This window comes from Paenibacillus sp. GCM10023250, assembly GCF_042653205.1.
Lineage (GTDB): Bacteria > Bacillota > Bacilli > Paenibacillales > Paenibacillaceae > Paenibacillus_Z.
This window is the reverse complement of record NZ_JBHSHY010000023.1, coordinates 1-57,671: the sequence shown is the minus strand read 5'-3', so window position 1 is coordinate 57,671 and position 57,671 is coordinate 1. Positions and strand designations below refer to the sequence as shown.

47 protein-coding genes and 1 tRNA gene (1 of these 48 running past the window's edge) are annotated in these 57,671 nt (G+C 63.7%); 12 read left to right on the top strand and 36 right to left on the bottom strand.

Annotated elements, in window-relative coordinates; all coding sequences use genetic code 11:
• The 12 genes from ACFPB1_RS17795 to ACFPB1_RS17740 all read right to left on the bottom strand — a co-directional run.
• A protein-coding gene (locus ACFPB1_RS17795; RefSeq protein WP_379227455.1) for an alpha-mannosidase crosses the window boundary here: on the bottom strand, positions 1-435 show its beginning. 2,004 nt of this gene lie to the left of the window's left edge; the window shows 435 of its 2,439 coding nt (coding positions 1-435); its start codon is at positions 433-435; its stop codon lies off the left edge, out of view.
• A gap of 61 nt (positions 436-496) precedes the next feature.
• The gene (locus ACFPB1_RS17790; RefSeq protein ID WP_379227454.1) at positions 497-1,417 is read right to left on the bottom strand and encodes a class II fructose-bisphosphate aldolase; all 921 of its coding nucleotides are present in this window, start codon (positions 1,415-1,417) and stop codon (positions 497-499) included.
• Between the two features lie 46 nt (positions 1,418-1,463).
• Positions 1,464-2,153, bottom strand: a complete 690-nt coding sequence (locus ACFPB1_RS17785; protein ID WP_379227453.1) for an aspartate/glutamate racemase family protein — start codon at positions 2,151-2,153, stop codon at positions 1,464-1,466.
• An 8-nt stretch (positions 2,154-2,161) separates the two neighbouring features.
• The gene (locus tag ACFPB1_RS17780; protein ID WP_379227452.1) at positions 2,162-3,532 is read right to left on the bottom strand and encodes a sedoheptulokinase; all 1,371 of its coding nucleotides are present in this window, start codon (positions 3,530-3,532) and stop codon (positions 2,162-2,164) included.
• 94 nt (positions 3,533-3,626) lie between these two features.
• The gene (locus ACFPB1_RS17775; RefSeq protein WP_379227451.1) at positions 3,627-5,657 is read right to left on the bottom strand and encodes a hypothetical protein; all 2,031 of its coding nucleotides are present in this window, start codon (positions 5,655-5,657) and stop codon (positions 3,627-3,629) included.
• Between the two features lie 20 nt (positions 5,658-5,677).
• Positions 5,678-6,931 carry an amidohydrolase family protein gene (locus ACFPB1_RS17770; protein ID WP_379227450.1) on the bottom strand — a complete coding sequence of 418 codons (1,254 nt, stop codon included), beginning with the start codon at positions 6,929-6,931 and terminating at the stop codon, positions 5,678-5,680.
• Between the two features lie 69 nt (positions 6,932-7,000).
• The gene (locus tag ACFPB1_RS17765; RefSeq protein ID WP_379227449.1) at positions 7,001-8,353 is read right to left on the bottom strand and encodes an ABC transporter substrate-binding protein; all 1,353 of its coding nucleotides are present in this window, start codon (positions 8,351-8,353) and stop codon (positions 7,001-7,003) included.
• Positions 8,354-8,490: 137 nt separating this feature from the next.
• Positions 8,491-9,312: a carbohydrate ABC transporter permease gene (locus ACFPB1_RS17760; protein WP_379227448.1), complete on the bottom strand. Its 822-nt coding sequence runs from the start codon at positions 9,310-9,312 to the stop codon at positions 8,491-8,493.
• Positions 9,313-9,325: 13 nt separating this feature from the next.
• Positions 9,326-10,198 (bottom strand): carbohydrate ABC transporter permease, encoded by an 873-nt coding sequence (locus ACFPB1_RS17755; RefSeq protein ID WP_379227447.1) that lies wholly within the window; start codon positions 10,196-10,198, stop codon positions 9,326-9,328.
• Positions 10,199-10,216: 18 nt separating this feature from the next.
• On the bottom strand, positions 10,217-11,221 hold the full coding sequence (locus ACFPB1_RS17750; protein ID WP_379227446.1) for a LacI family DNA-binding transcriptional regulator: 1,005 nt from the start codon (positions 11,219-11,221) through the stop codon (positions 10,217-10,219).
• Between the two features lie 561 nt (positions 11,222-11,782).
• A tRNA-Thr gene (locus ACFPB1_RS17745) sits at positions 11,783-11,857 on the bottom strand.
• A gap of 95 nt (positions 11,858-11,952) precedes the next feature.
• Positions 11,953-13,524 carry a sensor histidine kinase gene (locus tag ACFPB1_RS17740; protein ID WP_379227445.1) on the bottom strand — a complete coding sequence of 524 codons (1,572 nt, stop codon included), beginning with the start codon at positions 13,522-13,524 and terminating at the stop codon, positions 11,953-11,955.
• 280 nt (positions 13,525-13,804) lie between these two features.
• On the opposite strand from ACFPB1_RS17740, the gene ACFPB1_RS17735 reads away from it, so the two are divergent.
• Positions 13,805-14,023, top strand: coding sequence for a hypothetical protein (locus tag ACFPB1_RS17735; RefSeq protein WP_161703863.1), 219 nt, complete (start codon positions 13,805-13,807; stop codon positions 14,021-14,023).
• Between the two features lie 360 nt (positions 14,024-14,383).
• Here the strand turns inward: ACFPB1_RS17735 and ACFPB1_RS17730 are convergent, their stop codons facing one another.
• Together ACFPB1_RS17730 and ACFPB1_RS17725 are read right to left on the bottom strand one after the other, a co-directional pair.
• Positions 14,384-15,103 carry a response regulator transcription factor gene (locus ACFPB1_RS17730; RefSeq protein WP_379227444.1) on the bottom strand — a complete coding sequence of 240 codons (720 nt, stop codon included), beginning with the start codon at positions 15,101-15,103 and terminating at the stop codon, positions 14,384-14,386.
• Positions 15,104-15,232: 129 nt separating this feature from the next.
• Positions 15,233-19,126 (bottom strand): response regulator, encoded by a 3,894-nt coding sequence (locus ACFPB1_RS17725; RefSeq protein ID WP_379227443.1) that lies wholly within the window; start codon positions 19,124-19,126, stop codon positions 15,233-15,235.
• Between the two features lie 564 nt (positions 19,127-19,690).
• Here ACFPB1_RS17725 and ACFPB1_RS17720 point away from each other — a divergent pair.
• Positions 19,691-20,587 carry a helix-turn-helix domain-containing protein gene (locus ACFPB1_RS17720; RefSeq protein WP_379227442.1) on the top strand — a complete coding sequence of 299 codons (897 nt, stop codon included), beginning with the start codon at positions 19,691-19,693 and terminating at the stop codon, positions 20,585-20,587.
• 179 nt (positions 20,588-20,766) lie between these two features.
• On the opposite strand, the gene ACFPB1_RS17715 is transcribed toward ACFPB1_RS17720, so the two are convergent.
• The 4 genes from ACFPB1_RS17715 to ACFPB1_RS17700 form a co-directional block, all read right to left on the bottom strand.
• Positions 20,767-22,218, bottom strand: a complete 1,452-nt coding sequence (locus ACFPB1_RS17715; RefSeq protein WP_379227441.1) for an HD-GYP domain-containing protein — start codon at positions 22,216-22,218, stop codon at positions 20,767-20,769.
• Positions 22,219-22,395: 177 nt separating this feature from the next.
• The gene (locus ACFPB1_RS17710) at positions 22,396-23,349 is read right to left on the bottom strand and encodes a DUF4097 family beta strand repeat-containing protein (RefSeq protein WP_379227440.1); all 954 of its coding nucleotides are present in this window, start codon (positions 23,347-23,349) and stop codon (positions 22,396-22,398) included.
• Positions 23,346-23,900, bottom strand: coding sequence for an HAAS signaling domain-containing protein (locus ACFPB1_RS17705; protein WP_379227439.1), 555 nt, complete (start codon positions 23,898-23,900; stop codon positions 23,346-23,348). The genes ACFPB1_RS17710 and ACFPB1_RS17705 overlap by 4 nt, the downstream gene beginning before the upstream one ends.
• A complete protein-coding gene (locus ACFPB1_RS17700) occupies positions 23,897-24,217 on the bottom strand; it encodes a PadR family transcriptional regulator (RefSeq protein ID WP_379227438.1) in 321 nt (106 codons plus the stop codon). The genes ACFPB1_RS17705 and ACFPB1_RS17700 overlap by 4 nt, the downstream gene beginning before the upstream one ends.
• A gap of 294 nt (positions 24,218-24,511) precedes the next feature.
• Between ACFPB1_RS17700 and ACFPB1_RS17695 the strand changes: the two genes are divergently transcribed.
• Positions 24,512-25,387, top strand: coding sequence for an aldose epimerase (locus tag ACFPB1_RS17695; RefSeq protein WP_379227437.1), 876 nt, complete (start codon positions 24,512-24,514; stop codon positions 25,385-25,387).
• 344 nt (positions 25,388-25,731) lie between these two features.
• Positions 25,732-26,700 (top strand): aldo/keto reductase, encoded by a 969-nt coding sequence (locus ACFPB1_RS17690; protein ID WP_379227488.1) that lies wholly within the window; start codon positions 25,732-25,734, stop codon positions 26,698-26,700.
• A 432-nt stretch (positions 26,701-27,132) separates the two neighbouring features.
• Here the strand turns inward: ACFPB1_RS17690 and ACFPB1_RS17685 are convergent, their stop codons facing one another.
• Positions 27,133-28,104: a TRM11 family SAM-dependent methyltransferase gene (locus tag ACFPB1_RS17685; protein ID WP_379227436.1), complete on the bottom strand. Its 972-nt coding sequence runs from the start codon at positions 28,102-28,104 to the stop codon at positions 27,133-27,135.
• Positions 28,105-28,108: 4 nt separating this feature from the next.
• The gene (locus ACFPB1_RS17680) at positions 28,109-29,023 is read right to left on the bottom strand and encodes an ArsR/SmtB family transcription factor (RefSeq protein WP_379227435.1); all 915 of its coding nucleotides are present in this window, start codon (positions 29,021-29,023) and stop codon (positions 28,109-28,111) included.
• A 158-nt stretch (positions 29,024-29,181) separates the two neighbouring features.
• Between ACFPB1_RS17680 and ACFPB1_RS17675 the strand changes: the two genes are divergently transcribed.
• Positions 29,182-30,690: an alpha-N-arabinofuranosidase gene (locus ACFPB1_RS17675; RefSeq protein WP_379227434.1), complete on the top strand. Its 1,509-nt coding sequence runs from the start codon at positions 29,182-29,184 to the stop codon at positions 30,688-30,690.
• A gap of 1,166 nt (positions 30,691-31,856) precedes the next feature.
• Here the strand turns inward: ACFPB1_RS17675 and ACFPB1_RS17670 are convergent.
• The 11 genes from ACFPB1_RS17670 to ACFPB1_RS17620 all read right to left on the bottom strand — a co-directional run bounded on the left by ACFPB1_RS17670 (position 31,857) and on the right by ACFPB1_RS17620 (position 43,382).
• Positions 31,857-33,437 carry a sensor histidine kinase gene (locus tag ACFPB1_RS17670; protein WP_379227433.1) on the bottom strand — a complete coding sequence of 527 codons (1,581 nt, stop codon included), beginning with the start codon at positions 33,435-33,437 and terminating at the stop codon, positions 31,857-31,859.
• Positions 33,434-34,117 carry a response regulator transcription factor gene (locus ACFPB1_RS17665; RefSeq protein ID WP_379227432.1) on the bottom strand — a complete coding sequence of 228 codons (684 nt, stop codon included), beginning with the start codon at positions 34,115-34,117 and terminating at the stop codon, positions 33,434-33,436. Before ACFPB1_RS17665 ends, ACFPB1_RS17670 begins: the two co-directional genes overlap by 4 nt.
• Before the next feature lie 382 nt (positions 34,118-34,499).
• The gene (locus ACFPB1_RS17660) at positions 34,500-34,784 is read right to left on the bottom strand and encodes a small, acid-soluble spore protein, alpha/beta type (protein WP_379227431.1); all 285 of its coding nucleotides are present in this window, start codon (positions 34,782-34,784) and stop codon (positions 34,500-34,502) included.
• Between the two features lie 68 nt (positions 34,785-34,852).
• Positions 34,853-35,806 carry a magnesium/cobalt transporter CorA gene (gene corA / locus ACFPB1_RS17655; RefSeq protein ID WP_379227430.1) on the bottom strand — a complete coding sequence of 318 codons (954 nt, stop codon included), beginning with the start codon at positions 35,804-35,806 and terminating at the stop codon, positions 34,853-34,855.
• A gap of 84 nt (positions 35,807-35,890) precedes the next feature.
• Entirely contained in the window at positions 35,891-37,306 is a 1,416-nt protein-coding gene (locus ACFPB1_RS17650; RefSeq protein WP_379227429.1) for an S-layer homology domain-containing protein, read from the bottom strand.
• A 357-nt stretch (positions 37,307-37,663) separates the two neighbouring features.
• Complete coding sequence (locus ACFPB1_RS17645; RefSeq protein ID WP_379227428.1) at positions 37,664-38,263, bottom strand: response regulator transcription factor; 600 nt, start codon at positions 38,261-38,263, stop codon at positions 37,664-37,666.
• 3 nt (positions 38,264-38,266) lie between these two features.
• Complete coding sequence (locus ACFPB1_RS17640; RefSeq protein WP_379227427.1) at positions 38,267-39,511, bottom strand: sensor histidine kinase; 1,245 nt, start codon at positions 39,509-39,511, stop codon at positions 38,267-38,269.
• Between the two features lie 3 nt (positions 39,512-39,514).
• On the bottom strand, positions 39,515-40,267 hold the full coding sequence (locus tag ACFPB1_RS17635) for an ABC transporter permease (RefSeq protein WP_379227426.1): 753 nt from the start codon (positions 40,265-40,267) through the stop codon (positions 39,515-39,517).
• A gap of 90 nt (positions 40,268-40,357) precedes the next feature.
• Positions 40,358-41,248: an ABC transporter ATP-binding protein gene (locus ACFPB1_RS17630; protein WP_379227425.1), complete on the bottom strand. Its 891-nt coding sequence runs from the start codon at positions 41,246-41,248 to the stop codon at positions 40,358-40,360.
• A gap of 504 nt (positions 41,249-41,752) precedes the next feature.
• Positions 41,753-42,667 (bottom strand): DMT family transporter, encoded by a 915-nt coding sequence (locus ACFPB1_RS17625; RefSeq protein ID WP_379227424.1) that lies wholly within the window; start codon positions 42,665-42,667, stop codon positions 41,753-41,755.
• A gap of 148 nt (positions 42,668-42,815) precedes the next feature.
• Positions 42,816-43,382 (bottom strand): PadR family transcriptional regulator, encoded by a 567-nt coding sequence (locus tag ACFPB1_RS17620; RefSeq protein ID WP_379227423.1) that lies wholly within the window; start codon positions 43,380-43,382, stop codon positions 42,816-42,818.
• 157 nt (positions 43,383-43,539) lie between these two features.
• Between ACFPB1_RS17620 and ACFPB1_RS17615 the strand changes: the two genes are divergently transcribed.
• The 7 genes from ACFPB1_RS17615 (at position 43,540) to ACFPB1_RS17585 (ending at position 49,177) form a co-directional block, all read left to right on the top strand.
• Positions 43,540-44,088 carry a hypothetical protein gene (locus ACFPB1_RS17615; protein WP_379227422.1) on the top strand — a complete coding sequence of 183 codons (549 nt, stop codon included), beginning with the start codon at positions 43,540-43,542 and terminating at the stop codon, positions 44,086-44,088.
• A gap of 150 nt (positions 44,089-44,238) precedes the next feature.
• Complete coding sequence (locus ACFPB1_RS17610) at positions 44,239-44,607, top strand: DUF2294 domain-containing protein (protein ID WP_379227421.1); 369 nt, start codon at positions 44,239-44,241, stop codon at positions 44,605-44,607.
• A gap of 157 nt (positions 44,608-44,764) precedes the next feature.
• Complete coding sequence (locus ACFPB1_RS17605) at positions 44,765-47,143, top strand: FdhF/YdeP family oxidoreductase (protein WP_379227420.1); 2,379 nt, start codon at positions 44,765-44,767, stop codon at positions 47,141-47,143.
• A gap of 78 nt (positions 47,144-47,221) precedes the next feature.
• Positions 47,222-48,028 carry a formate dehydrogenase accessory sulfurtransferase FdhD gene (gene fdhD, locus ACFPB1_RS17600; protein WP_379227419.1) on the top strand — a complete coding sequence of 269 codons (807 nt, stop codon included), beginning with the start codon at positions 47,222-47,224 and terminating at the stop codon, positions 48,026-48,028.
• A gap of 47 nt (positions 48,029-48,075) precedes the next feature.
• A complete protein-coding gene (locus ACFPB1_RS17595; protein ID WP_379227418.1) occupies positions 48,076-48,339 on the top strand; it encodes a transposase in 264 nt (87 codons plus the stop codon).
• The gene (locus ACFPB1_RS17590; protein WP_379227417.1) at positions 48,336-48,569 is read left to right on the top strand and encodes a hypothetical protein; all 234 of its coding nucleotides are present in this window, start codon (positions 48,336-48,338) and stop codon (positions 48,567-48,569) included. The genes ACFPB1_RS17595 and ACFPB1_RS17590 overlap by 4 nt, the downstream gene beginning before the upstream one ends.
• Positions 48,570-48,823: 254 nt before the next feature.
• Positions 48,824-49,177, top strand: a complete 354-nt coding sequence (locus ACFPB1_RS17585; RefSeq protein ID WP_379227416.1) for a transposase — start codon at positions 48,824-48,826, stop codon at positions 49,175-49,177.
• A gap of 112 nt (positions 49,178-49,289) precedes the next feature.
• Here ACFPB1_RS17585 and ACFPB1_RS17580 read toward each other — a convergent pair whose 3' ends face one another.
• The 5 genes from ACFPB1_RS17580 to ACFPB1_RS17560 all read right to left on the bottom strand — a co-directional run bounded on the left by ACFPB1_RS17580 (position 49,290) and on the right by ACFPB1_RS17560 (position 56,947).
• Positions 49,290-50,573 (bottom strand): alpha-L-fucosidase, encoded by a 1,284-nt coding sequence (locus ACFPB1_RS17580; protein WP_379227415.1) that lies wholly within the window; start codon positions 50,571-50,573, stop codon positions 49,290-49,292.
• Positions 50,574-50,679: 106 nt separating this feature from the next.
• A complete protein-coding gene (locus tag ACFPB1_RS17575) occupies positions 50,680-52,329 on the bottom strand; it encodes an ABC transporter substrate-binding protein (RefSeq protein WP_379227414.1) in 1,650 nt (549 codons plus the stop codon).
• Positions 52,330-52,496: 167 nt separating this feature from the next.
• Entirely contained in the window at positions 52,497-53,396 is a 900-nt protein-coding gene (locus ACFPB1_RS17570; protein ID WP_379227413.1) for a carbohydrate ABC transporter permease, read from the bottom strand.
• A 14-nt stretch (positions 53,397-53,410) separates the two neighbouring features.
• Positions 53,411-54,316: an ABC transporter permease gene (locus tag ACFPB1_RS17565; protein ID WP_379227412.1), complete on the bottom strand. Its 906-nt coding sequence runs from the start codon at positions 54,314-54,316 to the stop codon at positions 53,411-53,413.
• A gap of 417 nt (positions 54,317-54,733) precedes the next feature.
• A complete protein-coding gene (locus tag ACFPB1_RS17560) occupies positions 54,734-56,947 on the bottom strand; it encodes a helix-turn-helix domain-containing protein (protein WP_379227411.1) in 2,214 nt (737 codons plus the stop codon).
• Between the last annotated feature and the right edge of the window lie 724 nt (positions 56,948-57,671).

Below are 57,671 nucleotides of genomic sequence, written 5' to 3'. Positions count from 1 at the left end.
GTAGTAGTCCATGCCGCTCTTCTTCAGGATCTGCGGCAGCATGCCGTTATGCCCGAAGCTGTCGACGTTGTAGCCGACCTTGGCGGTCACGCCGAGCTTTTCCTTGAAGTAGCGCTGGCCGTACAGGCCTTGGCGGACGAACGATTCGCCGCTCGGAATGTTGCAGTCGGGCTGGATCCACCAGCCGCCGACGATGTTCCAGCGTCCCTCGGACACGCGCGCCCGAATCTCCTCGAACATGCTCGGGTCGTTGTTCTCGATCCATTCGTACATGGCGGCCGAGCTCGAGGTGAAGATGAAATCCTCCGATTCCTTCATCCGGTCGAGGGCGGAGCGGAACGTCGCTTTCGCTTCCTGGAAGCCCTCCTGCCACTGCCACAGCCATACCGGGTCCAGATGCGCATTGCCGATCATATACAGCTTCTTGTCTTTCATCGTTGAATTCAGCTCCTATCCGAACGTATTGGGCGATTCATAGAGCAGCCGCGCGGCTAGCTTACAGGCGGAAACGGTCCGCATGGCCGGCGCTGCAGACGAAGTGTTGCATTTTATCGATGACGGTGCCTTTGACCGCGCCGCGGCCGAGCGCCAGCCGTTCCGGCGAGAGCGACCGGCACTCGACGTTCGACATCCGCTCTTCGCGGCCGAGCGCCGCGAGCAGCGACAGCTCGAGGTCGGTGGCGATGTTGACCTTGCTCACGCCGCCGCCCGGCAGGCGGAACGCGTGCTGCATCATCTCCGCCGGCACGCCGGAGCCGCCGTGGAGAACGAGATGGACCGGTGTCAGGGCGCGGATGGCCGACAGGCGGTCATAGTCGATTTTCGGCTGCTTCACGTTGTAGACGCCGTGCGCCGTGCCGCACGAGACGGCCAGCGCGTCGACGCCGGTCAGGCGGACGAATTCCGCCGCTTCCCGCGGGTCGGTGTACAGCTCCTCATCCTTGTCGGTCTCGACGAAGTCCGTCGTGCCGATCATGCCGAGCTCCGCTTCGACCGAGACGCCCTTCGCGTGCGCGTAGTCGACGACTTCCTTGCTGTCCTTCACGTTGCCGTCGAACGGCTTCTCGGAGGCGTCGATCATGACGGACGTGAAGCCCGCGTCGATCGCCTCGGCGATCGTGCCCAGCTCCTTCGTGTGGTCCAGGTGGAGCACGACGGGCACCGTGACGTTCAGCTCGCCGAGCTGGCAGTAGAATTCCTCGCCGAATTCCGCCGGCGTAATGCCGTAGCGGATCAGCTCCTTGTGCGAGATTTGCGCGATCAGGGGCGAATTCGCCTCTTGGCCGGCCTGCAGCACGGCCGCGATCATCGGCGTGTACCGCGGCGAGAACGAACCGATCGCGAACCGGCCCGCCTCGGCGAACTCCAGCGCGCGCTTGAGCGTGATGACGTTTTGAGGCTTCGTTTGATTAGACATATAAGATTGCTCTCCTCTCCGGTATCGCGTTTCTTGTCTCTGCTTGTTAACGCGCGCGGGCCAGCGTATCCCGCACGCGGTTCATGCCCGGCTCCGGGCTTGTCAGGAAGCGCGCCCGCTCTGCCGGCGCGAACCGTTCGACGACCCGGGCCATCGACGCCTGCGCCAGTACGACGAGCTCCGTGTCCGCCGCCAGCTTGCGCAGCGCCTCCGCCAGCTCGTTGTCGTGGCCGTCCTTGTCCCCCGCCAGCAGCAGCTGGTAGGCGGTTGAGGCGACGACCGGCACGAGCTCGACCTCGCGGCCGGCCTCCTCCGCCTTGGCGCGCAGCTGCCGCTGCGTCGGCACGAGCGTCGTCGCCAGCGTCGCGGCGACGCCGATGCGCGCCGCGCGGCTCACGGCGTACTCCGCCACGGCCTCGTCGATGCGCACGATCGGCACGCCGATCTCCGGCTGTACCTGCGCGCACAGCTCGCCGATCGACGAGCAGGCGTTCAGGATGCAATCCGCGCCGAGCTGCTCGGCGATCCGGGCGTAGTCGCTCCAGCGGCCGCGCACCTCTTCGATGCGCGCGCCGTTCGCCGCCAGCTGCGGCAGCACCGAGTCGTCGACGAGGTTGACGACGTCTAGGCCGGGCATCAGCGACAGCGCAAGCCCCTTCAGCGGCTCTACCGTCAATGGCGTCGTGTGGATAATGGCCAGCTTGCGGCTGGACCAATCGGTTCTGCTCTCTCCCATGCGTTCGATCATCCCTTCTTCATCGCGGCCATGGCCGCGCTCAAATCCGGATACGCGCCCGAGGCCGACGCGGCGTACACCGCGGCCCCGAACGCGGCCTCCTCTTGCGTCTCCGCCAGCCGCAGCGGCAGGTTCAGATGCTCCCGCAGCAGCCGCTGCAGGACGGGATTGCGGCGGATGCCGTTGCCGGATCCGGCCGCGCCCGTCACGCCGCCGAGCAGCCGTCCCGGCAGCAGGTGGACGTAGCCCAGCAGCTCGTCGACGATGCCGCCGAGCACGCCCGCGGCGAAATGGCCGGGCGTGAAGTTGGCCGGGCCGATGCCAGCCACGTGGCCGAGCACGAGCGGATCGTGGCGCGTGCCGTAGAACTGCGTGCCGAACCGGAGCTGCCCGAGCCCGTCGTCCAGCGCCTCGCTGGCAAGGGCGTTCATCCGCTCGTAGATGTCCGCGTCGTCCAGGTTGACGTCCGCGAACGCGCGGCACGCCGCCTTGAAGAACCGCTCCAGCAGCGCGTACGACTTGCCGCCGCTGAGCGGCGCGCCGACGAGCAGGAAGCCGCCGCCCGGGAATGGACGCGTCTCCAGCCCGGGCACTTCCTCCACCCGCGGAACGTACACCGACATCTGCGAGCCCGTGCCGACGTTGACGAGCAGCGTCCCTTCCAGCCGCGGCACAGCGCCGACGAAGCTCGCCTGGTTATCGCCGATGGCGCAGGCGACGGGCTTGCCGTCCGGCGTCGTCCCGAGGATCCGGTCGCCCTTGCAGACTGGGGGCAGCAGCGACGCGTCGATGCCGGCGCGCGCGAGCGCCGACAGGTCGAAGGCCAGCAGCCGGTTCGAGAACAACCCGAGGCCTGCCGCGTTCGAGGCGTCCATGCGCGGCACGGCCGCCCCCGTCAGCCGCATGGCGACGTAGTCGCCGATCGTGCATAGATAAGCCGCGTCCTTCGGCACTTCGCCGTTTAGCTGGTTATAATAGTGGGTCGCGAGCCCGAAGCCGGCGCTTACCGCATGGCCGGACAACCGGCCGAGCCGCTCGGCGTACGTGCCTTCGCCGCGCGCCGTCGACAGATCGGCCCGGCCGTCCTGCCACGTATAGAGCGGGCTGACGCTGCGGCCTTCCCGGTCCACGTACAGCACGCCGTGCATCTGACAGGAGATGCCGACCGCGGCCGCCTCGTCCCAGTATGGCGCGCTGTCCGCGATCAGCTCGCGGACGAGCGCGACGATGCGTTCCGGCTCCTGCGCATGCTCCCAGCTACGTTCGCTCGGCAGGGAGGCGTCGTTCGCTTTCGTCGCGACGCTGAACGTCTCTCCCGCGTCCGTGGCGATGACGAGCGCGATGGATGTGGTGCCGATATCGATTCCTGCTACTTGCACGATACGATAGACCTCCGTTCGGGATTGGATCTTGCCTTGCTGCCTGGCTGCTTGCCGCCCTCCGTGCTCGGCTTCCGGCTGGCAGGACCCGACGCTACAGCTTCAAGTCCTCGGCGTATGCCTGCGCCTCCTGGGCGGCGTACAGGATGAGCCCGACGCACCACGAATGCGACAGCGTCAGCATCATGCCCTTCGGCTGGAAGCAGTTCGTGTTGTAGAACCGCTCGGTGACCATGCCCTTGTAGGCGTTGAAGTCGCCGTCCTCCCGGGCGATGAACTGCAGGAAGCAGGCGATGTGGTCGCGGGTCCGGTCGAGGTAGTACGCGTCCTTCGTGTACGTCCATAGCCGCAGCATCTCCGGCACGCAGAACAAGCCGTAGTTATGCAAATGCTGGTTGGACGTCGACGCCTGGTCGGCGCCCCGCGAGCGGAAATCGTACTGCGCGAGCAGCGTATGGCGCGGGAACGCCAGGTTGTACGTCCAGCGGAACGTCATCATCCAGTCCGCCGCGCTCGCGGCCAGCGCCAGCCATTGCGGGTCGCGATCGTGCTCGTACAGATGAACGTACGAGGCGACCGCGTTGTACGCGTCCTCGGACGTCGGCGTCAGGTGCACGTCCTCCGGCGCGCCGTAGATATACTCGTCGCGGACGAACCTGCTATAATAGCCGCCGGCCAGCACGGCCGCTTCCGCGTAGCGCGCCTTGCCAAAATAGGATGCCCCCGCCAGCAGCGCGGCAATCCACAGCAAGCCGCCGGCGCCGTCCCATTCTTCCACGTCGCCGCTTTGGCAGTTGTAATACGAGCCGAAGTTGCCGTCTCCCCGCTGCCGGGACGCCGCGAAGTCCAGGTTGGACCGCACCGCCGTCTCCCAAGCGGGATGCGTCTCGCCGCGCTCCCGTTCGAACGCGAGCGCGCGCGTCATGAACAGCGTCGCCTCCGCGATCGTACGGGCCTGCAGCCAGTCGGACTTCGGGTTCCAGCCGGCGGTCCAGCCTTTGCCCGCGACCCACGACGCCCAGAAGATGCCGCTCGGCGAGAGGCCTCCGGCGATCTTGTCGAGCACCGCGGCGCCGGCCGACGCGTAGTCCGCCACGCCCTTCCGCCGGCCGTAGGCGAGCAGCGCGTATGCGTACGGCGCCCCGCTGACCCAGCCGACATGCATATGGGGACGGTCGCCCATCCCTTTGACGTTGTGATTAAACTCGCGGTCGAACGCCGCCGTCTCGTTCAAGATTCCTTCTTCGGGATCGTAATGCCACGTGTAGAGGCCGTGCGCCGTCAGCTCCGCCGCCTGCTCCAGCCCCATCCACGGGTTCAGTCCGTGCTCCGCCGCGTCCAACCGGTACATCCGGCGCACGAACGGATCGTAGGCATGCGGATCCGCGTCCGCGGCGTATGCGTGCAGCTTCAGCGTCACCGCTTGCCCCGGCGCGAACGTCGCGACGGCGACGTCCGCCGGCCGCGGCACCGCGTCGCCGACGAAGGTGACCGGCGTCTCGCGGTACGGGAAGTCGAGCCAGATCGCCGTGCCCGATTCGTTGCCGCGGAAGCCGAGGCCCGTGAGGCCGAGCTCCGACGTCTCCCCGGTACAAAGCGCGCCGCACATGCCGTCGTTCCAGGCGAATACCGCCGGCAGCGCCGCGCGGTCCGAACGGAACGACCACTGGTCGGACACCATCTTGCCGGGGTCGCCGCCCTGGTAGTCATAGCGCGGATACATGCGCAGGTTTTTCTCGAAGCGATTCTCCTTGTAGAATGCGCCCGGGATCATCCAGTCCGGGCGGCCCGGGCCGAGCAGCTCGCAGCCGAACGTCAGCCCGAACGCGCCCGGCGCTTCGCCTGTATAGACGAACCGCAGCGTCACGTCGTACACGCCGCACGCGTCGGCGGCGGCCGTCCAAACCGCCTCCGCCTCGTACAGCTCCGTCGCGCCCGTCATCCGCAGGCCGCCGCATCCGTCCTCGGCGATCTCGCCGATCGGCAGCTCGCCGATCTCGCGGCCCTCGGCGTCCCGCACGGCGAGCAGTCGGCCGAACCGCATGCAGCTCCCGCCGTCCTCGCCGCCGGGCGCGAACACCAGCAGTTCGCGGCCGCCGGCGCTCCATTCCGTCTTCCAACCCACGTCCATCCCCGTCCTTTCGCTTACAGGTCAAGCCGGTACAGCTCGATCAGATTGTCGCGGAAGATCCGGTCCGCGAAGCGCATCGCGTCCTTCTCTTTCAACGCGCCCTCGGCGATCTTCTCCGCCAGGGCGTCCGCGACGATGCTCCGCGCTAGCTTCTGGTGCGCGTACGTGCCTTCGACGTAGTTATAGTCGCCGCCGAAGCCTTGGATTTTCGTCTGCGGCACCATTTCGATCATTTGGTGCAAAATCCCTTTCGCCGCCGTCGGCGAAATGATGTAGGTCCACGTAAAATCCGCGTACACGTTCGGATAGTTCTTGGCGATGCTGAGGTACGCCTCGTGATACGGGAAGCCGCAGTGCAGCAGCACGAACTTCGCGTCCTGGTATTCCGCCAGCAGCGGGAGCAGGAGCGACGCGTTGGAATTCGGGATCAGGTTCCCGTTGCCCGACACGCTCGTCTCGTAATGCCCCGTGTGAATCTGGATCGGCAGCCCGTACGCGGCGGAACGCTGGATGATGAAATGAATGAGGTAATCCTGCAGCGGCTCCGACTCCGCCTGCGACAGCCCGTCCTCGAGCGTCCGGCCGATCAGCCGGTTGAACACCGCTTCGGCTTCCTGGAAGGTCGGCTTCGCGCTGGCCAGCGAGCGCCAGTAGGCGTGGCCGAGCTTCGTCGCCACCATGCCTTCGGATTTGAATCTATGCAATAAGGCATCCACCGCGTCCAGATAGGCCGGGAACGTATGTACGTTCGCGCCGGCGCTGCGTTCTACGTCGCGGATATCCTTTCGATTTCGCAATTTGAAGGCGAAGTCCATGAACATGATCGGGCGGAACCGTTCATAGTCCAGCTTCGTCGTCTGAATGAGCGTGAACGCCAGGTCGATGCCCGATTTCTCGTACAGCACCTTGTCGTACCAGCCCGGATCGTGCGTGGCCGCTTTGACTTTCTCGTTGGCCGCCAGGATACCGGGAACGCTCCAATCGTGAAATCCGTACAAATCCTCCATCGCGGTCCGGAACATCCGCGCGTACGTCGTGTTGCTCGTCCGTTCCCAGTGCTTCAGGAACGTTGCCGCCCGCTCTTCGTCGGTACCGGCTTGCCGGCCCAGCGCGCCGCGCGCCATGCCGGCCGTAATCAGGTCGGAGTCCAAATAATGCATCAGCGAGAAAAAGTCCTGGTTCTCGTGCTTGCGGATTAGCGGGGTCGCCAGATGTTCATGTCCGTCGATGATCCGAAGTTGGCTTACGTATTCATGAATGCTGCTCATCGGGCCGATTCTCCTTCCAAAAATGGACGACTGCTTCCCGGGAGAAGCAGCCGCGCCTTGTGCAGTCGATTAGTCTACGTTCAGTTCGGGGAACGTGTTTTTCACTTCTTTCTTGAACGCGCTCACGACGTCGTCGAAGCTCTTGTTGTTCGTGACGCCGTCGCCCGCGGCTTTTCTCCACTTGCTGAGGATGTCCTCGCCGTACTTGTCGGCTTTGATCGCCGGCATTTGCTTGACGGACTCATAATACGGCTTCAGGATGTTCTGATCGCCGAAGAACGCGGATTTGTACATCTCGAGGTTCGTTTCATACACCTTGCCGTTGCCCGGCATATTGCCCGTCTTCTCGAGGTTGTGCTGCTGCCATTCTTCGCCGGCGATGTACTTGATGAATTCGTACGCCAGATCCTTGTTGTCCGATTTGTCGTAGATGCCGCGGTACGTGCCGCCGACGTAGAAGCCCTCCGGCGTTTTGGTGACGCCGAATTTGCCGTTCGCCTTGTTGTCCTTGTTGTCGATCATGAAGCCGGCCCATGCCGGCATCGACGTCAGGACGACGCTGCCGTCGTTCAGCGCGTTGCCCCAGCCCGCCGACATGAACGGAAGCTTGGCGTCGACGTTGTTTTGACGGATTTTCAGCTGCGTGTCGTAGACCGTCTGCCACTTCGGATCGATGTTCAGCTTGCCGTCCTTGACCCACGGCTCCGTGTTGTACGCTTCGATGTCGAACAGGTCGCCGGCATTTTGGATCAGATGTTCTTTGCCGCCGCTGTCCGCCGCGACTTTTTTGCCGAGCTCGACGATTTTATCCCACGAGCTGACCATGTCGCTGATTTTGTCCGGGTCGTCCGTGCCGAGGTATTTCGCCGCTACGTCCTTCTGGTACCAGAAGCCGCCCGGCGACGAATGGTCGGAGATCGCGCGCAGCTTGCCGTCGCTCGAACGCCCCAGCTCTTGTACGTATGGAATGTAGTCCTTCACCAGGTCGTCGCCGCCCATCGCGGACAGGTCGGTCAGGAATTTGGAGTCGATGAATTTGCCGATGTAGCCGCGCTCGAGGTCGAAGATATCGGGCACGTCTCTGCCGGATTGCAGCGCCGTCAGCAGCTTCGTCTGGTATTGGTCGCCCGGGAACATTTTGACATCAATCGTCACGCCCGGGTTTTTCGCATGGAACTGGTCGGCCATGTCCTTGACTTGGTCGAAGAACGTCCAGATGACGAGCTTGCCGGACAGCTCCTGCGTGCCGCCGTTGCCGCCGTTCGCCGCACCCGCGTTCGTGCCGCCATTGTCCGCCGCGCCGCCGTTCGCTTCGCCCCCCGCGTTGCCGCCGTTATTGCCGTTGCCGCTGCCGCAGCCCGCGAGCAGGCCGGCAGCCAGTACGACCGATGTCGTCATCGTCAGCCATTTTTTCGTTTTCAAAACCGATCTCCCCTTTTCATGGTTGTCTTGAGACGTTTGAAATGCGTGCCATGCGTACCCCTTGATTGCGTTCCTGACCGTTCCGGTCATGCTTGCCGATCGGCGGCACCACCTCTTTCGCTGGAATTCGGTTCGGATCAGCCTTTGACCGCGCCGGCCGCGACGCCGTCGATGATCCGCTTCGACATGAACGAGAAGAACACGAGCACCGGCACGACGGAGATGACAATGCCGACGTATTGCGCGCCGAAATCGGAGGTGAACTGCGACTTCAGGCTCGCGATCATGACGGGAAGCGTTTGCAGATTGTTATCGAACAGGATGATCATCGGGGTCAGGAAGTCGTTCCATTTGCCGATGAAGGCGAAGATGCCCAAGGTCGCCAGCGCCGGGCTCATGATCGGCAGCACGATCCGGTTAAAGATCTGCAGCTCGCCGTAACCGTCCATCCGGCCCGATTCGATGACTTCCGTCGGCACCGACGAATCCGCGAACTGGCGCATCAGGAAGATCCCGAAGGCATTGTGGATCGCCGGCAGAATCAGCGGCCAGTAGGTGTTGAGCATGTTCATGGTATCCATCAGCTTGTAGAAGCCGATGATGCCGAGCTGGCCCGGAATCATCATCGTACCGAGCACGAACAGGAACAAGAAGCCGCGGTACTTGAAGTTGTATTTCGAGAACCCGTAGCCGGCGAGCGCCGCGAAATAGACGTTGATGATCGTCGAGACGACCGTCAGGAACACCGTATTGCCGAATCCGCGCCAGATGTTGACCGTGTCCTTCAACCGGTTGTAATTGTCGATGAATTGATCGCCCGGGATGAGCAGCAGCTTCCGCGCGATATCCGAGTTCGTGTGCGTCGACGTGATGATCATGCTGTAGAACGGAATCAGGCAGGTCGCCGCCACGGCGATCAGAAACAGGTACAGGATTCCTCTTGTGATGGCTTTAGCCATGTGCTTCGCCTCCTTAATCCTTCAGCCGCGAGGCTCGGGCGGTGATGGCCGTGAACACCATGACGACGAAGAAAATACCGTACGCGACCGATGCGCCGTAGCTGTAATCGAAGTTTTTGAATGCCGTCTCGTACAAGTACATGACCATCGTCCGCGCAGTGTTGTCCGGGCCGTCGCCCAGCATGAGGGGCGCGTCGAACAGCTGCAGGCCGCCGATGACGGACGTGATGAAGATGAACAAGAAGACCGGCCGCAGCAGCGGCAGCGTAATGTAGAGCGCCGTCTGCGTCTTCGAAGCGCCGTCGATCTCGGCCGCTTCGTACACTTCGTTCGGAATGCCCTGCAGGCCAGCGATGAAGACGATCATGTTGAATCCGAAATACTGCCAGCAGATGACCGCCGAGGCGATGAGGCGCGACCACCACGGGCTGTTGAACCAGTTGATGGGGTCGTGCACGATGCCGAGATTCATGAGCACCTTGTTGATGCTGCCCGTCTGCCAGTCGAACATGAGGCTGAAGATGACCCCGAGCGTGACCGGCGTGATGATGTGCGGGAAGAAGTAGACCGCCCGGAAGAAGTGCTTGCCCCGGATGAATTTCTCGTTCAGGATCAGTGCCAGCAGCAGCGCAAGAATCAGCTGCGGCGTGTTCGAGAGCACCCAGATGATCAGCGTGTTCCCGATCGTCTGGTAGAAGAACGTATCGTGCAGCAGCCGAGTGTAGTTCGCGAAGCCGACGTAGACGGGGTCGGTGAACCCGTCCCATTTCATGAAGCTTAAGTACAAGGTATATAGAATCGGCGCCAAACCGAATACGACGAATCCGATGAAGAAGGGCGCGACGAAGAAATAGCCGTAATACGATTTGTTGACCTTGGAGCTCATTCTCTCCTCACCTCTTTTCTATAGTTTTCCGCACGAATCGCGAATGATTAGTGTCGGCTTCAATAGATGGTGATTGTCCCCATCGTCCTCCGCGCTGCCGCCGATTTTGCGGAAAAGCCCCCGCGCCGCCTGCATGCCGATATCCCGGAACGGCTGCCGTACGGTCGTCAGCGAGGGGTAAACCCATTCGGAGATCGTAATATCGTCGAAGCCGACGATCGACATCCGCTTCGGAACGTTCAAGCCGTGCTCCTGCGCGGCCCTCAGCGCTCCAATCGCCGTCTCGTCGTTCGACGCGACGACGGCGGTGAAGCCGTCCGCCTGCAGCAGCTTCTTCATGGCTTGATAGCCGCCTTGGTTGCTCCAGTCCGACTGCATGACCCATTCCGGGTTGTACGTCAGGCCGAGGTTCTCCATCGCCGCCAGATAACCCTTGAAGCGGTACTTGTTCGCCGCCGCGTGGTCCGGGCCGGAGATGTACGCGATGTCCCGGTGCCCGAGGCCGTGAAGATACTCGACGATCTCGTACACGCCCGCTGCGTTGTCCACGTCGACGGAGAAGATGCCCTCCATCTCGCCGTGGTCGCCGATCAGCGCGATCGGATAGCTGGAATCCCGGATTCGCTCCAGGTCCTGCTTCGCCCGCTTCTGGAAGCTTACGAGGATGATCCCGTCGATCTGACCTTCGTAGAGCAGGTTCAGGAACGAGATTTCATCCTCGTAGTTCGACGTCCAGCTGAGAAAGACGCAGTTGTAGCCTTTCATATTCGCAACCGTCTCGATTCCGCGGATAATGCCGGAATAGAAGATGTTCGAGATGTTGTCCACCACGACCGCGATGCTGTTCGTCCGGTCGAGCACCAGCCGCCGCGCGTTGGCGTTGCGGTGGAAGTTCAGTTCCTTAATCGCTTTTTCGAGCGCTTCCTGCGTCGCTTTTTTCACTTGCTGTCCGTTTAAATAGCGGGAAACGGTGCTCTTCGACGTCCCCGCCAGCCTTGCTACGTCATGAATGGTCGGCCCCACGTGCTATCACTCTTTTCCTTTAACGTTTCCCGTTTGCGCCGCTTGGCTTTCGGTATTTTGGGAACGTTCCCATTTCACCAAATCATGCATGCGCCGCGATACGGTTTTGTTTGGAAACGCCAATTATCGGGAACGTTCCCAATCTCGCCGAACCGACCGGCTTGAAGCTCGGATATCGGGCTGCCATCCCTCTTTTTGGCATCCTTTTTATGCGGGGAATAGGCGCGTTTGCGCCATTATGGGAACGTTCCCAAAATACCCAAAAAATAAATCTCTTCTCGTAAACGTGAACCGGAAGTGTAACCTAATTCGAATGCCGCGTTGGATGCAAACGCCTTCGCTTGGCTTGGGAACGTTCCAATTACGTAAAGCGAAAGAAATGATGAGTCAATAGTAGCGCTTTCAGCAAACGGTGTCAACCCATGCCGATACATTGGAATCATTCCAGTTTGCAGCCAATTATCAAACCGCATCGACCGGACTGCCGTCTCTGCCTATCGCGTTGTATGCAAAAAAGCGCGATCCCCGATTGCTCGGAAACCGCGCCGTTATTGGAATGAATGGTGCTGGTGAAGGGAATTGAACCCCCGGCCTACGCATTACGAGTGCGTTGCTCTACCCCTGAGCTACACCAGCTTGTACAACCTCGTTCGCTTGAGGCGACTTTTATAATATACCGCAGGAGTTTGCAGGAGTCAATACTTTTTCTAAAATATTTTTTCGCTGCTTCGTCAGGCGTCTTGCGGCCGTGCTTCTGCTTGTTCGCGCGCCCGGCTCGAGGACTCCCCGGCCGTCTGCGCCGCCGCCGGGAGCCGCAGCGTAAATTTGCTGCCCTCGCCCTTGCGGCTCTCGAGCGACAGCGTGCCGCCCAGCAGCCGCGCGAGCTGCAGGCTGATGGACAGCCCGAGCCCGGTGCCGCCGTACTTGCGGCTGATGGAGCCGTCCTCCTGCCGGAATGCCTCGAAGATGAGCTGCTGCTTCTCCTCATCGATGCCGATGCCCGTATCCGCGATGGCGAACGATACCCGCATCGGCGGAATCATGCGAACGGCCGGCCGGGCCCATGCGCCGGGATACCAGTTCCGCAGCCGGCCCTTGCGGAGCGCGGACGGCTCGATCGGCATGCCGCCTTCCGCCTTGACGACGATGCGCACGCCGCCGGACTCCGTGAATTTGAATGCGTTGGCGAGCAGATTGCGCAGAATCTGGTTGACCCGCAGCGCGTCGGTCTGGATCGCCTCCGGCACCTGCGGTCCGATCTCGATCTCGAACGCCAGATTCTTCTGCGCCGCGATGGGCAGGAACTGCTGGTACAGCGTCTGCACGAGCTCCTCGGTCGAATGCGGCTCGATGTTGATGTCCATCTTGCCGGCCTCCACCTTGGAGAGGTCCAATATATCGTCGATCAGCCGCAGCAGGTCGTTGCCCGCCCCGTTGATCAGCTCCGCGTAGCCGGCTCCCTCCCCGGCCTCCTCCCCGCGCGCGCCGCGTTCCTCCTCGCTCTCCTTGAGCAGCTGGGAAAGCATGATGATGCTGTTGAGCGGCGTCTTCAGCTCGTGCGACATGTTCGCGAGGAACTCGGACTTGTACTGGTTCGCGAGCATCAGCTCGCGCGCCTTGGCCTCCACATCGCGCTTCGCCGCCCGCAGCTCGCGGGTTTGCCGGCGGAGCAGCATGTTCATCTTGCGCAGCTCGTCCACGCGCTGCTGCTCCTTCTGGAAGTCGCGGATGATGAATACCAGCAGCGCGCTCAGCAGAATCCGCAGCGGGAACGAATACAGGCCGTATTCCAGCCAAAATTGCTTCGCCGTTACGTCCGCGGACGCCATGACGACCAGCGTCGCATTGATCGCGAAGAGCACGTTGACGAAGCCGAGCGCGAAGGCGCCCTTCGCAAAGAAGGTCCACGGCCTGGCGTGCAGCCACTTGGTCAGCCACATGGACAGGATGCCAAGGACGATCATGTTCAGGCAGGCGCCGAACGCCGTCTGATCGAAGCCCATCAGCAGCCGGCCGATGCCGATGCCGATGCCGATCATGAGAATCGCCGGCGGACTCGGGAACACGAGCACCGCGACGACGATCGGCAGAAACCGCAAATCCAGCACGAGCATGCCGCCCGCCTTCAAGCCGAACGCCATCGCGAGCCAGCCGCCGAGGATAAACACGCCGACGGCGATGCCGTATTTCACCCGAGGGGGCGCGTATTGAAACAGGTACCGGTACCCGAGATCGAACAAGTACGCCAGCGCGATCAGCAGGCTGATGTTGGCGAATAGCGCTTTAGCAAAGGCGAATGTCAATTCGTTGATCCTCCCGCATTCCATTTCCCGTCATTACCCGCCCGCGCCCGGCTTGAAGCAGCACGGATAAACTTTCCGGCATTCCGCGCATAATACCACTACGCCGGTCCGGGCCGGCGGCGGATGCGGCATTCACGAAGCTTCGCGCGCGGCGCTCCGCCTTGTTTTTAAAACCTGTTAGAAAAGGGTAAGCAAATCAAACAACCGGCTCACGTTCATTTTATAAGGGACTAAAATTCGCCTTGTACAATGGCATCAATACAGAGGAGGTGCACTTCCCGTGACCAAAGTCATTACCTTCAAGAATCGTTCCGTCCCGGTACATTATCCATCCGAGCAGCTGTCGTACATGGAGCTGCTGCAAAATAAATTGCAGGAAATGGAATACAACTTCGATTTTCGAAAGAAGTGGAAACGCATCAAGTCCGTGGAAATGATCCGCGACGTCGCGATTCTGCAGTACAGCGACGGTACCAAGCTTTACCTGGAAGTGTGCTGATTAGACCCCGACCGCCAATCCCGCAAAAAAAGGCAGCCCGCGCACGCAAGACCACGGCCCTGATCGGCCGCGGCCCGCATGCGCGCAGGCTGCCTTTGTTATCGATTGCGTTGCCGCATCATGTGCGTCATGCCGGTACCGTAATCCCGTTCGTTCACGGCCGATCCTCCACACCGCCATCGGTCCTAATCCCGCATTCTTCGCAATAGGTACATGTAAGCATAAACCATTAGAAAAGATACAGGCGGGTATGAGCGCGGCGTTAGCGCATTCCCTCCGCCCGCTTCCGCGAAGGCGCGGTGCGCCGGCAAAAAGCCCCTCCGCCGGCCGGACCGGCGATAAAGAGCTGTTAGGAAAGGATTAGCGCGGCGCTTCCACTTCGGTCACGTATTTGTACCCTACGCCCCATACCGTGCGGATGTAGTGCGGTTCCTTGGGGTTCTTCTCGATCTTGCGGCGCAGGTTCACGATATGCACGTCGATGGCGCGATCCGTCACGAAGGAGTCGAAGCCGCGGATGGCGTTGATCAGGTCCTCGCGCGTGAACACTTTGCCGGGGTGGGACAGGAACAGCTTCATGATCTCGAATTCGGAAAACGTCGTCTCGACGAAGCCGCCGCGCACGAGAAGCAGCCTGCGCTCGGCATCCAGCTTGATCTCCCGCTCGGCTTCGAGGCCGTCCGCTTCCGGATGCTCGGCCGCCGCGCCGGCCTGCGTCAGCCGTGACCGGCGGATCAGCGCCTCGACGCGGGCGCTCAGCTCGTGCATGCTGAACGGCTTGCGCAAGTAATCATCGGCGCCGGCGCGCAGCGCCTGTACCCGTTCGGATACGTCGGATTTCATCGACACGATCATGATCGGCACGGCGGATTGCCGGCGCATCCGGATGCACAGCTCGGTGCCGTCCCAATCGGGCAGCATCAGATCGAGCAGCACGACGTCCGGTTCGAACGACGCGAGCAGCGTGAGCCCCTGTTCGCCGTTCTCCGCCTGCTGGATCTCGTAGCCTTCGCCGGACATGTACATGGACAGCATCTCGCTCATCATCGCATCGTCTTCGATCACCAGGAGCTTGTACACGAAACTCACCTCGTGAAGGGGTCCGTCCGTTCGACGCCGTTCGCGGCGCCCCTGGCTCCGGACGAACCTGGATTCTCCCTAAACTATACAGGAGGAAGATTCACCCAACAATAGATTGTTAGAAAATCGTTAGGCCTCGCTGTCGAAATTCGGCAGGGCGTCCGCCAAATCCGACAGCAGTACGCGCAGCGTTCCGTCCGCTTCGGCCGCCGCTTCCGCGAGCGCGCCGTCCGGCGGACCGCTCCCCGCTTGCTTCAGCAGCGTCTCGAGCCGCCGCGCGGCTTCGAACAGCGCCTCGGCGGACAGATTGCCGGCCACGCCCTTCAGCGTGTGCGCCATCCGCCGGGCGCCGTCATAGTCGCCGGCCGCGAGCGCGGACGCCAGCCGATCGCCGAAGCCGCGGTACTCCCGGACGAAGAGCGCGAGCATGCGCGTCACGATCGCCCGCTTGCCGCCGACCCGCCGCAGCGCCTCGTCGAGCCGCATCCCCGGCACGCCCCGGTCCAGCCATGCGTCTTCCGCCGCTGGCGCCGGCACGAACGCGTTCGCCGCCTCACGCGCCTTCGGAGGCTTGTCCGCAGCTGGTTCGACGCTCAGCTCCCGGCCGGCACGCAGCCATTTATCGATGGCCGCCGTCAGCGCCTCGGGATCGATCGGCTTCGTCAGGACATCGTTCATGCCGAGCTGCATGTACCTATCGTGGTCCTCCTGCATGATGTTCGCCGTCAGCGCGATGATCGGCATCCGGTCGTACTTGGAATCGAGGCGGATGATCCGCGCGGCCTCGTCGCCGTCCATGTCCGGCATATGGATGTCCATCAGGATGAGGTCGTAGCGCTTCTCCGTCAGCATCCGCAGCGCCTCCGTCCCGCTCGCCGCCACGTCCACCCGGTACGCGCCGGCCCGCAGCTGCTCGACCGCGACGATCCGGTTCACCTCGTTGTCCTCCGCGAGCAGGATCGTGCCCGCCGGCGATTCCGGGGGCTCCGCGGCGGCCGCGGCTTCCCGCGCAACCGCGCCGGCTTCCCGGACCGGCCGCCGTTCGAACAGCGACTGCAGCGCCCGGTGCACGCTGACGCGCGTGACCGGCTTGACGAGGATGGCGTCGGGCCGCTGCTCCTGCGGCAGCTTCAGCAGCTCCTCCCGGCCGTACGCGGTCGTGAGCGCGACCGTCATGACGCTCGCTTCTTGCGCCGCCTCGCGCATGGCATGCCAGGTCTCCTCCGCGTACATGTCCGGCATCTCGAAATCCAGCAGCAGCGCGGACGGGCGGACGCCAATGCCGGCGCGCGCGAGCCGCTCCCGGGCGGTCTTCCACGAACCGAGCGGGAGCGGCGCAAAGCCGCTGTCCGCGATGACGGCGCACAGGCGCCCGCTCATGAGCGGATGATCCTCCACGATCCAGACGGAGCCGTCCGCGGCCGCCCGGATCGCGAAGCGGTCCTCGCGCGGCGGCTCGGCTACGGCGAAGTCCAGGACAAAGGAGAACGCGCTGCCCCGGCCAAGCTCGCTGCGGACGCGAACGTCGCCGCCCATCAGCTCCACGAGCCGCTTCACGATGACGAGCCCGAGCCCCGTGCCGCCGTACTTGCGGTTCGTCTCCGCGTCCGCCTGCACGAACGGCTCGAACAGCCGGCCGAGCTGCTCCTCCGACATGCCGATGCCCGTGTCCTCCACGGCGAACGCGAGGCGGACGCGCCCGTCGTCCGCAGCGATACCGTCCGGCAGCGAGAGCCGCAGCCGGACGCAGCCCCGCTCCGTGAATTTGATCGCGTTCACGCACAGGTTCAGCAGCACTTGCTCGAGGCGCAGCCAATCGCCCACGACCCGCTCCGGCAGCCCTTTCGGCGTCTCGGCGACGAACTGGAACCGCTCCTTGCCGGCGACGAACACGCTCAGCGTCTCCGCCAGCTTCTGGATGAGCTCGTACGGATCGAACGGCTTCTCGTTCAGCTCGATGCGGCCGGCCTCGACTTTGGAGAAATCCAGAATGTCGTTGATGATGGCGAGCAGCGCCTGGGACGTATCCCGCGTCTTGCGCAAGTAATCCTGCTGCAGCGGCGTCAGGCCGGTCTTCTGCATAAGCCCCGTCAAGCCGATGATGCCGGCGAGCGGCGTGCGGATCTCGTGGCTGATCTGTGCCAAGAACTGGCTCTTCGCCACGCTCGCGCTCTCCGCGTCGCGCCTCGCCTGCTCCAGCTCGGACTGGACGCGCTTCGCCTCCGTGATGTCCCGCGCGATGCAGGAATAGAACGTCTCGCCGGTGTTGTCGTCGCGGTGGACGACCAAGATTTTGGACACCGGGAAGAATACGCCCTGCAGCGTGCGCAGCAGCGCCTCCTTCTCCCGGTAGCCCGCCTCCCGCGCGTCCTCGATGCCGTCGAGCAGCTCCCGGACCGTGCGCGCCGGCACCTCGTCCACGCTCATGCCGTACGGCCGCATGCCCAGCATCGCCCGGCCCGCTTCGTTCATATAGAGCAGCTTGCCCGCCTCGTCGAACGTGGCGATCAGATCCTTCGCCGCGCCCATCACCTTCAGCTGCCGGCTGCGCGCGTTCTCCGCCTGCTTCTGCCCGGTGATGTCCCGCGCGATGCCGACGACGCCGACGAAGCGCCCCTCGCGGTCGCGCATGCCGTTCGAGCTGTGCGCGGCGGGGAAGCGCGTCCCGTCCTTGCGCACGTACGTCCATTCCCGCTCGTAAGCGAAGCGGTCCTTAATCAGCAGCTCGAACACCGTGACGTCCGGCGGGACCGGCCTGCCGTACCGGCCGCTCAGCCGCTCCGCTTCGCGGACGATGTCCTCCGGCGCGATGAATTCGAGCGCCGTCATCTTGTGCAGCACCTCTTCCGCCTGATAGCCGAGCATGCGCTCCGCCGCCTTGCTGAAATACGTGACCCTATATTGGCTGTCGAGCACGATGAACGCGAACTGGTTCTGGTTGATCATCGCGTCCATCTGGCTGAACATGCCGTTCAGCCGCAGCTTCATCAGGTTCACGGACTTCGACAGCAGCGACAGCTCGTCCCCGCCGGCGTCCCGGACGTCGTCCGCGTCGAACCGCCCGGCCGCGGCCGCCTCGGTGACGGCGAGAATCCGCTTGATGCGCCCGATGGCACGGTACGAGAACAGGAAGAAGAGCATCGTGAGGATCGCCTCAGCGCCGGCGATGGACAGAATGGAGCGCCACTTGATGGCCGCGAGCGGGGCTTCGATCTCCCGCAGCGGCACGTTCAGGGCGAGATGCCAGCTCGTCCCCTCGACCGCCGCGTAGAACAGCATCGAATTGCCGGCGGGGCCGCTCAGCCCGGCCGTGCCGTACGGATTCCGCAGCATGTCCTGCAGGGCGTCGGCGAAGGGGAGCTCCGGCGATGCGAGGGACGCCGACGGCCGAAGCGGGCCGACCGCCGGCGGCGCTTCGATCACCGCGGCATCGTCGTTGTACACGAAGGCGAGATCCGTCCGGCCGACGCGGACGTTCAGCTGCTCCCGGAACACCTGATCCGCGGAGATCGCCGCGTCGACGAGCCCAATAATGGCGTTGTCGCGCCCGTAGACGGGAATTTGAATGACGACGATGCTGCCGCCGCCGAAAGGGCTGACGAAGGGGTCGGTGACGATCGCCTTGCCCTGGATGGCCAGGGAAAAGGACGGCTCGTTCCCGATCCCGATGACCCTGCCGTCGCTCAACTCGGTGCGTCCGGTCTTGTCGGCGAAGCCGATCGTGCGGTACGGCGAAGCGGAGCGGCCGATCTCGCCGCGGAAATACGCGAGGCGCTCCGCCGGAGTGCCGAACCGTACCTGGTCGGTGCGGCTCATGACCTCCACCTCGGCGCGCCGGGTTTCGATCCAGGAGGCCAGGCTGTCCGCGGCGTTCTGCACCTTGGTGCCGGCTTTATCGACGAGCGCCTCCATGATGGCGCGCTTAGCTGCCGTATAGTTGCCGTAGCCGACGAGGGACAGCACGCCGGTCGTGACGAACAGAATGAGGACAAGCACCTTCGTCCGGAGCGAAAATGGACCCACAGCATAAAACCTCCCGTACAATCGGTCTATATCGGCCTATTATACCTTGGGAGGGAAGCGCTTCATAGGTTGGTCAGGTTTGGAAGAGCCGGGAGCGCGGCGCCCGGGGCGCCGTGTCTCCGCCGGCGCCGGCGAGACACGGAACTTATCCGCTTCGCTTCTACAGGTCCCCGGCGAGCAGCGGCTGCAGGCGTTTCCATCCGCCTTCGTCCGCCCGGCGTTGAAGCCGCCGGATGCGGCGCCGCCTCTCATTGCGATGAATCGGGCCGGCATAGCGAAGCGCTGGAGTCCGCAACTAGACTGGAAACTCCACCGCACCACTGTCACGAAATTCCAGCATGCGGACATGCGGAAGGTCTCTTTGCTGAGATGCCCGGCGCACGCGTTTCCCCGCGCCCCCGGAAGAGGTTCGGGCGGATCCGTGCGGATCTGATCCTTCAGAACTAAAAGCCCAAAAAAACTCTTTCTTATTTTTTGTGTTCGCCCCGGTTGAAAAGTAGGATACCGACTCTTATACTGTTCTATAAACCAGCTTCAATAAAGATTGTGAGGGGAATGCCTTTGATGCTGACTAACGTTGTCTTTCAAAATTTAAAAACGCCGCTGGCCGTTGTCGTCGGTCAGGACGACGATTGCCACTTCAACCTGGCCAACAAAGCCTTCTCCAGGCTGGTCGGCTGCTCGGGCGACGTCCTCGAGGGGCTGCCGCCGGACAGGGTGTTCTCGGAATGGAGCAGCAGCGCACTCCGTTCGGACGACCGTCACGAGACGTCTCTGCTCCGGTCCAAAGCCGACGACGACCCCCTGCGGCTCATGCTGACCTGCGAAGCGATCGCCGGCGCGGACGAACCGGCCTTCCTGCTGACCGTCGAGGACATCAGCGCCAATTCTTGGATCGATCGCATGTCGGCCTCCGGACAGGTGCTGTTATCCGGCATCCTGAACGAACGGTTCGCGGTCGAACGCTATTACAAACACAATCCTGCGCCCATCGTGGACCGCTTGTTCTCCGCTGGAGAGGACTCGCTCAGTTATTTCTTCCACGACAACGAGCGTGAACGCATCCTCGCTTCGCTCAAAAAAGCCGCCCTCCATCGCCGCACCGAACACCTAATCGTCCATACCAAGAAGCTCGCCGAATCCGTCCAGCTGGAGCTTCAGATCACGTACCGCCCGTTCTTCCATGGAGACGGCACCCTGAAATGCATCGCCTTCGTCGCTACGGACATCCGCTCGCTCGTCGAATCCGAAGCCGAAGCCGCCGCCTTGGACCCTTCCGTTACCTTGAAAGTGCTGATGGCCCGCAAGTACATGTCCGCCCAGCAGCTCTCGTCCGCAACCGGCATCTCGCTTCAAACCATCTCGAAGCTGCGCAACGGCAAGATCGGCCGGCCGCAGCGGCAAACCACGCTGCTCATCGCCAAAGCCTTGGACGTCACGCCGCAGGACATCTGGCCGTAAAAACCGAAAAAAACCCTTGGAACGCAAAAACCGCGGGACTTTGCACCCTCGCGGTTTAGCGCATTAAAGCATTGCCAGATAAACGGACAGTTGCGTTGCAGTGTCGCCGGATGAACGGAGAAGTGCGACACAGCATTGCATGGTTAAACAGAATGACCTAGAAATGGCCTTATTGCGCTTTATTGCGCCGCCTTGCGCACGAGACGCAGCGTGCGGCTGCCGGCGGCGATCTCGGCGAAAAACCCGGCGTCCTCGGCCGCCAGCCGCTGCCACGCCTTCACGCAGGCCGGGCAGAAGTGGATGCCGCTGACTTCGGCGATGATCGCCATCGCCGCCTCGTGCGACATCGCCTGCCGGTACGAGCGGGACGACGTCAGCGCGTCGTAGACGTCCGCCACGGCGGTAATGCGCGCGAGCAGCGGAATTTCCTCGCCCCTCAGCCGGTCGGGATAGCCGGTGCCGTCCCATTTCTCGTGATGGGAACGGATCACGGACAGCTCGTCGGCCAGGAAGCCGAGCCGCTTGCACATGTCGTAGCCCGAGACGGGATGCCGTTCGATGACGAGCCGTTCCTCCGCCGTCAGCTTGCCGGCTTTGTTCAGGATGGCGTCTGGCACTCGCAGCTTGCCGACGTCGTGGACGACGCCGCCCTGCGCGATGGCGCGCAGCTTGTCCTTCGAGAGCTGCATCTCCTCGCCAAGCCGCAGCGCGTAGAGCGCGACGCGGTTGTTATGCCCCGCCGTGTAGGCGTCCCGCGCCTCTGTCGCCATGATGAGCGCCTTCACGCTCGGCGTCTTGCACGCCTCGAGCCAAGCGCGCGGGTCGGCCTGGAACAGCACGCGCAGCGACGAGCTGAAGGAGCCTTGGGAGAAATACTGCCGGATCAGTCCGACGAGCATGACGAGCATGGACGCGAGCAGCAGCAGATGATACAGCCACCAGCTGAGCCGCCACATCGTGCCGGCCACGATGATGAACTGAGCCGCGAGGATGAGGCTGACGCTGTAGACGATCGCCCGCTGCAGCGGGAAGCCGGCGTGCCGGTAAGACTGCCAATAGCGGTACATCGTCCACAGGCAGGCGGCGCAGGTCATCGTCACGGCGGCCCACTTGTACGGCCCGTCGCCGCCGAGCGGAATCAGGGTCATATCTTGCGGCATCCTTAGCGTGAAGGCCACCAGCCCCCCGAGCAGGAGCAGCCAGCCCGGGATGAGCCATTTCCGCCATCGGGACAGCCGGCGGATGAACCGGTGATCGGAGGACACCGCCGACAGGCACAGCCACAGCGACGTCAGCAAAATGCTGAGCTGGGCGAACATCGCCGGCAGGTTGCCGGTATGGATGACGAAGCCGGGCGTCGTCAAACCGTGCAGGAGGAAGATGCCGGCCAGCGACAAATACCCGAGCGACATGAAGCCGACCTTGATGTTGCGGAGCCGGTGGCCTGCGATGCCGACGGCGATCGCGACGACCGTGGCGAGCGCCGACACCGCCGTCACGAAGTAAAAATGTCCCTGCGGCGCCTGCAGCACGACGTCGGCAGCCGCGTCCGAGCGGAACCATTCGAACAGGACGACCGGAAGAACGGCGGCCAATATCGGGCCGATGACGGCTTTGCGTGTAACCTGCATGATCCAAAATCCTCCTTGTCCAATCGGTCCCTCTGTCCGGTCTAGCCGGCTTGCATCGCCCGCGAGCATGCCGCGTCTCCTCAAAATATCGGCTATCCGCCGGACAAAATGTAGTTCCGAAGACGCGAAAAGGCCTTGCCCGCCGCGAGGACGGGGCAAAGCCCGGAGTGCGCTGCCTTATCGCCGGCCGACGTCGAGATCGCCCGAGCCCGTATGGACCTGCGCACGGACGGAGCCGCTTCCGAACACGAGCCGGCTCACGCCGTCGTCGTCCATGGAGCCCTTAGCGCCGTCCCAATCGTTGTCGAAATCGCCCGAGCCGCTGCTGAACGCGATCTCTGCGTCCACCGGCTGCTCGTCGGTCAAGATGCCGACATCGCCGCTGCCCGTCCGGAGCGTCATCGGCCGGTTCAGCGTCCGCTGCTCCGCGGTAATGTCGCCGCTGCCCGTGCGAACCTCCAGCTCCGCGTCGGCGTCCGCCAGGTCCACGTCGCCGCTCTTCACGTCCACGTTCACCAGCTTCGCCTGCGCGCCGCTGACCGTCACGTCGCCCGAGCCCGCCTTGACCGTCAAGGCATCCTCAGCCGTGACATCCGCGAAGTGCAGGTTCCCGCTGCCGATGGACACGGAGAGCGCCTTCGCCTGCACCCGGCTGATGTCGACGTCGCCGGAGCCGCCCTTCAGCTCGGCCGTATCGACCCGCACGCCGTCGACGGCGATGTCCCCGCTGCCGGTGCTCATCGTCAGCCGCTCGTACGCCTGCTTCGGCAGCTCGAGCTTAAGATTCAGGTTCAAGATATTGAAGCCGAACCGGAAGCCGGCATGATCCTGGAAGCCGACCTTCAGCGTGTCGCCGTCCTTCTCGAGCTTCAGCTCCAGCTTGGCGAGATAACGCTTGCTGGCGCGTCCCGTGAGGCTCGCCTTCGCTTCCGTTCCCTCGCCCGGCACGATCTTCACGTCTACGCTGCCCGTCTTGAGCTCGATGGCGCGAATGCCGGCCGCGGAGACCGCCTGCTCGCGTTCGACCTTCTCCGTACCGAACGAGTAATCGCCGCTCGCGCCCACGGTTCCGAACGCGCCGATCAGGCCGATGACCAACAAAATGAGGCCGATCACGATCCAGTTTCTCATTTTCTCACCCTTATCACTCTGGAATTGAATTTCAAATATTGCAGCGTCAGCTTGGCGAACGCCCGCGTCAGCCAATGCGCGCCGGCGCCGGCCAGCATGCCGAGCCCGATCAGGGCGAGGGCGATGAACGATGCCTGCACGCCCGTGAACGCGCCGCCGAACAGCCCTTCGTACATGACGGCGAGGGAGGAAAGCCCGATGCCGATCACCGCGGCCCAGATGCCCGCCAGCACGCCCAGCAGCCCGATGAACGGCCCCAGCACGAAGATCAGATTGAAGAAGCCGAGGCTGACCGCCGCGAACACCGCGCGCGAGACGAGCGTGATGCTGCCGCGCTTGCCGTCCGCCTGGTCCACGCGGTAGTTCAGCAGCAGCTCCTTCGCGATGATCCGGGGATCGCCAAGCTCGCGGGCCGCGTCCGCTTCGCTCCGTCCGTGCTCGGCCGCCACGCGGAAATGCTCCTCGTAATCGTACAGCCACTCCCGCCGGAGCTTCTCCGGCACGGGCGCGAGCAGCTTCCGCAGCTGGCTCAAATACTGCTCTCTAATCATCGCTCTACACCTTCCTTAATGAGTTCGTCCACGGCGACGGAGAAGCTCCGCCATTCGCGGATCAGCCCCATCAGATGCGAGTGCCCCTGCGGCGTCAGCTTGTAGTACTTGCGGGGCGGTCCTTCGCTCGATTCCTTGAGGTACGTGGAGAAGTAGCCCTCCTGCGTCAGCCGGTTCAGCAGCGGGTAGACGCTGCCGACCGCGACCTCGAATTTGGCCGACATCGTCACGGCCAGCTCGTAGCCGTACCGGTCCTCCCATGCGGTCAGAGCCAACACGCATAGATCGAGCACGCCCTTCTTGAATTGCACGTTCATTCGCAGCGCCCCTATTAGATATCGTTGAGTATTCATCAATGCAGAATAGCTGGCCAAAAAAAGAAGCGGCTATCCGCGTTACAGCTATACTATATCATCAGCTATTCAACATTGCAATATACCTCATTGGAAAATGTAGCTATTTAAGCGAAAATGTTCAGCATTCCCTGGCTGCCTTGGGTCGAGGGCCTCCGGTGCCGGTCGGGCATGCTCCTTTCGGGCCGATTTAGAACCAGCGGCGCGATATGGTATGATTTTCTTATCCCGACCGATATGAATGGAGGCTAATTACGCATGAGTCAACAACACCGTTACGAAGTCGAGCGCCGCGAGGACGCTTATCCGCTGTACACGCTGAAGGACGCCGAGACGGGCTCCGCGGTCACGATCTGCCCGGAACGCGGGGCCATCGCCATCGGCTGCACGCTGCACGGGACCGAGCTCTTCTATCTCGACCGGGCGACGTTCCAGGATCCGCAGGCGAACATCCGGGGCGGCAATCCCGTGCTGTTCCCCATCTGCGGCCAGCTCGTCGGCGGCAAGTTCGAATGGGAGGGCCGGGAATACGCGATGCGCAACCACGGCGTCGCCCGCAACCGCCCGTGGGACGTCGTGTCGACGTCCGAGGACGGCGAAGCGTCGCTGACGGTCCGGCTGCGCAGCGATGCGGGCACGCTGGCGGAATACCCGTTTGAGTTCGAGCTGGAATTCACTTATGCGCTGCGGGACGGGGAATTTCATATCCGCCAGGCGTACCGCAACCTGTCGGACCGCAGCATGCCTTTTTACGCCGGCTTCCACCCGTATTTCCGCACTGAAAACAAGGACCTCGTCTATGAGACGGACGCGACGAAGTACCTCGACTACAACGACAACGCCGTCAAGCCGATCGACGGTCCCGTGCGGCTGACGGGCCTCAAGGAATCCGTCGCCCTGCTCGATGCTTCTGAGCGCCGCATCGCCTTCCCGGGACCGGACGGCGGCACCGTCGTTCTGACGTACAGCGACGCGTTCCGCTACGTCGTGCTGTGGCAGGTGAACGGCTCGCCGTTCGTCTGCGTGGAGCCGTGGATGGCGCTGAACGCGGCGCTGAACACGCGGGACGGCCTGCCGGAGCTGGAAGCAGGCGGCACGCTCGAGCTGGAGGTCGCGATCGGCTACGCGCGCTAAGCGCGGCGCCGCAGCTCGAAGGCTGCGGTTGAGCCGCCGTATCGGCGGCGGCGAGCGGCTTCGCTCGCATGGCGGCCGATCGGGCCGCCTTCGGCGAGCCCCGGGCGCGGAATCGTTAGAATCGCTGATTCTAGAGGAGAGAGGGCGAATCGGACATGGCGGAAACGGAAGCGCGGCGCGCAGGCGGGCAAGACGATGCGGCTGAAGCGGCGCGGAGCGGGGAGCAGGACGGCCGCGGGAAGCTGGGGAACCGGCGGGATGGCCGCGCGGAGCCGGAGAACCGGCAGGACGGCTACGCGGAGCCGGGGAACCGGCAGGAGGGCGGCCGATTAGCCGGGCAGGCGATGCGCAGGCGCATGGGGGCTTCGGATCTCGAGCTGTCCCCGCTCGGCCTCGGCTGCTGGCAGTTCAGCAAGGGCAGCGGGATGGTCGGCAAATTCTGGCCGACCTTAAGCGACGCCGACATCGCGTCGATCGTGCGCATCAGCCTCGCGGGCGGCATCAATTGGTTCGATACCGCCGAGGTATACGGCGGCGGGCGTTCCGAGGAGGCGCTGGCGGACGCGCTGAACGCGGCCGGCGCGTCGCCCGGGGACGTGCGCGTCGCGACGAAATGGTGGCCGGTCATGCGAACGGCGGGCAGCATCCCGCGCACGATCGGCGAGCGCGAGCGGCGGCTCAAGGGCTGGCCGATCGAGCTGTACCAAGTGCATCAGCCGTTCTCCTTCTCCTCGGCGGCCGCTGAAATGAACGAGATGGCGAAGCTGGCGAAGGCCGGCCGCATCCGGCACGTCGGCGTCAGCAACTTCTCCGCGGCGCGCATGCGCGAGGCCGACCGGGCGCTGCGCGCGCACGGCCTGCGCCTGACGTCCAACCAGGTCAAGTACAGCCTGCTCGACCGGCGCATCGAGCGAAACGGCATCCTGGAGACCGCCAAGGAGCTCGGCGTCGCCATCATCGCTTATTCGCCGCTCGAGCAAGGGCTGCTGAGCGGCAAATTCCACCGCGATCCCGGGCTGGTCAAGCGCCTCTCGGGGCCGCGCCGGTTCTCGCCCGGCTTCCGGCCCGCAGGCCTGCAGCGGACGCTGCCGCTGATCGACCGGCTCGAGGAGCTGGGCGCGAAGTACGGCGCATCGCCGAGCCAGGTGGCGCTCAATTGGCTCATCCATGCCAACGGCGAGACCGTCTTCGCCATCCCCGGCGCCTCCAAGCCGCGGCACGCGGAGGAGAACGTCCGCGCGATGACGTTCGCGCTGGACGCGGACGAGCTGGGCGAGCTCGCGGAGCTGTCGGCGCTGTGCGGACGGCGATAGCGGAGGCACGCGGCAGCTGGCTGCAGCAGCAGGCGGCGGGCAACAGGGGCACGGTAGCTGACGGCAGTTGTGCGGCGGATGTGGGCGCGGTGCGTCCCCCGTCCGCCGGATGTTCGCGGGGGACGAACAGCCTCACGCCTGCGCCAATTTGAGCGCGAAAAAGCCATCCTTGGCCGATGCCGGGGATGGCTGTTTGCGCTGCGTTCCGGCGCGGAGACGGCCCCCGCAGCAGCAAGCCGCGCAACCGGTTGCCGGATCGGCGCAGGGCACGCCGCGAACCGGGATGGTGCGGCCGCTCCGGAAGCCGAAGCTCCGTATACGGCAGCTCGCCCGACCGGCGCGGCTGCGGCGCCTGCCGCTGCCCGCGCCGCCGCCCGCCGCCGCCCGCTGCCACCGCCGCCCGCATACTTCACCGCGCTCTTGCCGCTGCGCTCATCCGCCTTCGCACACCAGCACACGCCGCTCGAACTTGCCCTTGCGGACCGCGGCACGGTCGAGGACGCGCAAGCCTGCCTGCGCCAGGGCGGCGTCGATCGTCTCCGTCGTGACGACGACGACCCGCCGCGCGAGCCGGCGCGCAGCGCGCAGCATGGCGAGCCGTTCGTCCTCCGGCAGTACGGAGCAAAGATTATACGGCAGGTCGAGCACCGCCGCGTCGCCCGGCCCGTCCGGACCGGGCGCAAGCGTCGTCATGTCGGCGAGCTTCACGATGTCCGGCATGCCGAAGTGCGCCAGGTTGAGCCGCGCGCCTTTCAGCGCGAGCGGGTTCACGTCGTAGCCGACGATATCAATCCCCATCGACAGCGCCTCGATCAGCACCGTGCCGATGCCGCAGCACGGGTCTACGGCGCGCAAGCCCGCGCGGATGTCCGGCACGGCGAGGTTGACGACGGCCCGCGCGACCCGCGTGCCGAGCGCCGTGGAATACGGCTGCGGCTTGTCGTTGTGCTTCAGCCACGCGGCCTCGCTCTTCGCGTACTCCCCGAACCAATAGCGGCCTTGCGCGAAGGCGATGCCGAACAGCCGCTCCGGCCGGCGCATCTCGGCCTTGCCAGCGATCCGCCAGCCGATCGTCCGCTCGACCGCGCGCCGCGCGTCGTAATCCAGCCCGCCGCCGACGAACGTCACCTTGAACGTCCGGCCTTCGAGCCGCACGGCGTCCGCGGCGTAGCCGGCGATGTCCTCCGGACGCGCGGCGGACGCCATGACCGCGAGCCGCCCGCGGATGAACGGGCTCCGGCTCGGATCGATGTTTTTGCCGGATATTACGCAATCGTCGATAGGCTCGGCGCCGAACAGCGCCCGCATCTCCAGGAGAAATAAGTCCCGTTCGTCCTCGTGCGAGGCGGCCGGGTAGAGAAAAGCCGGCTTTTCAGGAACTAGCGCGTTCTGCATCATTTGCATGTCCTCACCCTTCCACGCTCGCGCTGCGGTACGTGCGGAAGAGGATGGACTGGCTGTAGTTGCCGAAGCCCTCGCCGTAGAGGGTGAAACCGCCGACGTGCTCCGCGTCCTCGGGCACCTCGAAGCGCAGCTGCCAGTCGTTGCGCGTCCGCACGATGTCCCGCAGCGTCACGGCGGACAGCCGCTGGCCGTCGAGGAAGGTGCCCTCGTTCGTGACGCGGACGACCTTCAGCCAGCCGTACTGGTTGACGGTCCACCAGGCGGGCGTCAGCCGGCCGCGGCCGTCGCCGGAATCGCCGGGGCTCGTCCAGACCCCGAGCAGCGTATCGTTAAGGTAGAAGTGGATATCCGACGGCCAGTCCGCCCGCACGCCGGGCGCTTCCGAGCCGATCTCGAACGAGATTTCGATCTCATCGAGCGCTTGGCCGGGGAGGACGTAGTTCGGGATCCGGTACTGGACGAAGCCTTTGCCGAACCAGAGAATCTGCGCGTGCATCCGCTCCGGCTCCATGAAATAGCGCGGGTCGTCGAACTGCCCGATGATCCGCTCCGTCGTGGCGAGCCCGCAGGTCGGATGTACTTCGAAATCCGTGTAGTGCCCGACCGGTACTGCGATTTCCTGGCATTCCCGCTTCTGCCCCTCCGGCTGCGGCAGGGACAGCTCGACGCGGCTTACGGCGAGCGAGCAGATTTTGTGCGTGCCGCCTCCCCGACGGACGAGCTTCGTATGGATTAGGCCGCCCTTCTCCAGCTTCTTCGTATGCATCGTCACGATGGCGCTGCTCAGGCCGAGCGCCGCGGCCAGCTCCTTCACGTTCATCGGCTGCGCCGACAACAGCTCCAGGATGCGCAGACGGACGTCGCTCGCGAGCGCCTCGTAGAGGGGAAGCCATTTCCGGTCCAAATTCGCGCGTATCATTGCATCACATCCCATTCAAGTTAACCTTTATATTAATTCAGAACAAAGCAAAAGAAAAGCTTGCCGCGGCACTTCGGGATAGGGTTTAATAGGGTTGTAAACGCTATTATGTTAATTGATTAACAACAACATTAATCTAATTGACGAGGTGGGTTTCCATGGCAATGAAGGCGACGATGATCGCGGACAAGGATTTTACGATCGGCGAGGTCGACAAGCGTCTCTACGGCTCGTTCATCGAGCATTTGGGGCGGGCGGTGTACGGCGGCATCTATGAGCCCGGCCATCCGTCGGCCGACGAGCAGGGTTTCCGGACCGACGTGCTGGAGCTGGTGAAAGGCATCGGCGTGCCGATCGTCCGCTATCCCGGCGGCAATTTCGTCTCCGGCTACAACTGGGAGGACGGCGTCGGGCCGGTCGAGCTCCGCCCGAAACGGATGGAGCTGGCTTGGCGCACGATCGAGCCGAACCTGGTCGGCTTGAACGAGTTCGTCGACTGGTGCCGCAAGGCGAATTCCGAGCCCATGATGGCGGTCAACCTGGGGACGCGCGGCCCCGAAGAGGCCCGGCAGCTCGTGGAATACAGCAACCATCCGTCCGGCTCGTATTGGAGCGACCTGCGCGCGAAGCATGGGTACAAGCAGCCGCATGGCATCAAGACGTGGTGCCTCGGCAACGAAATGGACGGCCCGTGGCAGATCGGCGCCAAGACCGCCGCGGAATACGGACGGATCGCGGCCGAAAGCGCGAAAGTCATGCGCTGGGTCGACCCCTCCATTGAACTCGTCGCCTGCGGCAGCTCCAACCTGCGCATGCCGACCTTCCCGGAGTGGGAGCGGACGGTGCTCGAGCTGTGCTACGACCAGGTGGACTATCTGTCGCTGCACCAATACTACGGCAACCGCGACAACGACACGGCGAACTTTCTCGCCCAATCCATGGGCATGGACAGCTTCATCCACACCGTCATCGCGACGGCCGACTACGTGCAGGCGAAGAAGCGGAGCAAGAAGAAGATCCACCTTTCCTTCGACGAATGGAACGTCTGGTACCACTCCAACGACGCCGACGCCCGGATCGAGCCGTGGTCGGTCGCGCCGCCGCAGCTCGAGGACGTCTACAACCACGAAGACGCGCTGCTCGTCGGCAGTATGCTCATCAGTCTGCTGAAGCGCGCGGACCGGGTGAAGATGGCCTGCCTCGCCCAGCTCGTCAACGTCATCGCGCCGATCATGACCGCAAGCGGCGGCGGCGCCTGGAAGCAGACGATCTACTATCCGTACATGCACGCGAGCCTGTTCGGCCGCGGCACAGTGCTGGTGCCGCTCGTGTCGTCGCCGAAGTACGACGCCAAGGACTACACCGATGTGCCGTACCTCGACGCCGTCGCGGTGCATAACGCGGAAGCCGGCGAGGTGACCGTCTTCGCGGTCAACCGCCACCTGAGCGAGGCGCTGCCGTTCGAGATCGACCTGCGCAGCTTCGGCGGCTGCCGCGTGCTGGAGCATCTCGTGCTCGAAAGCGGCGACTTGAAGGCGGCGAACACGCAGGACGCGCCGGACCGCGTCGTCCCGCACGCGCGCGGCAGCGCCGAAGCCGACGGCAGCGCCGTGCGGGCGCGGCTCGGCCAAGCGTCGTGGAACGTGATTCGGCTGAAGGTCGTGTAAGCGGGGGACGATGATGGGACGGAAAGGTCGTTTGCGGCCGCTTCCGTCCCTTTTTTGCGGTGAGCGCCGCGGGGTGCGGCGGGCTCTGGCGCGCCGGCGGCGGGCGCGGGCCGCGGGGGGCGGCGGGCGCGGGCCGCGGGCTGCGAGGGGCGGCACGTATCAAACCACGAACTTTTGCGGCCACCAGAGCCGTTATTTGCGCGAAAACGGGCTTTCCGCCACTTAAGCGGCCACACGTTCCGCTATTGAACCCTAACGCGGCATATTTGCTCACCAAACAAGCCAATAAGCGCTCCTGTGGCCGCGAAACGAGGATTTTACGTCGATTTGCCAAAATAGCGGCTCTCCTGTCCGCATAACTGAGCCTGCCCCCCTCCCAACCGCCCGAACACCATGTCTAGCTGCAGTCTGTGCCCTCTGCCCGCCTACGCAACCGTCTTGCTCAGCCTCATACACTAGTTTTTTTTGAGCGCGACTGCATCCGTGAGTGCTGCGGGTGCGGTGAGCACGGGCGCAGCGGCGGCGCACGCCCCCGAGCTGCTGCGAGCACTGGCGCGTCCGCGCCTGGCGAGATGCCACGAGACACGGCAAGTGCCACGAGGCGCGTCGGGCCCTGGCGCGCTGGTGACGGCGCATGCCCCCGGGCTGCGGCCGCCACTGGCGCGCCTCGCGGCACCGGGCGAGTGCCGCGAGGCGCGACGAGCACTTACGCACCGGCAACGCCGGACGAGTGCCGCGGGGTGCGCCAAGCACCAAACCGCGAACTTCCGCGGCCACCAGAGCCGTTATTTACGCGAAAACGGTCGTTCTGCCACTTGAGCGGCCACACGTTCCGTTATTGAACCCTACCACGGCCTAATTGCTCACCAAACAAGCCAATAAGTGCTCCTGTGGCCGCGAAACGAGGATTTTACGTCAAATTGCCAAAATAGCGGCTCTCCTGTCCGCATAACTGAGCCTGCTCCCCTCCCAACCGCCTCAACACCCCACCCGCGCCTCTCTCGTCCACCTGCTCGATCGTCCTGCTCAACCAACACGCTAGCTTTTCGCCCGCCGTAGCGAGCATCCGGCTCCCCCCAACCTTAACGCGGCATAACTGCGAAAAAGCCTCCGCCTGCCCGCAGCAATCGCGAACAAGCGGAGACTCTCTCCAATAACCGGCCCGCTTACGCCGCGCCCGGCAGCAGCACGTCGAAGCACACGCCCTCCGGCGTGTTGCCGATGCGGTACCTCGCGCCGTGGGCGTCCAGCACCTTGCTGACGATGTACAGCCCGAGCCCGCTGCCGCCCGTCGACCGGCTGCGCGACTGCTCCGCGCGGAAGAACGGCTCGAACAAGCGGGGCAGCTTCGCCTCGTCCAACTGGACGCCGGTGTTGAGCACCTCCAGCCGGTAGCGGAGCGGCGCCGCTTCAAGGTCGTCCAGCAGCTCGGGCGCCGTCGTTCCTTCCAGCATCGCGCTAGCGGAACCGGCCGCAGCCTCCCGCGCACCGCCCGGCCGGCGCTCCTCCACGAGCCGCACGTACACCCGCTCGCCTTCGCCGGAATACTGCACCGCGTTCGTGATGATATTCGAGACGGCTTTCGAGATGAGCCGCTCGTCGGCGATGATCATCGCTTCCTCCGGCAGCTCGCACGTCAGCTCCAGCCGCTTCATGCCCGCCAGGTAGCTCATGCCGTTCACCGATTCCCGCACGAGCTCGGACAGGTCCACCTTCCGCATGAGCGGGCGAAAATCGCGGCTCTCCAGCTTCGACAGCTCCAGAATCTCGTGCACGAGCTTGTCCATGTCTTGCATGATGCGGTACGACTTGCGCAGGTACGTGTCCCGGTCGCGGAACGGCCCGACGCCCGCGATCATCGCCTCGAGCTGCCCGCTGACCGCGGTGATCGGCGTCTTCAGCTCGTGCGAGATCGTCGCCACGAACTCCCGCCGCTTCGCCTCCTGCTCCCGCTCCCGCTCGATGTCGCTCTTGAGCTGGGCGTTCGCGTCCTGCAGCTCGCCCATCGTCGACTGCAGGTTCACGGCAAGCTTGCTCAGGCTGAGCGACAGCTCGCCGAGCTCGTCATGCGACTTGAGCGCGGGCTCCGTCGCCGTAAAATCAAGCTTTGCGAGCCGGTGCGCCACGCCGTTCAGCGACAGCAGCGGCCGCGCGATCAGCCGGGCGTAGATGAACGCGCCCCCGATGGCGATCAGCAGAATCGGGATGAGCATGTACGGCAGGAACAGCAGGATGACATCGGCCGCCTCCCCGATCGGCTGCAGCGGCGCGTCCACGTACAGCGTGAACGACTCGTCGCTGCCCGCGAACGTGACCTTCCGTTCGGCGCTCAGGATACGCCCGCCGTTCGCCGGCCCCGGTCCGCCGCGGTCCACGAACCGCCCCGTCTCCATCTGCTTGCGCAGCAGCGGAAAGCCGCCCGCGCCGGCACCGTCGGACAGCCAGCCCTTGAATGAGCGGAAGTTCGGCGGGATGTAATACCCGCCCCCGTCCTTGTCCCGCAGCATCATGACGGCGTTATGCTCCTGCCCGAACTTCGCGATCAGCGGCAGCCCGTCCCCCGCCGAGCGGCCGTTCACGGCGCGGACCAGCTCGTTGACGCCGCTTTCCAGCCGCGATTGCTTAATGTACCGGTAATAGCTCGGCAGCATGAAGTACAGCGTGAGGTAGAGCAGCACCGCCGAGACGACGAGCAGCGCCGTCGTGACGAGAAAGATTTTGAAGCGGATCCCCCTGCGCCGGATCATCCGCCCACCCCGGCCAGCTCCGACTCCAGGGCGTACCCGACGCCTTTCACCGTGCGGATAACCGAGATTCCGAGCTTCTTGCGGATGTTCTTGATATGCGCGTCGACGATCCGGGTATCGCCGAAGTAATCGTAGCCCCAGACTTTATCGAGGAGCATGTCCCGCGTCATGATGCGGCCGGCGTTCGTGATGAGCGTGTTCAGGATGTCGAACTCCTTCGTCGTCGTCTCCACGAGCTTGCCGTCCACGTACACCTTGTACGCGTCGGCATCGAGCCGCAGCCGGCCGCACCACGGCTGCTCCCCCGCCTGCGCGCCGCGCGTTCGCCGCAGCACCGCCTCCACCCGCTTCATCAGCACGTGGAAGGAGAACGGCTTCGTGATGTAATCGTCCGCTTCCTCCTCGAAGGCGCGCAGCTGGTCCTTCTCCTCGCCGAGCGCCGTCAGCACGACGACGGGCGTGTCGCCCTTCTCCCGGATGCGCCGGCATATCGTATAGCCGTCCAACGTCGGCAGCATCAGATCGAGTATAACGAGATCGTACGTCCCGGCCTGAAATTTCTCCCAGCCTTCCAGACCGTCTTCGGCCACGTCGACGTCGTACTGCTGGGCGCGCAGAAATTCCGCGATCAGCTCCTGGATCGACTGGTCGTCTTCAATGACAAGAATAGCCGCGGGCATAAGCAACCAACCCCCATTGAACTCAGATACGCTCAGTGTAGCCGTCCATGCTGAAGCAAAAATGAAAGAAATCTGAAATTTTGCTGAAAAGCACCAGGCGTTCCTTACGATTGTACCCGCATCAACCGCAAAGGCCCGAACGCCGCGTGGTGCCTGCGCGTCGCCCGATGCCCCGAATCAAAACCGATCCCGGAACGCACGAAAGCCGCCCGGCGGCCCGGACGGCTTGATTACATGGCTTGACGATTGCCTGTGACTCGTTCGATCGGCGTAACGGCAGCGAAGAGCAAGCTCGGCTTGCGGCCGCGAACGCCGATCCGCCGCCAGCCCGCCGCCGCGTCCCTATCGCCGAGCGCCTCCAAATCCGCGAAGCCGCTGCCGATTAAGGCTGCTGCTTAGCCAGCTTCTCCTGCGCCATGCGCACGAGCTCTTTGACCATCGCGCCGCCGATCTGTCCGCCGATCTGTCCCATCCGCTCGGTGGACGCGTCGCCGTTGTAGCCCCGCTCGAGCGGAATGCCGAGCGATTGCGCCACCTCGAACTTCACGTCGTCCGGCCGGCTCGGGTTTACGACGAACCCTTCCCGCCGCATCACCTCGGCCTTGAACGCGCTCATCGCGGCGCCTGCGCCGGGCACGAGATGCTGGCGTCTGCTGCGTCTTGACATCTGAACCATCGCCTCCTCGGGTATTGGTAGTCCTACGTTCCCCAAGCAGACGGCAGCTTATGCGCGCGTCAGTCGAACCAGCCTTTCACCCTGAACCACATGAACATGCCGAGCGCCACGAGTCCCATGACGATCAGCACGCCGTAGTAGCCGTCATGCCACTGCAGCTCCGGCATATTCACGAAATTCATGCCGTATACGCCGGCGATGAACGTCAGCGGCATGAAAATGACCGTAATGACCGTCAATGTCTTCATGATCGTGTTCATGCGGTTGGCGCTGAGGGACATATAGTGATCGCGCAGGTCAGACGTCATCTCGCGGTTGGACTCGACGATCTCGGCGAGCTTCAGCAGATGGTCGTAGACGTCGGTGAAGAACATCTGATAGCGGTTCAGGTTGTCGATCCGCTGCGTGTTCTGAATGCGGTACAGCAGCTCGCGCATCGGCACGACCGTCTTGCGCAGCTTCAGCAGCCGGTTCCGCATATCGAACACCTGCTCCAGCTTCTGACGGGTGCCCTGATCGTTCGAGCCCGTCGCGAACTCCAGAATCTGGTCCTCGATCGCCTGCGCCGCCGGAAAATATTCGTCCACCAGCTCGTCGATGACGACGTACGCCGCATGGATGCACCCGTGCGTCTCCCAGTGCGGCTTGTGCAGCACCTTCTCCCAGGCGCGCAGCATTTCGCGGCGGGGATGCTTGTGGTAGCTGACCAGATAGTTCGGGCCGAGGAACAGGTCGACCTCCTGCGTCTCCAGCGTGTCCGCCGACATCGCGTGCAGGACGAGGAAGTGCACGTTGTCGTAATGGTCCAATTTCGGGCGCTGCAAGTAATAGAGACAGTCTTCGATGGCGAGCGGATGGAAGCGAAAATGCCCTTCCCCCAGCAGCAGCGCCTCCTCCTGCGTCGGCGCCATGAAGTCGACCCAAAACCAGGTCGCCGCGTAGTCCTTCAGTTCGTCGAGCGAGGACAGCTGGACCATCCGCTTGTCCTCCGTGGCGGCAAGAATCCGAATCATGATGCAAGCACTCCAATGCAAAAAGCCGTTTGCGACTAGTGTATCACCTGAGGCCGCTTCCGATCAAAAAAGCCCGAGGCCCGATCAAACGTACGTGAAGCGGAACATCACCGCGCCGCTGCCGTCCAGCGTGTAGGCGTACGACCGGACATTGCCGTGCTTTGTGATCATATCGTTCCAGAAATCTTCGCCGTTCGGGTCGGCGTACGTCCGCTTCAGCGTGAGCGTCTCCTCGCCCGCCTCGATCGCGGCGTCGACGCGCGCCTCGAACTCGGCCGGCGTATTCACGACCAGCCCGTTGTAGACGTAATAATTGTACGTCTGCGCGGTCGCCTTCGGCAGCTTGTCCGTCCATACGTGGTCGCGGCGAAGCTCCGCGTCGGTGACGTTGAAGTAGCCGTACGCCACCCGGCCTTCCAGGTCCGGCACGGGATCGTCCCACGTGACGTCCAGATTGTAGTAGCTGCCGTCGATCTTGACCTTGTTCCACGCATGCGCGCCGCCCCCGGCCGTGCCCCGCACGTAGTAGGCCTCGATGCCCGCCATGCGCAGCAGCAGCTGGGCCGTGTACGCGTAGCCTTGGCAAACGGCGACGCCGTCAACGAGCAGGCCGTACATCGTGTAGGAATCGGCCGGCACCGTACCGTTGCGGTAATTGTCGTAATCGTAAGCCGCATGCAGCAAAATATAATCGTGAATCGCGAGCTCCCGCTCGTATTCCGACATGCCGGGCCGGATGATCTCGGCGAGAATCTCGCGCGCCTTGTTGTCGACGATGGCCGCGCGCTCGTCCTTGATGACGACCGGCTTCGCCTGCAGCGGCGCGCCCAGCAGGTCGGCCTCGCTCCGGACGAAGTACGAGCCGAACCGCTCGAATATCCGGTACACGAGCACGATGGACTGCTCCCGGGTCGTCGTCTGCTTCGGCAGGAAGCGCGGATTCGCGCCCGCGCCGTCGCCCTTCATGACGCCGCTCGCCGCCAGCAGGCCGACGGCCTCGCGCGACCAGCCGGCCAACTGCTTCGCGTCCGCGAAGACGGGGGCTGACCCGGCCGCGCTCGCCGCCAGCTCGTCGCGGAAGCCCGCCTTGGCAAGCGTATTGTAGAGCATGAGCGCGATTTGCTCGCGCGTAATCGTCGCCTTCGGCGAGAAGGTATGCGCGCCCGTCCCTTTCACGATGCCGAGCGCGTACGCCCGCAGCACGCCGGGGCTGCTCGTGTCCTTGAACGGATTGGCGCCCGGCGCCGGCGCCTCCTGATCGGTCAGCACCTCGTACAGCTGCACCGCCATCTCGCCAAATTCCTGCCGCGTGAGCGCCAGCTGGTAGCTGTTCGTCAGGCCGTACGGAATAAGCCCGCTCGCGATCGCCGCGTCGATCTCCGCCTTCGCCCAGACGCTCGGCGCGCCCGCCGCCGCGGCGGCCGCCGGCCGGGCCGGCCAGCCGAGCTGTCCCGCCAGCATCGCGACGATCACGACCAGCGCCAGCCCCGCGTTCCGCATTCGGATCCGCAAGGGCGTCCGTATTGATTTCGATTGCCGCGCTTGTATCTGTTCCCGTGTCTTCGACTGTTTCCGCATTTGTTTCCGCATCCGCTTCCGCACCCTCCCGCAGGTTCGCCAGGAAATCTCTCAACCAACGCTATGAAGCTCTCATTTCGTCCCTAGCTTACCACATGCGCGGCCGCGATTTACAATATTTTGAATCCCGCGGACGCGAAAATGCCCCGAACGGCCTAGTCGCAGCCGCCCGGGGCAATCCCTTATTCCCTCCCGACGTTCTTTCCCTTATGTGCCGGCGGACGATACCGCGCTGCGGCTCTGCCGAGCACTCTCACTCTCCAAGCCGAGCCCGCGCCGTTACAGCCAGCCGTTCTTCTCCGCGATGCCGATGGCGTCGATCCGGTTCTTCGCCTCCAGCTTCTGAATCGCCTCGGACAAATAATTGCGAACCGTCCCCGCCGACAAGTAGAGCCGGCCGGCGATATCGCCCGCGGACAGCCCCTCCGAGGCGAGCCGCAGCACCTCGCGCTCGCGCTCCGAGAGCGGATTCTCGCTCTCGAAGAACGACAGGGCGAGCTCCGGGCTGACCGCGCGGCCGCCCTTATGCACCGTCCGCAGCGCCGCGCCCAGCTCGTCGATCGGCGAATCCTTGAGCAGGAAGCCGCGAACCCCGGCCTTCATCGCCCGCTGGAAGTAGCCCGAACGCGAAAAGGTCGTCAAAATGACGACTTTGCACGCATGGCCCCGCTCCTTCAGCTTCTCCGCGACGTCGAGCCCGCTCATATGCGGCATCTCGATGTCCATGACGCAAATATCCGGCAGGAGCCGCTCGATCTGCTCCAGCGCCTGCCGGCCGTCCTCCGCCTGGGCCACGACCTCGATGTCGTCCTCCAGATCGAGCAGCGCGCTGAGCGCGCCGCGCAGCATGCCCTGATCTTCCGCTACGATGACTTTCATGGCCTATGCGCCCTCCCTTGCTTTGTCCACGAGCGGCACCGTGAAGACGAGCCGCGTCCCGCGGTCCGCGGCCCCCCGCTCGGCCGAGAGCACGCCTTCGATCAGCTTCAGCCGGTCGCTCATGCCCTTCATGCCGTTGCAGCCCGCCGCCGTCCCGTCCTTGCCCGTGTCCGGCAGGCCGACGCCGTCGTCCTCGACGGTCAGCCGCAACACCCCCGGCTCCCGCCGCAGGTCGACAGTGCAGACGCCGGCCCGGCTGTGCTTCACGACGTTCGTGACCGACTCGCGCAGGCACATGCCGAGGATGTTGTCGATGAGCGGCGACGGACTTAAGCCCTCGGCCTCGTCCTCTCGCGCAGCGGCGACGGAGCGCGAAGCCCCGCCCGCGAAGGCGGCTTCTTCCGCCGGCGAGACCGTCCCGCCGCCGCCCGACACTGTCTCCGCCAGCTCGCCACGCTTCTCGAGCAGGATGCCCGCCGCGGCGAGAATTTGTTTGGCATGGTCGACCTCTTGGCGAATCGTCACCGCATTCATGCCCGATACTAATTCCCGCACCTGCTTCAAGGCGGCACGCGACGTCATCTGAATGTCCTTCACTTCCTGCGCGGCGCGCTCGGGGTTCTTCGCGATCAGCTTCTCCGCCAGCTCGCTCTTGAGCGTAATGAGCGACAGCGTATGGCCGAGCGTATCGTGCAGGTCGCGGGAGATGCGCTGCCGCTCTTCGTTCTTCGACAGCCGCGCGATCTCTTCGTTGGCGAGGTTCAGCTTCTTGCGCAGCTCCTTGGACCGCTGCCCCAGCTTGAAGCCGATCGGCATGAGCAGCATGACGGCCATGGCCGGGAAGAGCTGCACCATCATGTCCGAATCGCGATACACCTGCCAATAGACGATATTGAACCCGAACAGCGCCAGCATCATTACATAGCCCGCGATCAGCTCCCAGCGCTTCTGCAGCTGCCCGACGAGCGGCGACGCGTAGAACGCCAGGTAGATGCCGGTCGCGTCGAACTTCAGGCAGAACAGCATCGTGATCGCGAGGAGGCCGAACACGCAGAGAATCCGCCAGCGTCCCAGGAAGTAGCCTCCGATGTACAGCACGACGAAGACGAGAACAAGGGCGAGGCCTTCGATCATCTGCACCGTGGGCAGCTGGAACAGCGACGTGAGCGGGAATACCAGATAGACGAGCCAGACCAGCGTAAAGACGAGAGGCGGTCCCGATGCGGGCCGCCTGGCGAAATTGAACATGGGTTACACCGCTTCCTGCTTTCTCATGATATAAGAAGATAGTACCATGAAGACGACCACGTATGCAGCCAAAATTCCGATGCCGGCCCAATCGACCGTGCCGCCGGCGAGCATGTTCCACGCGCCCTGGCCGAGCCGGTAAGTCGGCAGCGCCTGGGCGATGTTCTGCATCGTCTTCGACATCGTCGTGATGGGCATCCACAGGCCGCCGAGCACGGACATGCCCATGTAGACGATCATGCTGACGACCTGCACCGCGTCGGGGTTGCGCATCGAGCCGAAGAGCGTGCCGAGCGCCATGAACGACATGCCGCCGATCCAGATCCAGAGGCCGCAGGAGAGCCAGGTCGCCGCCGGCAGGTCGAGCTGCTTGCCGAAGCCGCCGATGAGGAACATCATAATGATGATGCACAGGTTGATGAGCGCCTGCGCGCTGACCTTGGAGACGATGTACGCCCACGAAGGAAGCGGCGTAATCTTCAGCATCCGGATCCAGCCCTGGGAGCGCTCGCGGGCGAGCCGCATGCTGAAGGTCGAGAAGCTCGCGCCGATGATGCCGTAGCAGGTCATGGACATCAGGTAGTACGAGTTGAAATCCGTGCCGTCGATGTTCTGGTTGCCGATAGTGCTCGAGAAGAGGAAGTAGAAGGCAACCGGCATGATGACCGAGAAAATGACGAACCGTTTGTTGCGGACCGTCCGCAGCAGTTCCGCCTTGCACTGGGCGACCACCGCCCGAAGCATTGTTTGATTCATTCGTATTCATCTCCTAAATGAGGGTGGGCTATGCGATTTCGTTGTTCGTGCGTACTGAATGCCTGAAGCTCGGCCATGTCTGGGCAGGCTTTAGTTGGCCTGCTCCACGAGCGCCTGGAACGCGTCGTCCAGTCCGCCGCTGTGAATTTCGATGTCGCGCATGTCGAACCGGGATTCGACGAGCGCCCGGATCAGCGCGTCGGTATCGCGGCTGAACACCTTGACCTTCCGTCCGCTCCATTCGACGTCCGTGACGCCCGGCAGCCGGTGCAGCGCATCCGTCGTGATCGAAGGGCCGGCCACGAACGAGACGACCCGGCCCGTCGTCTCCGACTTGATCTCGCCCGGCGTGCCGTCGGCGATGATCCGGCCGTTGTTGATGACGACGATGCGGTCGGCGATGCTGTCCGCCTCGTCGAGGTAGTGCGTCGTCAGTACGATCGTCCGGCCTTTGCCGGCCATGGCGCGGACCGTGTCCCAGAACAGCTGGCGGGACGTCACGTCCATGCCGACCGTCGGCTCGTCGAGGAAGATGACGTCGGGGTCGCCTGCGAGGGCGAGGGCGAATCCGAGGCGGCGCTGCTGGCCGCCGGACAGCGCGGATGCGAGTTTATCCTTCTCGGCTTCGAGATTCGAGACCTTCAGCAGGTAGTCGAGCGGCAGCGGCTTCGTATAGTAGCTGCGGAAGAGGTTGATGCTCTCGCCCACCTTCAGCCCGTCGATGACGCTGACATCCTGCAGCATCGCGCCGATCCGGTCGCGGACGCCGGCGTCGCCGGGATTGCCGCCGAGCAGCTTGACCGTGCCCTTCGTCGGCTTGTGCAGGCCGAGGATCATCGACACCGTCGTCGTCTTGCCGGCGCCGTTCGGGCCGAGCAGCGCGACGACCGTGCCTTCCGCGACCGACAGCGTCAAGTTGTCGACCGCTTTTTTGTCCTTATAGATCTTGCTCACTCCGGTTAACTGAATCGCTGGTTTCATCTCGTTCACTCCCGCCTTCTTGATGATTTCATTCTACCGCCGGCGCCGGTCTGACGGTACGCACGAACGTAATGCGTTTCGCATGACAAGTGTCATCCGTTTCGCGGCATGTTTGTCATACGCGCCGGCGAGCTGTAACTTGACGGATTACAGTTTTGCGCGTATAATGTTGAATTGTATTAAGTGTAACCTCTGGTTTTTCCTCGAATTGATGTGATTTACCCTCCACGAATCACCGCAGTTTATTTCCTTTTAACACGGCTGCTTGAAGGAACACGGATTCACCACTGGCGCGGTCTAGGAACCGCAAGGACGATCGAGAGGTCGGGCTATCGTCGCTTTCGTGCATGTTTATGAAAGTAGGAAGACATGGCGGTTACGCTTACCATATCGGGGCAGCGCTGCGGGAATGACCCGGCGCTAGGCTCTGCTTGCACATACAAGACCCCCGCTTCGTTACGAAGCGGGGGTCGTCCAATTTTATAGCACGCTCGAAACTCCCGATCAGGCGCCGATCGGTGCCGGCTCGCGGCGCTCGATGCTGATCCAGAGCAGGGCGGCCGCCATGAAGACCGTGCCGGCCAGCTGCCAGCCGGTGAACGCTTCGTCGAAAAACAGATATCCGGCCCCGACCGCGGAAGCCGGCACGACGTAGCGGAAGAAATTCGCCCGCGCGGCGCCGATCTTGAACATGCCGGCGTTCCACACGACGAAACCGAACACGGTGCAGACGAATACGTTGAACAAAATCGCGGTGTACTCGCTGCCGCCAAGCGCGGTCCATTCGACCTTGCCCCAGGACGGCAGGGTGAACGGGAACATGAACAGCACGCCGAACGCCGTGAACCACGTGCTGACGCGCAGCGCGGAGTAGCGCTGCATGAGCGGCATGCAGGCCAGGTTGAACAGCGCGCCCACCACGCTGACGGCCAAGGCGAGCAGGTTGCCGATCATGTGCCCGGACGAGAGATCGAAGCCTTCCCCGCCGCCGAGAATGATGAAGCATACGCCGACCATGGCGGCGATCCCGCCGGTGACGAGACGCGGCGTGATCCGCTCCCGCAGGAACAGCGGCCCGAACAGCGCGGCGAAGATCGGCCACGGCGCGACGTTCAAGAGCGACGCGTTCGCGAGCGTCGTATACTTAATGGAATACATGACCGCGATCTCGAGCCCCGACACGCCGAACAAGCCGAGCACCGCGAGGCGGAGCAGCTCCTTCGCGGGCAGTCCGACGCTGCCCTCCCGCACCTTCAGCAGCAGGAAGAAGAACGGCAGCGCGAGCGAGAAGCGCAGGAACGCGAACAGCACCGGATCGAACGTCTCCATCCCCTTCCGCGAAACCCCGAAGTTCGCGCCCCAGATCGCGGCGACGACGGCCAGCCCGGCATAATAAACCCATCTGCGTTCCTGCTTCATCTCTCTCATCTCTTCTCTCGAACCCCACTTCCGCCTGTTGGTCGCTTGCGTCAAGCCTGACAACAGTTTGCCGGATTCGCGGCGGAAACACAATACATAAATTTCCAGAACCTGGGGAATGCGGGGTACTCGCGCCGCAAGCGCGGCGTCAATCTTCCCGCCGCGGCTGCGCGGACGACGGCCTGAATAAAGGCAGCGCCCATTCGATCCAGTCCACCTCTTCCTGCAGCAGGCGCATCCGCCGCTCGTAGAGCAGATAGCGGCCGAACTGCTTGGACGCGATGTCGGCGACGGGCGGGTCCTCGTCCGCCTCCATGTCCCGCATGCCCTCCCGCATGCGCGCCATCCGGGCGAGCAGCGCTTCGCGGCGCTCCAAGAACAGCTGGCGGCCCGTCTCCGGGTCCATGAGGCCGATCGCGTAGATCTTAATGAGGAATTCGTCGCGCTCGAGAATGTCGGAGGGCGGCTGCTCCTTGATCCAGGCACGCAGACGCTCGATGCCGGCGTCCGTGATGCTGTAGAGCTTCTTGTCCGGCTTGCCGGTCTGGCCGATCAGCTCGAAGGTGACCAGTCCCTCCTTCTCCAGCTTCGCGAGCAGCGGATATATCTGGCTGTGCTGCGCCTGCCAGAAGACCTGCAGCAGCTTCGTGAGCTCGTACCCCGAGCAGGACTTGCGCGCCAGCATGCTGAGCAGGGCATAAGCTAATGCGATCATGAACGGAAATCCCCCTACGAAAGTGCTATTTCTGAAAAAATGGTACCACAAATCGGCGCGGAACGCATGCCGGGCCGCGGACCGTCACCCCGGCCCAGGCGTACGCCGCCCGGGGTACCATGAAAATTAGAACTCTACGCGTTCGGCGGACTTCAGTATGCTGGTATCAAACCTTCCCGAAGGAGTGATCGCCATGGCCGGACCGGCCGTCCCGCTCTCCCGGCATCTGCTGCCCTGGCTGGGCCGCAAGCTGGCAGCCGCCGCGATCGCGACGGCGATCTCCGCCGTCTGCCTCCCCGCGTTATTCGGCTTCGCATCCGGCAGCGCGTCCTGGGGGGCCGCGCTGACATCCTGGCTGTTCGGCTGCTTCGTGCTGCTGCTCTACGCCGCGCCGTTCAACTTCGTCTACGGGGTTGCCTGCTCCATGCTGATCGAGCTGGCGCTCTTCCGGCTGCTTCATCGCCGCCTCCACGCTCCGCTATCGCTGCTGCTGCACGCCTTCTGCGGCTTCTGGGCGCTGCCGCTGCTGTTCGGCACCTTGAGCAGCGGCTGGCTCGGCGCCTTGTGCGCGGCGCTCTTCTGCTTCGCCGACCTCACGCTGGCGAGTACCGGCAGCCGGCGCAAGCGGATCGGCGCCGCGCTTGCCCTCCTGCTCCTCCTGTCGCTGCTCCCGCTCTGCGTCTCGCTCTTCGCGGCGGCCTTCTAGCCCTCCGCCGATTGCATTGCCATGATTGCGCTTTCTTGCTAAGATGAAGCTAGCATGAAGCGAGCAAGGAAGCGACGCGTTGAAGAAACGCCGCACGGCACGGAACAGCGCTCCTGTCACCGGCTCTGCGGGCAAACGAGGTGCATGGCGATGAACAAGGCGGAAGCGGAATTCAGCAATCTGGTCAAAGCCTACCGCAAGCGCCACATGGGCAAGGGCCCCGGCCGCATCACGACGACGTTCTGCAAGCATTGGGCGATTTGCGAGATGGAAGGCAACCTCTCCCCCGTGGAGAAGTTCATCGCGACGGCCAGCGACGGCAAGCAGATGCTGCGCGAAGCGCGCACGCAGCGGGTGAAGGACATCTATCGCAGCCACCCGCCGGTCGAGATGGAAGCGCTGCTCGGCGCCCGCTTCTTGGAGCTGTACGTGGATATCGATATCGATAAAGATTTCGGCATGTCGATCTTCGTGTTCGATCAGGACATCGAGCGCAAGTTCGGCGCAAGCCGGCCATAACGGCACGCGTTGGCGCTTGGCAGCGAACCTGCGAGAGACTAACCGCGTTCGGGACGCTTTTCTTCCGGTCTATTACGGGCTTGGAGGGGAATCGGTCCGGCGCGGTTTTTTTAGTCCCTGCCAGCCGTGCCGCCGACGCGGAGAGGAGACGTGTACGATGGGGAAAACGAAGCATACGGGACCGGTCAAGCTGCCCGGCCGCCCGGATCCCAAGCTGTGGGTCAGCAAAATGCCGTTCGGGCTCGGCAAGGTAAAGCCCCGCCATATCCGCGACACGCTGAAGGTCGTGGCGGAGAACCGCGACAATCTCCCGTATGCGTACCGCATCCTGACGCAGGGCGTCTGCGACGGCTGCGCGCTCGGCGTGTCCGGCCTGCATGACCGGACGCTGGCGGGGCCGCATGTGTGCACGACGCGCCTCAACCTGCTGCGGCTGAACACGATGCCGGCCATCAAGCCGGACGTGCTGCACGCGGACATCGGCGAGCTGCGCAAGCTCGACAGCGCCGCGCTGCGCAAGCTCGGCCGCCTGCCCTACCCGCTCATCCGGCGCAAGGGCGAGCGGCGATTCAGCCGCCTGTCCTGGGACGAGGCGCTCGATCTGGTCGCGGCGCGCATCCGCGCGATCGATCCGAAGCAGCTCGCCTTCTACCTGACGGCGCGCGGCATCACGAACGAATCGTATTACGCGGCGGCCAAGGCCGCCCGCTTCCTCGGCACGAACAACATCGACAACGCGTCGCGCATCTGCCACTCGCCGTCCAAGACCGCGCTGAAGCGGTCGGTCGGCATCGGCGCCTCGAGCTGCAATTACAAGGACTGGATCGGCACGGACGTGCTCGTCTTCTGGGGCAGCGTCGCGGCGAACAACCAGCCCGTCTCGACCAAATACATGTATGCCGCCAAGCGCAAGGGCACGCGGATCATCGTGATCAACCCGTACCGCGAGCCGGCGATGGACGGCTATTGGGTGCCGTCCATCGCCGAGTCGGCGCTGTTCGGAACGAAGCTCGCCGACGACTTCTACCAGGTCAACATCGGCGGGGACATCGCCTTCATGCACGGCGTCATGAAGCATTGGTTCGACATGGAGGCGGCGAAGCCCGGCTCCGCGGTCGACCATGCGTTCGTGCGCGCGCATGCGAACGGCTACGAGGCGCTCCGCGCGCACGTGCAGCGCCAGGACTGGGCGCAGCTGGAGCGCTCCTCCGGCCTGACCCGCGCGCGGATGACCGACTTCGCCGAGCTGCTGGCGGCCGCGAAGTCCGGCGTCTTCGTCTGGAGCATGGGGCTGACGCAGCACCGCTTCGGCACGGACAACATCTCGCAGGTCGCCAACCTGGCGCTGCTGCGCGGCTTCCTCGGCCGCGAGCACTGCGGCCTGATGCCGATCCGCGGCCACAGCGGCGTGCAGGGCTCCAGCGAGATGGGCGCCGATCCGTTCAGCCTGCCCGGCGGCGAATTCAAGGGGGCGGACATCCCGCGCATCGAGGGCGTCTGGGGCTTCCCGCTGCCGCGCTGGCAGGGAGACATCGTCGGCGTCACGCTGGAGAACGCGATGCTGCCGGACGACCACGAGCGGAAGCTGAAGGTGTTCTACACCTCCGGCGGCAACTTCCTCGAGACGATGCCGGACCCGGAATTCGTCCGCGCATGCCTCGAAGCGGTCGACATCCGCGTGCACCAGGACATCGTCCTGAACACGTCGACGCTCGCCGACGCGCGGGAGGCGGTCGTCGTCCTCCCGGCCATGACCCGTTACGAGCAGCCGGGCGGCGGCACGTCCACCTCCACGGAACGGATGGTGTATTACTCGCCGGAGATCCCCGGTCCCCGCATCGGGGAAGCGCGCGCGGAATGGGCCATCTACGGCGATCTGGCATCCCGCGTATACCCGGAGCGCGCCAAGGCGGTCACGTTCGAGAGCGCCCACGCGCTGCGCGCGGAAATCGCGCTCGCCGCGCCGAACTACGACGGCATCCAATTCCTCAAGAACCGCGGCGACGTCTTCCAATGGGGCGGCGCGTGGCTGTGCGAAGGCGGCGTCTGCCCGACCCGGGACGGCCGCGGCCAGCTGCTGCCGATCGAGCTGCCGGAGCTGCGCAAGCCGGAGGGGCATTTTTACGTCACCTCGCGCCGGGGCAAGCAGTTCAACTCGATGATATACGGCAGCAAGGATGCGTTCAACGCGGCCGGCCGGTACGACGTGCTCATGCACCCGAACGACGGCGCGAAGCACGACGTCAAGGAAGGCGACGCCGTCGTGCTCTACAATGCATACGGCACGTTCCACGGCCGGGCGAAATTCGCCTCCGTCGCGCCGGGCAACCTCGAGCTGTTCTGGCCGGAATGCAATGCGCTCATCCCGAAGAAGGTGTACGAACCCCATGCCGGCATTCCGGAGTACAACGCGGCGGTCGTCCTGGAGCGCGCGGACACGTACCATGCGCTGAAGGATACGCGCTATGTGGAGAAACGCATCGCGGAACTGGACCATGAAGCGGACGAGGAAGAGGAGCGCCATGCGTCGACCTGACGGGCGGCGCCGCGCCCGCGCGGCACGACGCGGCACGGACGCCGGGGGATGCCCGGCGCCGGGAGAGGAGGAGACCGCATGCGGCCCCGTATCGTAACGACCTGGCCGATCCGCAAGTACGCGGACGGCGCCGCCACTCTGCGGGAGGACGACATCGCCTCGGAGTACCCGCTGACGCTGGAGGTGGACGGCGAAGAATTCGCCACGATCGTCTGCTCGCCGACGGATCTGGAGGAGCTCGCGATCGGCTTCCTCGCGTCCGAGGGCGTCATCCTCGAGGCGGCGGACGTGAAAGAGCTGCGGATCGACGAGGCGCGCGGCTACGCGTACGCGTCGCTGTACCGCCCGCAGTCGGCGGGCAAGGACGACTACGCGAAGCGGTTCATCGGCTCGTGCTGCGGGAAGAGCCGGCAGTTTTATTTTCGCAGCGACGCCCGGACGGCGCGGACGTCGATGACGCGGATGACGCTGACGCCCGGCCAGTGTACGGCGCTCATGCGGCTGCTGCAGCTCGAGTCCGCCGACTTCCGGCTGACCGGGGGCGTGCACAACGCCGCGCTCTGCACGGCGACGGCGCTGCTCGCCGCGCGCACCGACATCGGCCGGCATAACGCGCTCGACAAGCTGTTCGGCTATGCCTTGCAGGCCCGGATGCCCGTCGCGGACAAGGTTATCGCCTTCAGCGGCCGGATCTCGTCCGAGGTCGTGCTGAAGGCCGCAAAGATCGGCGTCGGCTTCCTGCTCTCGAAGTCCGCGCCGACGGACCTCGCCCTGAAGCTCGCCGACGACCTCGGCATCACCTGCGCGGGCTTCATCCGCGGGCAGGACATGAACGTGTACACGCACGGGCACCGGATCGTGGACGAAAGCACGCCGGACGCGTAAGCGCGCATCCAGTGCGCGAGCATGCGGCGCGAGCATGTGGCGCGAGCATGCGGCGCAGCTATGCCCGCAGCTCGCGAGGCAGTTATCACCCTAAAATGCTCACCAAGGTCATCATCTACGCCTACGCCCAGCGCATCTACTCTTCTCGGCAAATCGCCAAATCTGTTCGCGAAAATATCATATTCATGTGGATCGCAGGTCGCCAGCGGCCAGACTTCCGTACGATCAACCGCTTTCGTTCTGAGCGCATGAAAGAAGTGCTGGAGAAGATTTTCACCGCGGTCCTGCAATTTTATTGGAAGAGAACGTGAAGGCGCTCTTTGCCTTCATCGAGGAAGCGGAGAAACAGGAGGATCGGGAGCAGATCGGCAAGGACCTGCTGGAGCTTGGCGAAGAAGGCGGCGTAAGCAGCGAGAAGCTGGAAGAAGCGGTCAAGCAGCTGGAACTCAAGCTGGAAAGGAAGCCCAAAGAAAAGCCGCTGAAACAAGCGAGTGGAAGCTGCGAAAGGATGCCCTGCTGTCTTGAGAAAATAAAGTTTTAGACTGGAAAAATAGTTGTAGACTCTGAAAATAAAGATGTAGACTGTGAATAAAAGTATTAGACTCACGCCCGCAGGTTGAACTCCTAACGGGGCACGTTGAATGACAGACAACAGCGGCAGTCTAAGACTTTATTTTTCAGTCTTGGTCAGCCGCTGTTTGATTTTTTGTGCCAGTCGAATACTTTATTTTTGAAAGCTAACTATTTTTGAACCTCACAATCCCCGTTAAATCAAGTTGTTCAGTCTAAAACTTTATGCGAAACGGCCAGCACTATGACGAGGAAAGCGACAGTTGGACGTGTGCTGAGGGAAGAAAGCTGTTATTTCGGTATGCGAGCAAAGAGAAGAGCGAAAGCGGCTTTGAGATGGAAAAGCGGCATTATCGCTGCGAGGGTTGCACGGATTGTCCACTGAAAGCGAAGTGTACGAAAGCAGCAGGCGATCGTGAAATCAGCGTTAGCCTGCGGTACATGGCACAGAAGAAGGCGATACGGGAAAGGCTCTCCAGTGAGGAAGTAAGCTTGGAGATCGGGTGGCTTTCGATCGCTCACAATCTGCTGAAAATGGCAGCGGTCGATTCAAAAAGACCCAAGATGCTGCAGAATTAGCCCTGCTCATCTTGGGTCTTTGCGGTTTTTACGGGTTGAAGCTGTTCCCAAACTTACTTTTGGGACAGCCCCCTTTCTTGCCCGGTTGCCGATTGCCCGATTGCCCGCAGCTCTAGAACGGCAGCGACGGGTCGCCGGCGTAATGGATCGAGAGCCCGCGCAGCGACGGCTCTCCGTCGCTCGACGTCACCTCCACGATAACGCCGGCGGCCTTGACCGCCGGGATGCGGACGATCGCCTTATGCCCGATGTTGCGGCCTTCGTAGACCGCGACCGTCCGGCGCGACTTGGCGGACACGATCGACACCGTAAATGCCAGCGCCCGCTCGCCGTCCGTCAGGTCCTCCTGCAGGACGATGTGATCGATCAGCCTCGACTCAGCCGCGACGTACCGCCACTGCCGGCCCTGCCGCGCGAAGTCCGCGAGCGTCGCGAGCGGCGAGCCGAAGCGGCGGCGGATCTCCTCGCCGAACCGCGCGAGATGCGCCGTATCCTTGGCCGGCAGCAGCCCTTCGCGGTTCGGGCCGATGTTGAGCAGCAGATTCGCGCCGCGCCCTACGGACAAGTAGTAGAGCCCCATCAGCTCGTCGACGCTCTTGACGAGATGCTCGTCTTCGTCGCTGTAGAACCAGCTCTTGCCGTTCGCGCGCATCTGCACGTCGCATTCCGCCGGCAGCCACAGCCGCTCGCCGAACCGCTCCTTCTCCTCCGTGTAGATCGAGAAATCCGCGGAATCCGCGACGTTCCAGCACGGCACCGGGGCGATGCCGTCCTCGTTGCCGATCCAGCGGAAATCCGGATCGCCCATGTTGAAGATCAGAATGTCCGGCTGCAGCCCGCGGATCGTGCCGATGATCCGGTTCCAATCGTACGTATGGTCCTCGGAGCCGCAGCCGTCGAACCACAGGATGTCAATGTCCCCGTACCCGGAGAGCAGCTCCGTGATCTGGTTGACGAAGTAATCGTCGTAGGCCTTGGCATCCTGCGTGTAGAAGTCGGCCGACCCGTCGAACGGCGAATAGTACAGCCCCGCCTTCAGACCGTGCTTTCGGCAGGCATCGACATATTCGCGCACGACGTCGCCGCGGCCGTCCTTCCACGGCGAAGCCGCGACCGTGAACCGGCTGTACTTGGACGGCCAGTTGGAGAACCCGTCGTGATGCTTCGCCGTCAGCACCGCGTACGTCATCCCCGCTACCTTGGCCGCGCGGATCCACTGCTCGCAGTCCAGCCGGACCGGATTAAACGCTTCCGGCGTCATCGGCCGCTCGTCGAAATCCGCGTACCCCTCATAGAACGTGCGCAGCCCGAAATGCAAGAATAGCCCGAATTCCCAATCTTGAAACGCCAGTTGCTTCGCCGTCGGCACGACGCGCGGATTCGTTTCCGTTGTCATCCTGAAGCCCGCCTTTCGAATTTGGTCGCGATTACGATCGCTTGGCATGGAACAATTCGACGGCGGGGCGCCGGCTTCCTTCGCCCGCTCGCGAATTGCGGAAGGTTTACTTCTTCTCCAGGGCCGACTGGTAGATCTGCACGTACTGCGCGAGGTTCAGGCCGTCGAAGCCCTTCACGTACGCGTCCCAATCCTTGTCCAGACTCTTGTCCCCGATGATGAACTGCGCCATGTTGGACTGCACGTAGTCCTTGATCGACGTCGACAGCTGCGCCATCGTGTCCGTGTCCTCGGGACGGATGAACGTGCTGGACGGATAGAACGCCTTCGGCGCGTAAGGCGCGTACGCCTTGGTCGCGTCGGCGAGACGCTTCTCGTAGCCGGCGGAGGTCAGCGGGTCCTGCGCCGTCGCGAACAGGTCGCGGAAATCCTTCGACAGGTCCTTCGGCCCGAGCAGCGTCCAGCTGTCGTTGCGCACGACGTTCGGGTCGACCGGCTGCAGGTTGGAGAAGCTATACTTGGCCGGCTTGCCGTCGATGTTCTTCTCGTCCGCCTCTGCCTTCTTCCAGCCGATGCCCTCCTTGACGCCGTATTCGCTGAGCAGCGCGCCCTCCTCGCTGAAGGCGTAGTCCGCGATTTGGATCGCCGCGATCTGCTGCGCCTCGCTCGCCTTGTTCGTGATCGCCATCGCGAATTCGCCGAAGCCCTGCGACATGCCCGTGAGCTGGACGCCCTCCGGCCCTTTCAGCGGCGGGACGATGACCCAATGCTTATGGCGCGTGATCGTGTCGTCGTACGTGTTCACCAGGTAGCTGAGCAGCGCCGTCGTGATGGAGCCGACGACCTCGTCGCCCTCGCGGTTGCCGAGCTGCCCGATCGCCTGGTCGTTCTGCGTGAACGACGCCTTGTCGATCAAGCCTTCGGCGTACAGCTTGTGCATGAACGCGAGGCCTTCCTTCCACTGCGGCTTGTTCGCGGTGAAGTCGACCTTTCCGTCCGCGACGGTCAGATATTTGTCGTTGTCGTTATAGATAAACGCGTTCATCAGGTAGGCATCGATATTGCCGTTCCAGACGTACTTGTTCGGCGCGCCGGTCAGCGGAATCTCGTCCGCCTTGCCGTTGCCGTTCGGATCCTTCGTCTTGAACGCTTTAAGCACGGTGTACAGCTCGTCCGTCGTCGTCGGCACGGAGAGGCCGAGCTTGTCGAGCCATTCCTTGTTGATCCAGAACTTCTGCGAGAAGGTGCAGTGGTAGCATTCGTTGAAGCGCGGAATGCCGTAGATATTGCCGTCCGGCGCCGTCATCGCTTCCTTCAGGTACGGCTTCTTGTCCATCATCGCCTTGAGGTTCGGCGCGTACTTGTCGATGAGGTCGTTCAGCGGAATGAGCACGCCCTGCTTGCCGTACGTCAACAGGTCCGCGTTGGTGAATTTGCCTTCCAGAAACACTTCCGGATAGTCCCCGCTCGCGAGCAGCAGCTGACGCCGGTCGACGAGCGCGTCGGTCGGCGCGAGATCCCACTTAATGGCGACGTTGAATTTCTGCTCTATGTACTTGGTGTAGTCGTTATCCTCGAGCGGCGCCTTCCCCTGCGGCGCGAAGAATCCGATCGTCACCGGCTTCGCCGCCGTTCCTTCCGGCGCCGCCGTGCCGGACGCATCGCCGGCATTCTCCGAACCGCCCCCGCCGCAGCCCGCCAGCGCGAGGCTCATGATCACCACTACCATCAGCGATACCCACATGGACTTTTTCAACCTGTGCTCTCCTCCTTGGATCGTACGAAAATGATGGTTCGCCCCGCGTATCCGGGACGATCTCCCCCTTGCCTCCGCCTCCAATGCCGTCCTTGCCCGTCTCGCCGTCTTCTGCCGCGCCTCACCTCCGTGCGTAATCGTCGAACCGTCCGCCGCTCCCGCCGCCGTCAGCCCTTCAAGGAGCCGATCATGACGCCTTTGACGAAATGCTTCTGCACGAACGGATACAGAATCAGCACCGGCACGCAGGCGACGACGATGAGCGCGTACTTCAGCACCTGTTCGAAGCCCTTGTCGCGCAGCTGCTGCGCCGTGTTGGCCAGCATTTCGGGATCGGCCGCGTTCAGGATGAGCATGTTGCGCAGCACGTACTGCAGCGGAAACAGATGCTCCGACCGCAGGTAGATGAGCGCGTCGAAGTAGGCGTTCCAATGGCCGACCGCGTACATCAGCGTCATGACGGCGAGGATCGGCTTCGACAGCGGCAGCACGATGCTCCACAGGTAGCGGGTATCCCGGCAGCCGTCGATCTGGGAGGCCTCTTGGAGCTCCTGCGGAATCGACGCCATGAAGAAGGTGCGCGCGATGATGACCTGGAAGACGGAGAACGCCCCCGGCAGCCAGAGCGCCCAGCGGGTGTCCAGCATGTGCAGGTTCTTGACGAGCAGGTACGTCGGGATCAGTCCCCCGCTGAAGAACAGCGTGATCATCATCAGGATCATGACGTATTTGCGTCCCGCCATCGTCCGCTGCGACAGCGGGAACGCCATCAGCACGGTGAAGGCGACGTTGATGAACGTGCCGACGACGGTGTACACGATGCTGTTGTAGTAGCCGAGCATCAGCTGCGAGCTCTGGAAGATCGACTTGTACGCGCGCAGCGAGAATTCCACCGGCAGCAGCCACACCCGCCCGGACACGACCGCGTTCGGCGAGCTGAGCGAGGAGCTGAGGATGTAGAGCAGCGGGTAGAGCACGGTCAGCGTGATCGCGCCGAGCAGCGCGTAAATCGCGCCCAGCAGCAGGCGGTCGCCGAACGGCTCCCGAATCTTGACGTTGGCCGGCATGGTCGGCCCCCTTCCTACCATAGGCTGTTGTCCGACACGCGGCGGGCGACGGCGTTGACCGCGACGAGCAGCGCTAGATTGATGACGGAATTGAAGAGTCCGACCGCGGAGGAGAAGCTGAAGTTCGCGCCCAGCAGGCCGACCTTGTAGACATAGGTGGAGATGACCTCCGACGTGCTCAGGTTGAGCGGGTTCTGCATCAGGTAGATCTTCTCGAAGCCGACCGCCATGACGCTGCCCAGGCTGAGGATCAGCATCGTGACCGCGATCGGCACGAGCGACGGCAGGTCGATGTGGATGATTTTCTTGAACCGGGACGCCCCGTCCATGCGGGCCGCCTCGTACAGCGACGGATCGACGCCGGCCAGCGCCGCGATGTAGATGATCGACGCGTACCCCATCTCCTGCCAGACGCCGGACCAGACGTAGATGGATTTGAACAGCCTGGGCTCGCCCATGAAGTTCGTCGACGACCAGCCGAAGAACGTCAGCACCCGGTCCACGACGCCCACATGCGGCGACAGCATCAGGATGATGATCGACACCATGACGACGGTCGAGACGAAGTGGGGGGCGTACGTGATCATCTGCACGGACCGTTTGAAGAAGCCCGTCCGGATTTCGTTCAGCGCCAGCGCCAGCAGAATCGGAATCGGAAAGCCCGCCAGCAGCGAGTACAGGCTGATCAGCAGCGTATTCTTGATCAGCAGCGGGAAGTTCGGGGAGCGGAACAGCTCGTGGAAATGCTTGAAGCCGACCCACGGGCTGCCGAGAATCCCTTTGATCACGTTGAAGTCCTTGAAGGCGATGACCACCCCGAACATGGGGATGTATTGAAAAATAATCAGGTAGAGTACCGGAAGCAGCACCAGGAGATACAGCTCCCAGCTTCGCTTCACTTTGATCCAGCCTTGCGCCATCCGCAGCTCTCCTTCGCTTCAAAATCGTGCACGCCCGGCGATCCGGGCTTCGGCGCGCATCAAGCGCCGGACCGGTCCCGATCGATAGCCCGATTCTAGCCCGCCGCGCCGCGAACCGGCAATGCGTATGATTCGCGGAGCACGCAATTTTCGCCGGGCGGCGTACGCGGGGCGTGGCGCGGTGCGGCGCGAGGCGGGCCTGCGCGGTGCGGCGTGAGGCGGGCCGAGGGCGGCGGCGCACGGCGGGCCGGTGGCTGCGGAACCGCGGGGGTGCTCGGCGCGCGGCGGCCGGCGGCGGCGCACGGCGGAACCGCGGGGGCGGGGACTTCGCGTTTTTCTACGCTGCGCAATATTCGCCCCGAGCAACCAAAAAAACCTTGAAAGCGCCGGACTCGGCGGTTCCAAGGTTGCGTCGTCCTAGCGGGCTGCCTGCTGCTTACGGTAATCGCTCGGCGAGAAGCCGGCCACGTTCTTAAACGCCCGGTTGAAGGAATTGTAGTTGAAGTAGCCGACCTGCGCGCTGATCTCCTGCAGCGAATCGCCCGTCGAGAGGAGCAGCTGCTTCGCCTTGTCCATCCGCAGGCCGATCAGGAAATCGACGAAATTGCAGCCGCATTCCTCCTTGAACAGCTTGCTGATGTTCTTGGCATGAATGGCGAATTTGTCGCTCAAGTACTCGAGGGACAGGTCCGGATTCGAATAATCCGCTTCGATGTACGCCCGGATGTCGGCGATGACGTTCCGGGTTCGCTGCGAATGCTTCAGCGCCTGCAGCCGGCCGGCGGCCGCTTCGAAGATCAGCGCGCAGCCCTGCTTCAGCTCGGCCAGCGTCTCCCAGTCGCCGAGCAGCTCCAGCAGCTCGCCGTCGGCTTCCTTCCAGACGTTCCGGTAATCCTTGGACAGCTCGAGGAACGCGCGGTTCAGCTGCTGATGCAGGAATTGCATGAAGCTTTCGATCTCCTTGCGCGAGGAGACGGCGTCCGCGATTTGGCCGAACAGCTCGTCCAGCCGCTTCCGCCACGCGCCGTCGGCCAGCCGGATCGCCTGCGTCAGCGCGTGGATCGTGCCGAAATAATCGTGCGCGCGGTAGTCCGTTCCGTCCGCGTCCGCCGAGACGAGCAGCCGCCCCGTGCCGAGCACCGCTTTATAATGAAGCAGATTGCGCGCGATGGCGTGCGACCGGCGGATCTCCTCGAGGTTCGCCGCCATGCCGTGCACCGCCGCCGTGACGGTGAACGACAGGTTCGCGCGCACCCATTCCACGATCTGTTCGCCGATAACGGCGCTCCGCGCCTCCCCGTCCTCGCCGTCGGGCACCCAGACGATCGCGGACAGCCGCCGGTCGGACACCCATTCGGCCCAAGCCGAGGCGCCTTCCAGGCCGGCGATCTCCTGCGCGACGCTCGAGACGACGAATTTCAGCATCGACTGATCCTGCAGCCCATAGCGCTCGGCGAACCGCGCGTACCGGTCGATCTCCAGCTCCAGCATGAACGCCAGCGCCCCCGCGGGGTTGATATGGAAGGCGAGCAGGTCCGTCTGCCATTCCGATTCGCGGATCGGCCCCATCCCTTCGACCGCCTCCTGGAACCGGTGCTTCTTCCTTAAAATGATCGTTTCCTTGTCCTTCTGCCGCGTCTGCGTCGTCTCTTCCATCAAGTGCTCGAGCGCGCCGCGAATGAAGCCGAACTCGTTGCGGCCGGGGCCGATATCGTGCTTCAGCAGCGCGCTCGCCCGAATGAGCGACACCAGCTGGCTGATCGGGCGGTAATTGCGGCGCGTGACGTGCACGACCCAGACGACGCCCAGCAGCACGACGGCGATGGCGGCCACCATCCAGACACTGTAAAAGTCGAGCGCGAACTTGGACAGTCCCGCGCTCGCCGGACCGCTCTCGAATACCCAGCCGGTGTACGGCGAGACGTAGCGCGACAGCACGCTTCGCGTCCGCTGCCCGGAGGGGAGGTCGTCCATCAGGACGCCGCCGTTCCGGTCGCTAATGCGGATGAACGTCTGCCCGGGATTGTACATCGGCGCGATCGTCTGCTTCAGCTTCGACAGGCTGACGTTGACGACGACGTAGCCCTGCTTCTCGGTGGCGAACAGCGGATAGCCCTGCACGAGCGAGATGACGTCCGCCGGCGTGCTGGCCGCGTACGGCCGGAACGCGCGCTTCCCCGACCACTTGGCGGTGACCGCGCGTCCTTCGAGGTACGGCCCGATGAACGGCGCGTCCGGGAAATCCGCCCCCTGCCCCGCTCCGTCTCCCAGCACGAACCGGTCCTTCGCCCGGATGAAATAGACGGAATCGATGATGCCGTAATTCAGCTTCCAGTCGTCGATTTTCTTGGTCGCTTGGATGCTGCCGAACACGTCGTCGCCGTTCGTGCGGAAGAACCGCTTCAGGTCCGCCGAAGAGAGCGTGTCCCGCAGCACCTGGTAATCAAGCGCTTTCAAGGAATTATCCGCGTAGCGCACGGCCTGCTCCGCCAGAAACGCGTTGGCCTTCAGCGCCTCCTTCCGGTTCTGCTCGCTCAGCGACTGGAAGAAGGCGACAAATAGGATCGTCACGACCACGACGAACACGGGAAGATAAGATAAGAGCAATTTGCGAAACCAGCTGCTGTTCATGGGATCCCCTCCGCCTTTCCGGCCGCGCGCCGGCATTCATTCTGCCAGGAAGAAAACGAGATCGTCCGTACGGACGCGGATCCTGCCGGCATCGGCGACGTTATGTCAGATTATCTGCCATGCCGGCGGAATCCCCGTGAAATGTCCATTTTACACCATTCGCCGCCGTAATTCTACCGCCGGCCGAACGGAAATCCGCGTGGGCGGCGAACGTTCCTCTCTTCGCCGGCGACTTCGCTTTTTTCCGTTTACCGCTTCAGCATAAGGATAAAACGCATGCGGCGCCGGGCTCAACGGGATTTTTTCGGCGACTTCACCTTTTTCGCCGGGGCGCGCCGCTGCGCGTTTTTCGAGGTGTCCAGCGCGCGGAAAATCGCGTCGCCCGCGAAAAAAAGCGGGCTGGGAGGAGACGGCTAGTCGCTGGCGACGCGGGCATAAAGAAAGACCGGCCGGCGGAGCGGCTGGTCTCAATGGGTGCGCTAGACGCGAGGGGCAGGCAGGCCTGGACGGCAGGTAATAGAAGCCAACCGGTTCGTTCGGTTGGCCGATGGTGCTCGGGCATCCCGCGCGGTGCGGCGTGGGCTCGGCGGCTTTGCGCTGGGGGGCACGGCGGTGGTGCGCCGGGGGGGCGCCGCGGCTGTGCGCCGAAGGGCGCCGCGGCTGTGCGCCGGCGGGCGCGGCGGCTGTGCGCCGAGGGGCGCCGCGGCTGTGCGCCGGCGGGCGC

Bases quoted from the DNA above. Each gene is read 5' to 3' on its own strand.
- ACFPB1_RS17790 (WP_379227454.1), bottom strand. From the start codon at position 1,417: ATGTCTAATCAAACGAAGCCTCAAAACGTCATCACGCTCAAGCGCGCG.
- ACFPB1_RS17785 (WP_379227453.1), bottom strand. From the start codon at position 2,153: ATGGGAGAGAGCAGAACCGATTGGTCCAGCCGCAAGCTGGCCATTATC.
- ACFPB1_RS17770 (WP_379227450.1), bottom strand. From the start codon at position 6,931: ATGAGCAGCATTCATGAATACGTAAGCCAACTTCGGATCATCGACGGA.
- ACFPB1_RS17760 (WP_379227448.1), bottom strand. From the start codon at position 9,312: ATGGCTAAAGCCATCACAAGAGGAATCCTGTACCTGTTTCTGATCGCC.
- ACFPB1_RS17755 (WP_379227447.1), bottom strand. From the start codon at position 10,198: ATGAGCTCCAAGGTCAACAAATCGTATTACGGCTATTTCTTCGTCGCG.
- ACFPB1_RS17720 (WP_379227442.1), top strand. From the start codon at position 19,691: ATGCTGACTAACGTTGTCTTTCAAAATTTAAAAACGCCGCTGGCCGTT.
- ACFPB1_RS17715 (WP_379227441.1), bottom strand. From the start codon at position 22,218: ATGCAGGTTACACGCAAAGCCGTCATCGGCCCGATATTGGCCGCCGTT.
- ACFPB1_RS17710 (WP_379227440.1), bottom strand. From the start codon at position 23,349: ATGAGAAACTGGATCGTGATCGGCCTCATTTTGTTGGTCATCGGCCTG.
- ACFPB1_RS17705 (WP_379227439.1), bottom strand. From the start codon at position 23,900: ATGATTAGAGAGCAGTATTTGAGCCAGCTGCGGAAGCTGCTCGCGCCC.
- ACFPB1_RS17700 (WP_379227438.1), bottom strand. From the start codon at position 24,217: ATGAACGTGCAATTCAAGAAGGGCGTGCTCGATCTATGCGTGTTGGCT.
- ACFPB1_RS17695 (WP_379227437.1), top strand. From the start codon at position 24,512: ATGAGTCAACAACACCGTTACGAAGTCGAGCGCCGCGAGGACGCTTAT.
- ACFPB1_RS17690 (WP_379227488.1), top strand. From the start codon at position 25,732: ATGCGCAGGCGCATGGGGGCTTCGGATCTCGAGCTGTCCCCGCTCGGC.
- ACFPB1_RS17685 (WP_379227436.1), bottom strand. From the start codon at position 28,104: ATGCAAATGATGCAGAACGCGCTAGTTCCTGAAAAGCCGGCTTTTCTC.
- ACFPB1_RS17680 (WP_379227435.1), bottom strand. From the start codon at position 29,023: ATGATACGCGCGAATTTGGACCGGAAATGGCTTCCCCTCTACGAGGCG.
- ACFPB1_RS17675 (WP_379227434.1), top strand. From the start codon at position 29,182: ATGGCAATGAAGGCGACGATGATCGCGGACAAGGATTTTACGATCGGC.
- ACFPB1_RS17670 (WP_379227433.1), bottom strand. From the start codon at position 33,437: ATGATCCGGCGCAGGGGGATCCGCTTCAAAATCTTTCTCGTCACGACG.
- ACFPB1_RS17665 (WP_379227432.1), bottom strand. From the start codon at position 34,117: ATGCCCGCGGCTATTCTTGTCATTGAAGACGACCAGTCGATCCAGGAG.
- ACFPB1_RS17660 (WP_379227431.1), bottom strand. From the start codon at position 34,784: ATGTCAAGACGCAGCAGACGCCAGCATCTCGTGCCCGGCGCAGGCGCC.
- corA (WP_379227430.1), bottom strand. From the start codon at position 35,806: ATGATTCGGATTCTTGCCGCCACGGAGGACAAGCGGATGGTCCAGCTG.
- ACFPB1_RS17650 (WP_379227429.1), bottom strand. From the start codon at position 37,306: ATGCGGAACGCGGGGCTGGCGCTGGTCGTGATCGTCGCGATGCTGGCG.
- ACFPB1_RS17645 (WP_379227428.1), bottom strand. From the start codon at position 38,263: ATGAAAGTCATCGTAGCGGAAGATCAGGGCATGCTGCGCGGCGCGCTC.
- ACFPB1_RS17640 (WP_379227427.1), bottom strand. From the start codon at position 39,511: ATGTTCAATTTCGCCAGGCGGCCCGCATCGGGACCGCCTCTCGTCTTT.
- ACFPB1_RS17635 (WP_379227426.1), bottom strand. From the start codon at position 40,267: ATGAATCAAACAATGCTTCGGGCGGTGGTCGCCCAGTGCAAGGCGGAA.
- ACFPB1_RS17630 (WP_379227425.1), bottom strand. From the start codon at position 41,248: ATGAAACCAGCGATTCAGTTAACCGGAGTGAGCAAGATCTATAAGGAC.
- ACFPB1_RS17625 (WP_379227424.1), bottom strand. From the start codon at position 42,667: ATGAAGCAGGAACGCAGATGGGTTTATTATGCCGGGCTGGCCGTCGTC.
- ACFPB1_RS17620 (WP_379227423.1), bottom strand. From the start codon at position 43,382: ATGATCGCATTAGCTTATGCCCTGCTCAGCATGCTGGCGCGCAAGTCC.
- ACFPB1_RS17615 (WP_379227422.1), top strand. From the start codon at position 43,540: ATGCTGGTATCAAACCTTCCCGAAGGAGTGATCGCCATGGCCGGACCG.
- ACFPB1_RS17610 (WP_379227421.1), top strand. From the start codon at position 44,239: ATGAACAAGGCGGAAGCGGAATTCAGCAATCTGGTCAAAGCCTACCGC.
- ACFPB1_RS17605 (WP_379227420.1), top strand. From the start codon at position 44,765: ATGGGGAAAACGAAGCATACGGGACCGGTCAAGCTGCCCGGCCGCCCG.
- fdhD (WP_379227419.1), top strand. From the start codon at position 47,222: ATGCGGCCCCGTATCGTAACGACCTGGCCGATCCGCAAGTACGCGGAC.
- ACFPB1_RS17595 (WP_379227418.1), top strand. From the start codon at position 48,076: ATGCGGCGCAGCTATGCCCGCAGCTCGCGAGGCAGTTATCACCCTAAA.
- ACFPB1_RS17585 (WP_379227416.1), top strand. From the start codon at position 48,824: ATGCGAAACGGCCAGCACTATGACGAGGAAAGCGACAGTTGGACGTGT.
- ACFPB1_RS17580 (WP_379227415.1), bottom strand. From the start codon at position 50,573: ATGACAACGGAAACGAATCCGCGCGTCGTGCCGACGGCGAAGCAACTG.
- ACFPB1_RS17570 (WP_379227413.1), bottom strand. From the start codon at position 53,396: ATGCCGGCCAACGTCAAGATTCGGGAGCCGTTCGGCGACCGCCTGCTG.
- ACFPB1_RS17565 (WP_379227412.1), bottom strand. From the start codon at position 54,316: ATGGCGCAAGGCTGGATCAAAGTGAAGCGAAGCTGGGAGCTGTATCTC.
- ACFPB1_RS17560 (WP_379227411.1), bottom strand. From the start codon at position 56,947: ATGAACAGCAGCTGGTTTCGCAAATTGCTCTTATCTTATCTTCCCGTG.